A 40,760-nucleotide genomic window follows, 5' to 3' on the forward strand; every position below is an offset into this window, starting at 1 on the left:
GCTCTTGCCCCACCACTCGGTGCCTCGCCTAGGCTCGGCATGCCCGCAGTCAGGCATTGCTCCGTGGGCCCGCCGCGATCGGCCATCCATGGCCGTGTCGCGGCTACCCCGGCATCCATGCCGGGGTGCCCACTGCGCAATACCTGCCTGCGGCCATCGTGGTTTAACGGGGCGCCTAAGATCAAAAGCCAGATCAAAAGCAGAGCAACAGCAAAGCCAGAGCGCGAAGCTGCATTCCCCTGTGGGAGCTGGCTTGCCTGCGATGGCGGTTCATCAGCCAATACATTTATCGACTGATACACCGTCATCGCAGCGATGCGGCGACCCGACAAGCCAGCTCCCACAGAGGTACGCGTACGCCTCGACGATCAGGTCGGCTGTCAGGCCGCCTCGCTTTGCTTGTGATTTTGATCTTAGGCGCCCCGTTAAACCACGCTGGCCGTCATCCGATATTGATTTGGGGGGTAACCCGGCAGGACGCCGGGTTAGCCGCGCTGGGCCATGGATGGCCCATCGCGGCGGCCCCCCAAATCAATGTCGGATGACGGGCATGCCGAGCCTAGGCGAGGTGCCGAGTGGTGGGGCAAGAGCCCTTTTGGTTACTTTTGGCTGGGCCGGCACTCCGGGCTCTTTTCCAAAAGTGACCCGCTGTAAGAGCGGAACCAATAGCCGCCATGACCGCAGCAACGGATATGTACACAACCCCAAAGAACCACCAAAGAGCTGTGTAGCGACCTACGCCCATCGCGAACAAGCCCTCTCCCTCATTGGGTTGCTGACGACGCCCGACAATCAGCCCTGCGGAATGAAGCTTTTATGACAAAAGTTCGGTAGTCCCCCCGTCCCTCCGTCTTGCCTATGTAACGCGCTCAAGCACGCGAAACAGGCCAGGAGTGGGGCGGATGGGAACTATGGAACGCTACTCGAAAGTAGGCATGCAGGAACTCGATCAGCGCCTGTCGAAGATCGTCGAAGCCGCCCGCAAGAAGCCGGTGTCGGTCTATCGCTATGGCGCGCCCTGGGTCTGGATCGTGTCCCAGGAGGACTGGCAAGGCGCTTTGAAAGAGGTGTCCAGCTATATACCTGCCGGTCACTCCCTGGTGTTGCTGCGCCCGCAGATCGACGAGGTGCTGGAGCAGTACCACGACTTGCTGCAGGCCCTGAATGCCGAGCCTGGCATGCTTATCGCCCCGCGCACGGTGCTGCAGATTCTGCTGCTGCAACTGCTCTATTCGGTGCCCAGCGAACAGCAACTGCACGAGCAACTCAACTACAACCTGCTGTTCCGCTGGTTCGTCGGCCTCGACCTGACCCAGCGGGTGTGGGGCATCCACGTTCTGCAGCGCGATATCGCCACGCTCCTGGGCAACCCACGGGCGGTGCAGTTGATCCAGAAAATCATCGGTGAAGTGTTCTGTGGCGCCTTGCTGCACATGCCGGAGTTCTCCTTGAACTTCGCGCTGCTGCATACCTGGCTGGCACGGCATGCCAATACCTCGACATCCAGCAATTGAGTCGGCCGAACGTGGTGCCAACAACCGTGAAGGCCAGCCATTCGAGTAATCCAGGGGGCGGTGTGACGCATCTGTTCAAATCAACGCTGGCGCTGTGCTGGCTGACACTGGCGCTGCCGGTGTCAGCCGATGAGCCAGGTGGCGCGTCCGAGGCCGCGGTGCGGCGGGTAGACGTCAATGAGTACTTTGTGCGCGGCAATACGGTGCTCGACGCTCGGGCGATCGAAGAGGCGGTGTACCCGTTCCTGGGCCCGCAAAAGACCTTGAGCGATATCGAAGGCGCCCGCGATGCCTTGCAGAAGATCTACCAGGCGCGCGGTTATCAGTCGGTGTTTGTCGAATTGCCCGAGCAGAAGGTCGATGACGGCATCGTCTACCTGCAAGTCAGCGAGACCAAGGTCGGCCGAGTGCGGGTGGTGGGGGCCAAGCACTATTCGCCGGTAGAGATCCGCGAAGAAGTTTCGGCGCTGAAGGAGGGGGCGGTGCCGGATTTTGCCACGGTGCAGACCCAGCTCGCCGGCCTCAATCGCGGGGCAGGGCGCCAGGTCACGCCGCTGGTGCGCGAGGGCCAGCGCCCCGGCACCATGGATGTGGACCTGCAAGTGGAGGACCAGAACCCCTGGCACGCCAGCCTCGGCCTGAACAACGACTACAGTGCCGACACCGAGAAGCTGCGCAGTGTCGCGACCCTGGGCTACGACAACCTCTGGCAACTGGGCCACAGCGTGTCCTTGACCTTCTTTACTGCGCCCCAGGACAGCGAAAACGCCAAGGTCTGGTCCGGCGCCTACAGCGCGCCGCTCAACGAGCGCTGGACCGTGCAGTTCTCCGGTTATCAGTCCGACAGCAATATCGCCACCATCGGCGGCAGCAACGTGCTGGGCAAGGGGCACTCCTACGGCGTCTCGGCGATCTACAACCTGCCGGCCAGTGGTGTCTGGGCCAACTCGTTATCGGTAGGGGTGGACTTAAAGGACTTCGAGGAGCAGATGCAGTTCGGCGCCAGCCGCGACCAGATCCCGCTCAAGTACGCGCCACTGACCTTCGGCTACAACGGCTACCGCTACACCGAGCAGGCGCAGCTGGGCCTGGGCCTGAACCTGGTGGTCGGAACCCGTGCGTTTTTTGGTTACGGCAGCGACGCCGAAGAATTCCAGTACAAACGCGACCAGGCCAGCCCCAGCTTTGCCGTGCTCAAGGGCGACCTGAATTACACCTACACCTTCACCGGCGACTGGCAGTCGGCGACCAAGACCGCGTTCCAACTGGCGTCTGGCCCGCTGGTCTCCAACGAGCAGTATTCGGCCGGTGGCGCCACGTCGATCCGTGGCTACCTGGCCGCTGAACGCACCGGGGATGAGGGCTACTTGCTCTCCCAGGAATTGCGTACGCCATCCCTGGCCAAGTTCCTCGGCAGCTATGTGCAGGAGTGGCGCTTCTACGCGTTTGCCGAAGGCGCGCGCCTGCGCCTGCATGACCCGCTGCCCGAGCAGGAAGACGAATACAGCCTGGCCAGCGTCGGCCTCGGCACCCGTGCCAGTTTGAGCAAGTGGTTGTCCGGCAGCCTGGATTGGGGCTACCCGCTGCTCGATGGACCGAACACCCAGAAACAGGACTCGCGACTGCACTTCAGTGTGCAGGCGACTTTCTGACCCTTTTTTCCGGAGAACCCTTCACATGCAACGCCTATTTCTGAGCCTGTTGATCTGCCTGGGCTTCGTGCTCCCGGCCACCGCCCAAGCCTGGTGGCAGGACGACTGGCACTACCGTAAACAGATCTCGCTGGACACCACCCCCCAAGGCGCCGCGATCAATCAGGCGCTGGGCCGTACTGCCTTGCTGGTGCGCTTGCACACCGGCAACTTCACCTTCGACGGGGTCAAGGAAGACGGCGCCGACCTGCGCTTTGTCAGCGCCGACGACAAGACCGTGTTCAATCACCAGATCGAGAGCTTCGACCCGCTGATGGGCATGGCGTTGATCTGGGTCGATGTGCCCAAGATCGAAGGCGGCCAGCGTCAGGACCTGTGGATGTACTACGGCAACGACAAGGCCCCGGCGACCGGCAACGGCCAACTGACGTTCGATCCGAGCTACACCGCGCTCTACCATTTCGAGGGCGCCAACGGCACGCCGGCCCGTGACACCACGGCCTATGGCAACACCGCGCTGAACGCCACCGGTGCGAGCATCGACGGCGTGATCGGGCGGGCCTTGCAGTTCAGCGGCCAGCCGTTGCTGTTGCCGGCCAGTCCGTCGTTGCAACACACCGCCAGCGGCGCCTTTACTTTCAGTGCCTGGCTGCGCCTGGACCAGGCCGCCGGTGAGCAAGTGGTGCTGGCCCGCCGTGAAGGCAGCAGCAGCCTGGTGCTGGGCCTGAACCAGGGCATGCCGTTTGTCGAGATCGACGGCCAGCGTGCGGTATCGACCCAGCCGCTGAACCCCGGCCAATGGCAACACCTGGCCTTTACGGCCGCTGGCAACGCCGTGACCCTGTATGTCAACGGCCGCGAAACCGCGACCCTGGCGCTGGCGATGCCGGCGTTCAATTCCCAGCTGGCCATTGGCGCCGACCTGCCGGAGTCCACCGGCGGCCTGCTGCCCTTTGCCGGGGCGATGGATGAGCTGCGCCTGTCCAAAGTCGCACGCCCGGCGGGGGCGTTGTTGGCCGATGCCAGCGCCCAGGGTTCTGAGTCGAAACTGCTGGCCTATGGCGTGGATGAAGAACAGTCGGGCTTTGGTTTCGGCAGCCTGGGCTTTTTGCTCAAGGCCGTGCCTATCGACGCCTGGGTGATCATCCTGGTGCTGGTGGCGATGATGGTCCAGTCGTGGGTCATCATGCTCCGCAAGAACCGCATGGTCAGCCGCGTCAGCAGTGCCAACGAGATCTTCCGCGAGCAGTTCGCGCAGATCGGCACCCGCCTGGAGATGTACTACGACGACCAGATCCTGGCCGAGCGCCTCAGCCACTCGTCGTTATGGCGCCTGTACCGCGTCGCCGTCCAGGAAATCCGCACCCGCCGCGCCCAGGGCGCCGACACCAGCTCGGTCTCGGCAGCCACCATCGAAGCCATCCGTTGCTCCATGGACGGCGTGCGCACCCGGGAAAACCAGCAGCTCAGCGCCAAGCTCTCGACCCTGTCCAACGCCATTGCCGGCGGCCCGTATATCGGCCTGCTCGGTACGGTGCTGGGGATCATGGTGGTGTTCCTCGGCACGGCCATGGCCGGCGACGTGAACATCAATGCGATCGCCCCGGGCATGGCTGCTGCGTTGCTGGCCACCGCCATGGGCCTGTTTGTCGCGATCCCCGCACTGTTTGGCTACAACCGCCTGATCACCCGCAACAAGGAGGTCAGTGCCGACATGCGGGTGTTCGTCGATGAGTTCATCACCCGCCTGGCCGAGATGCACGGCGAGAGCCAGTCCAGCGAAGCCGCGCATCGGCGCGCCCAGCCAGCCCACGTACCGGCCTGAGGAGAATCAGCATGGCTTCTGTGAATGCCTCCCACGACGATGACGAAGACGCCGCCGTCGACAGCATCAACATCACGCCCCTGGTGGACGTGCTGATGGTGGTGCTGGTGATGTTTATCCTCACCGCCACGGCCCAGGTCTCGGGGATCCAGATCCACTTGCCCAAGGCCAGCGCCTCGGTGTCGTTGTCCGAGGCCAAGACCAAGGCGATTTCGGTGAATGACGGCGGCCAGGTATTCCTCGACGCCTACCCGGTAACCCTGGGGGAACTGGAAGAACGCCTGCGTATCGAGAAGGCCCTGAACCCGGAGTTTCCGGTGATTGTGCGCGGCGATGCCACGGTGCAGTACCAGAAGGTCATCGAGGTGCTTGATTTGCTGCGCCGCTTGGAGCTGTCCCAGGTCGGCCTGGTCACTGGCAAACCATCATGACCGCACAGATGCCGATCCCACCCACGCCCGTGAAGAAGTCGCCGCTGCGCCCGCTGAAGTGGGGCGCCGGCCTGCTGGTGGGCGCCGTGGCCGCGTGGTTCCTGTGGCAGTGGGCCAATGACATGAGCGGCGTGCGCCGCGAAGCGCCCAAGGTGCCGATGATTATCCCGTTGCCGCCACCACCGCCGCCGCCCCCGGAACCGCCCAAGGAGCCCGAGCCCCAGGTCGAGGAAAAGATCCCCGAGCCTGAGCCCACGCCTGCGCCGGAGGAGGTCAAGCCGGAGCAAGAGGCACCCCCGAGTCCCGCCGACGACCTGGCCAACCCGATGCAGATCGACGGTGATGCCCAGGCCGGTAACGACGGTTTCAACGTGGGGGCCGGCAAGGGCGGCGGCATGGCCGGCTCCGGTGGGGGCGGCCTGGGCACGGGCACGTTCAAGCAGTACCTGGCCGGGGTGTTCCAGCGCCTGCTGCGCGAAGACCCGGAGTTGCGCAAGAAGGCCTATGCGGTGCAGGCCGACCTGTGGCTGAGCGGCGATGGCGAGGTCACGCGTGTAGAGCTGGCCCAGTCCAGCGGCGATGCCGACACCGACGCCCAGGTACTGGCGGCACTGCGGGCCACGCCCCGTTTGAAAGAACGCACACCGGCCTCCCTGACGTTGCCGGTGCGCCTGTCCCTCAAGGGCCGACGCCCGGAGTGAGCCAACCTTTTTTGCAGTTTTCTACAGGAGTTGTGTGCAGATGATTTCCCACGTGAATCGAGTGACCCTGGCGGTCGGCATGGTCATCGCGACCCTGGTTGGCCAGGCAACGGCCGCCCCGGCCGGGCCTTCGGAAAACGCCACGATCAACCTGATCCGCCTGCTGGTGCAGCAAGGTGTGCTCAAGCAGGAACAGGCCGAAGGGCTGATCGCCCAGGCCGAGAAAGAGGCGGTGCAGGCGCGCCAAACCGCAGTGGCCGCCACCGGGCCTGCGGCGGCCCCTGGGGATGTGCGGGTGCAGTACGTGCCGGCCGCCGTGCGTGATCAGATCCGCGACCAGGTCAAGGCCGAAGTCATGGCCACTGCCAAGCAGGAAAACTGGGCCCAGCCCAACACCTTCCCGGATTGGGTCTCGCGTATCAGCTTCGATGGCGACATCCGTCTGCGTGACGAGTCGCGGTTTTTCTCTGGCAACAACAGCAACGAAATCGTCGATTACGCCAAGCTCAACGAGAACGGCCCCTACGACGTCAACAAAGACACCAACACCCGCCTGCCGCCATTGCTCAACACCCGTGAAGACCGCGAGAACCTGTTCCGCCTGCGCGCACGCCTGGGGATGAAGGCGATCATTTCGCCGGAGTGGACCGCAGGCATCCGCATCGGCACCGGCTCCGACAACAACCCGGTGTCCACCACCCAGACCCTGGGCGGCGGCTTTGGCAAGAAAGATATCTGGCTCGACCAGGGCTACCTGACCTGGAAGGCCACCCAGGACCTGACCCTGACGGGCGGGCGGATCGCCAACCCGTTCTATTCCACCGACATGATGTACTCCAGCGACCTCAACTTCGACGGCGTGGCGGCGATCTTCAACCACAGCCTCAACAACGAATGGGGCCTGTTCGGCACGCTGGGCGCGTTCCCGGTGGAGTACACTTCCGACACCGCCAGCAGCAACGGTTTCGACAAGGAAGACAGCGACACCAAATGGCTGTTCGGCGGGCAGATCGGCGCCAACTGGAAGATCAACCGCAGCAACAGCCTCAAGGGCGCATTGGCCTACTACCGCTTCGACGACATCGAAGGCCAGCGCTCCAGCCCTTGCTCGCCATGGGCCGGCGCGCCGGGCTGCGACACCGACGGCTCGCGCGTGGCCTTTATGCAAAAGGGCAACAGCGTGTTCCTGCTGCGTAATATCAACGCCAACCCGGCAACCCCGGGCCTGACCCCGCAACCGCAATACGTGGGCCTGGCCTCCAAGTTCGATGTGCTGGACCTGAACCTGGTGTGGGACAGCGAACTGCCCCAAGACTTCAAGCTGCGCAGCCAGGCCAACTTCATTCACAACCTGGCCTACGACAAGGGCGAAATGCTCAAGCGCAGCGAAGGCGAGATCGTCAACAACATCAACAGCAAGGGCCAGTTTGAAAGTGGCGGCAATGCGCTGATGGTTCAGTTCACCCTCGGCAGCGCCCTGGAGATGAAAAAGGCCGGCGACTGGAACCTGTTGGCTGGCTACAAGTACATCCAGCCGGATGCCTTGCCGGACGGCTTCAACGACTCGTCCTTCCACCTCGGCGGCACCAACGCCAAGGGCTACTTCATTGGCGGCAACTACGGCATCGACAAGAACATCTACGCCAGCGCCCGTTGGCTGAGCGCCTCAGAGGTGTATGGCGCGCCGTTTGAAGTCGATGTGATGCAACTGGAACTGAATACGCGCTTCTGACGCGCCGGGAGATACCCATGAACATGCGAATTTGCGGACTGGTCCTGGCCCTGGTCGCCACCGGCGCCTCGGCCGAAGGCATGGAGGAGCGCCTGCGCACCCAGTTGCGCAGCACCACCGCGCAGCTGCAGGCACTGCAAAGCGAACAGGCCCAGGCCGCCGCTGCACGGATTGCCGCCGAAAACCAGGCCAAGCAGGCCCAGGTGCAGATCAAGCAGTTGAGCCTGGAGCTGGACAAGGCCCGAGGCGTGGCCGAGCAACTGGCCGGCCAGCAGCAGAGCCTGCACAGCCAGGCCCAGGCGCAAGTGGCGGCGAGTGCCGAGCAGACCGGCAAGTTCAAAAAGGCTTATGACGAGCTGCTGGTGCTGGCCCGTGGCAAAGAAACCGAGCGCGCGCGCCTGCAGGCGCAACTGGCTGAACGTGACACACAAGTGCAGCAATGTTCAGCCAAGAATCAACAGATGTATGGCGTGGCCCAAGCGTTGCTCGCGGCCTACGAAAAAATCGACGTGGCCGAGGTCATGAGCATTCGCCAACCGTTCGCCAGCGGCGCGCGGGTCAAGTTTGAAGAACTGGCCCAGGGGTTTGGCGATGGCCTGTACAACAGCCGTTTCGATGCGCCCCAGGCGGCGCTTAATCACTGATCAACCAAGGAAGAAGTTAACCATGAGCGAATTGATGAGCAGCGTGACCCCCCAGCGCCTGACCGAGTTGCTGCAAGAGGCCGGCTACCGGGTCAACCAGAGCGAGCAGAACGGCATCGTGCAACTGCTCAGCGCCAGCCAGGGCATCGGTTTTGCCGTGCGCTTCGGCAACCCGGCGGCGGAGCAGGGCGCCTATGTGGATTTCACCTACAGTTGCGCGCTGCGGGTCCAGGGCGAGTTGCCCGCAGGCCTGGCCCCGGTCTGGAACACCTCGCGGCGCTTTGCCCGGCTGTCGGTGCAGGGGGAGTTCCTGCTGATGGAGATGGACGTGATGGTGGCTGGCGTCGGTGCCCTGTACCTGCGCAGCCAATTGGAGTTGTGGGATCGGCTGTTGCAGGAATTTATCGTCTACCTGCGTGAATACAGCCAGACCGCCGCGCACCTGCAAGCCCAGGGTGTACCTGAGGTTGAAACCCGCGAAGAGGCGCCGGCGCTGTGAAAAAACCAACCCTGGTGGTAGCTGCGCTGGCCCTGTTGGGGGTGGCGGTGGGCTTGGGCCTGCGCTCGGGCAGCGACCCGGTCGCGGCCCAGCAACCGGCCCCGGTGATCGGCGCAGAGGGCCCGGCGGTGGCACGCCTGGGCAATCAACAGGTGGCCGTGCCGGAACTGCAGGCATTGCTGGCCACCTTGCCGGCCGAATCGCGCGAGCAGTTGCGCGCCAATCGGGGTGCTCTGGAAACCTGGATCCGCTCGCGCCTGGCGCAAAAGGCCGTGCTCGAACAGGCCGATGCCCAGGGTTGGCGGCAACGCCCGGACGTCGAGCAACAGACCCGCGCCGCCACCGAGCAGATCGTGTTTCGCGACTACCTGCTGTCGGTCAGCCAGGTGCCGGCCGACTACCCCAGCGCCACCGAGTTGCAGCAGGCCTATGACAGCGGTAAGGCCCAGTGGATGACACCGCCGCTGTACCGGGTCAGCCAGATCTTCCTCGCCGTGGACGACCCGCAAAATGCCGAGGCCGTGCGGCGCCAGGCCCAGGAACTGAGCCGCCGGGCCCAGGCGGCCCCGGCGGAGTTTGCCGGGCTGGCCAGCCAGTACTCCCAGGACGCCGGCAGCGCCGGGCGCGGCGGTGATTCGGGCCTGCAACCCTTGCAGCAACTGGTACCAGAGGTGCGCAACGTGGTCGCGCGGCTCAAGCCGGGTGCGGTATCGGATGCGGTGCACAGCGCGGCGGGGTTCCATGTGCTCAAGTTGACCGAGCACCAACCGGCGCGCACCGCCAGCCTCGAAGAACTGCGCCCACGCCTGACCGAGGCCCTGCGCGCCCAGCGCCAGGAGCAGATCGCCAAGGCCTATCTGGAGGGCATGCTCAACACCGCGACCTTGAGCATCGACGGGGCGCAACTGAACAAAGTACTGGAATAAACAGGCTGTACGCATGGATGCACAGACCCAATAAGACAGGGAGTTCCCCCCATGGACTATCTAGAACCTGCAGCACCCCACGGCATGACGCCTTACCGCGCGCCCGGCGAACCCCGGGAAGCCTGGCTGGCCCTGGCTGCGGGCATCGACCCGGAGGTGGCGCGCTACTTCCTGATCAGCGCCCGCTGCGGCTGTTTCATGCAGGCGGCCCGCAGCCTGAACATCAAGGCCACATTGCTGCGCAAACGCCTGGCGTTACTGGAAGCACAGATGCGCCGTTCACTGTTCAGCTACCAGGGCAATGTCCTGGCGCTGAGCCGTGACGGCCTGCAGCTCCAGGCGCGGCTGGTGACCCTGGCCAATGAACGGCGGGTGCCGGTGCAGGAACAACCGTTGATTCGGCTGGCAGTGGCCGAGACCATCCTGCATGACATCCTCGGGCGCGACCTGATCTCCCTGCTGCGCCGCAATGCCAGTGTGCGCCTGGAGATTGTCTGTATCGACAGTCCGCAGGCCGTGCAGACAGTGGAAGCCGACGTGGTGCTGTGGCTGGCGGGCGTCGACTCGCCGCAGCCGGGACCGGGCTTTGCGACCCACCCACCGCAGGCACTGGCCTGCCTGGATTACCTGCCGCATATCGCCAAACGCTACTCACGCCTGGCCGCACGCCCGGACAGTGTGGATGACTTGGCGGACTACATGCTGGTGCAATGGCAGCCTGACGGCTTGGTCAAGGCATTGGCGCCGTGGAACCGAGTGGTGCAACAGCGCTTGGCGGGGGTGGTGCAGGTGCAGGCGTATCCGCTGATGCTGGAGATGATCCGCTGCAGCGCGTGCATTGGCTTGCTGCCGCGTTACATGAGTTGTTTCGACCGGGGCTTGATGGCGTTGCCGGGCTTGTTTGCCCAGGACATGCAGCGCCAGGTGTGGATGGCGGTCAATGCCGCGGCGGCGCATCCACAGGAGGTGCAGATGATTGTGGCAATGGTGGTCAACACCTTTGAGGAGCGGCGCGAGTGGTTTGGCTGACGCCGCTCAATGGCGCGAACAAAAAAAGGGCCAGCGCTAACAAGCGCGGCCCTTTTTACAAATGGGATATTCCAGCGATAGACAGACTTGGGCGCTCATAGTGTTATTGAGTCTTGTATTGCACCGTACCTTGTTGCGAGGCGCCTTCGAACTTCGCGACGCCGATAATTTTTTTACGCTGTTGCGTGTCCGCAGAATTGACCGCAAAAAACTTGAAAGAAATTTCTAATGAAGGTTCGGCTTCCAATGAAACAGAGATAACCTCCATCTTGTCCTCATCGTTGTTGTCAGCGTACCAGCTATTCTGATTCTGCCCTGGGTTGTACCAGGCACCTACAAGGGTATCCCTGTTCATTTCGTATGTGCCCGGCTTGATGTGGTCCGGGAAAGTAAAGAAAATCCCCTCTTTCAAGATACCTTCAATCGGACCGCCGGCAATAATGGATGAACTATAAAGGTTAAGTGAAACAGACTCGGCGGTGTAGGCGCGGCCATCAATGTCCGCCGTTAAATGGCCGGTTGTATTGTGCGGTTGGGGGGTTGGCATTAGTGAATCCTCAGAGTTGATTTAAACCGTTCGTAGAGGCTTTACGGTTAATTAATAACTTGAGGAGTACTAGGAATCTACTGTCACTATTAACAGTAAATCGTTTCAGTGATCTGGTGTCGTTCCGGGCGCGTGTATCCCGGGTCGGTCCCTAGGCGACTACAGGCTGAATGTGCAACCCACCCTCGACATCCTTGACCAACCCGCTGGCCAGCAACAACGGCAGCAGACGCTTGTGCAACTGCGGTTCGACAAACTCCTTTACCGTGTCCAACGCCAGCTCGCCGTGACCCGGCAGTTCCGCCTTGGTGTACGACAGCCAGGCCTTCTTCAGCATCTGCAACACATCGCTGCCAGCGGTCAGCGCAAAGCGGCGGTGGGTTACCTGGCCCTGGAAGTCGAAGCTGTGCTGATACTCGTAACCTTTCTCGTCACCCGCGCTGGCCACGCAGCGCGTGCAGGTGCAAGGGCCATCACCAAAAGCCGACTGCAGGTAGCTATTGAAGTCCACCACGGGTTTGAGCGACAGGCGCTTGTCCACTTCGAACAGGTCGCCGGTCATTTTTGCGTCGTTACTCAAGGTGCATTTCCTCGCAGGTCTACAGCTGGTTTTTCAAAGCGCGGCATCATACCAGCACGATCCGTACTCATCGCGGGGTTTTCAAGAAGCGTTGCGCATGATCAGGATCGGGCAGCAGGCAGCTGTCGTACCGGCCAAAAAGCCGATAGCGGTTACGAGCGATGCGGTCATAGGCCCAGTCACGAAGTACCCGTGGCAGTACCCGCAGCAACTGTAGCGGCCGCCAGGCCATGGGCAGCAGGGCGATGATCTGCAGGACTGCGTTGGAGCGGACCCAGTAGTGCTGGTCGCGAATCACCGCCAGGGTGTCGAATTGATCCAGGGGCAAGCCGGCCCAGGCGAGCAGTGCCTGGCCTTCGGGCGACTGGACGGCCGCCAGGCGAATACGCCGGTGGCGGTCATGGCGGATCAGGAACCTGACCCAGCCATTGCACAGTTTGCAGACCCCGTCGAACAGCACCACCGTCTCGCCCTGGCTGAGCAAGGGGGCGGGAGTGGGGCGGGTAAAGGCGCCGGGCATAAGGGTGGGTCCAATGAGGCTCTGGAGCCTCGGATCATACCGGCGAGCCCGCACTGATGATACACGGGCCGGAAAACGCGATGCTGTTCAGTTGGTAAGCACAAATAAAGTGTGGCGAGCGGGCTTGCCCGCGTTGGACTGCGCAGCAGTCCCATTTTTAGGGCCGCTACGCGACCCAGCGCGAGCAAGCCCGCTCGCCACAGGGATGCCGTTCGTGCATGACGTGCCCCTACACGGGGCTGTGGCCCAAGCGGGCCTTGATCCAGTCATACAGGTTATTGCCCTCGCTCGACAGCTCGCTGGTGGCTCGGCGGCACAGGTAATACTGGCGACCGTCATCCACCTGCAGGTCAAACAATTGCACCAGCTCACCCGTAGCCACCAGTGGCGCCACCAACGGCGCGCGCAGCAGCGAGCAGCCCAGGCCGGTGCGGGTGGCGACCAGGGTCAACTGGCCGTCCTCCAGCAGCAGGCCGTTGTGTGTGTTGTTGTGACTGATCGCGGCGGCATCGAACCATTGGCCCCAGGTACCGCGCTCTTCGTCGTGCAGCAGGGGCAGTTCGCTGAGGGCCTGGGGGCTGTCGATAGGGCCGTGGCGCTGGAGGAATTCGCGGCTGCAGAACGGCGTGACCGCGCCGCTGATCAGGGGCTCGCTGTGATAACCCGGCCAGTGCCCGGTGCCGAAGCGGATCGACAGGTCGGCGGCATCGCTGGGGTAGCTGCGGTGGTTGGCGTAGGTGATGTTGATATCCAGTGCCGGGTTGGCGCTCAAAAACTGCGCCAGGCTCGGGATGAACAGGTTGGTCGCGAACATCGGGATCAGGCTGATGGTGACCTGGCGTGTCGCGCTTTTCTCGCGCACGTGTTCGGTGGCGCTGCGCAGTACCGCGAATGCCGAGCGAATCGCCCGGTAGTACTCGCGGCCTTCTTCGGTCAGGCCCAGGTTGCGGCCTTGGCGCATCGTCAGCGGCTGTTGCAGGAAGCTCTCGAGCAAGTGCAACTGATGGCTGACAGCCGAGGGCGACACCCCCAACTCGCGGGCGGCGGCATTGACACCACCGTGGCGGGCAAAGGCCTCGAAAGTACGCACGGCCCGTAGAGGCGGATCGTTGGCTAACTGTTCTAAATTATTCATGTATTGAATTAAATACTAAGTAAAAAGATAAATAAAGCGCAAAAAGATCCCGTGTATAGGGGGTTTTGTAGTTGGTATAACCATATTCCCTTCAGATATTTGATAAAAACAGAATAAATAACTAGTGTTCCGCGCTCGGGCTTTTTAGTCGGTGCGCCTTGGCCACGACGTTTTTTGTAAAGGGAGTTGATGGTTCTCATGGATGCGTTTATCCAGCAACTGCTTAACGGCTTGCTGTCGGGCAGTCTCTACGCGCTGGTCGCCTTGGGTTACACCATGGTCTACGGCATTTTGCGCATCATCAACTTTGCCCATGGCGATGTGTTGATGATCGGCGCACTGGTAGGCCTGTCGGTGATCCGCGTGCTGCAGGCAGCCTGGCCGGATATGCCACCGGTGCTGTTGCTGCTGACGGCGGCGATGATCGCCATGGCCTTTTGTGCGGTGCTGGCGGTGGTGATCGAGCGTGTTGCCTATCGGCGCTTGCGCAACGCGCCGCGCCTGGCACCGTTGATCAGTGGGATCGGCGTGTCGTTGTTGTTGCAGACCGTGGCGATGCTGGTCTGGACCCGTAACCCGCAGATGTTCCCGCAATTGCTGCCCCTGGAACCTATCGAAGTACTCGCTGGCGATGCCACCCACGCCGCCGTGACCAATGCCACCGCACTGACCACCATTGGCGTGGCGTTAAGCCTGATGCTCGGTTTGCTGCTGTTGGTAGAGCGCACGCGCTTTGGCCGGGCCATGCGCGCCGTGGCCGAGAACCCGCAAGTGGCGAGCCTGATGGGCATCAACCCGAACCGCATCATCGTCATGACCTTCGCCATCGGCGGCGCCCTGGCCGCGCTGGCGGGCATCATGATGGCCAGCAACTATGGCAGCGCGCATTTCTACATGGGCTTTTTGCCCGGGATCAAAGCGTTTACCGCGGCGGTGCTGGGCGGCATCGGCAACCTCAAGGGCGCGATGCTCGGCGGTCTGCTGCTGGGGCTGATCGAAGCCCTCGGCACCGGCTACCTGGGGGCTGCCACCAACGGTGTGTTCGGCAGCAACTACCAGGACGTGTTCGCGTTTATCGTGTTGATCGCGGTGCTGGTGTTGCGGCCCCAGGGGTTGTTGGGCGAACGATTGGCGACCCGCGCATGAGCCTGGCAACCGCTGTGAGCCCTTCGAGCAAACGCGCCAGCCTGGGGCTGCTGCTGTTCGCCCTAGCCCTGGTCTTGGCCCCCTGGATTGTCGGGCATGCCGGCGGCAATACCTGGGTGCGCACCCTGGACTTTGCCCTGCTGTACATCATGTTGGCCCTGGGCCTGAATATCGTGGTGGGCTATGCCGGTTTGCTGGACATGGGCTTTATCGCCTTCTACGCGGTGGGCGCCTACCTGGCGGCCTTGCTGTCATCGCCCCATCTGGTGCAACAGTTCCCAGCCTTGCTGGCGCTGCTGCCGGAGGGCATGCACACCTCGATCTGGCTGATCTTGCCGCTGGCCGCGCTGCTGGCGGCCGGGTTCGGCGTGATTCTGGGGGCGCCGACCCTGCGCCTGCGCGGCGACTACCTGGCCATCGTCACCCTGGGGTTTGGCGAAATCATCCGCATCCTGCTGCGCAACCTCGACCGCCCGGTGAACCTCACCAATGGTCCCAAGGGCATCGCCCAGGTCGACCCGGTGACGCTACTGGGGGTCAACCTGGGGCGTACCCAGGAACTGTTCGGCCTGCGCTTGCCCTCGGTCTACCTCTATTACTACCTGTTCGCCGCGCTGGTGGTGCTGATCCTGTTTGCCTGCATTCGCCTAGAGCGCTCGCGCATCGGCCGCGCCTGGATGGCGATCCGCGAGGATGAAGAGGCGGCCCAGGCCATGGGCCTCAATACCTTGCGCCTGAAGCTGCTGGCATTTGCCATCGGCGCGGCGTTCGGCGGTATCAGCGGGGCGCTGTTTGCCTCGTTCCAGGGCTTTGTTTCACCGGAATCCTTCACCCTCAACGAGTCCATCGCCGTGCTGGCCATGGTGGTGCTCGGCGGCATGGGGCATATCCCCGGGGTGATTCTGGGCTGCGTGTTGCTCGCAGCCTTGCCCGAAGCGTTACGCGCCAGCATGGGCCCCTTGCAGCAGGCGCTGTTTGGCCAGGTGCTGGTGGACCCGGAGATTATCCGCCAGCTGTTTTACGGCCTGGCGCTGATTCTGGCGATGCTGTATCGACCCGCCGGCCTCTGGCCGAGCCGCACAGGAGGTGCACCTTGAATCATCCGTTATTGCAGATCGAGAAGGTCAATAAACAGTTTGGCGGCGTGGCTGCGCTCGATGACGTGAGCCTGAGTATCGAGGCCGGGGAAATCTACGGCCTGATCGGGCCCAATGGCGCCGGCAAGACCACCTTCTTTAATGTGATGACGGGGCTGTACACCCCGGATTCCGGGCGCTTTCAACTCGACGGCCAGGAGTACCAGCCCACGGCGGTGCACCAGGTGGCCCGCGCCGGCATTGCGCGTACGTTCCAGAATATCCGCCTGTTCAACGCCATGAGCGCCTTGGAAAACGTCATGGTCGGGCGCCATGTGCGCACCCATAACGGCGTGTGGGCGGCCTTGAGCGGGCACTCGCGTGGGCGCGAGGAAGAGGCGCAGACCCGCGCCCACGCCCACCGCTTGCTGGCCTATGTCGGCCTCGCCGGGTTTGCCCACTACCGCGCCGACAGCCTGTCCTACGGCCATCAGCGGCGCCTGGAAATTGCCCGCGCCCTGGCCACCGAGCCGCGCCTGCTGGCCCTCGACGAGCCGGCTGCCGGGATGAATGCCAGCGAGAAAGTGCAGCTGCGCAGCCTGCTGGAAAAGATCCGCGACGACGGCCACACCCTGCTGCTGATTGAGCATGACGTGAAGCTGGTGATGGGCGTGTGTGACCGCATCAGTGTGCTGGACTACGGCCGCGTGATCGCCGTGGGCGCACCTGCTGAAGTGCGCCGCCACCCGCAAGTGATCCAGGCTTACCTGGGAGCCGGCGCCCATGTCTGAAGCCTTGTTGCAGATTGACGGCCTGAAGGTGCGCTACGGCGCCATCGAGGCGGTCAAGTCCCTGGACCTGCATATCAATGAAGGCGAACGGGTGACGCTGATCGGTGCCAATGGCGCCGGCAAAAGCTCCAGCCTCAAGGCCCTGACCGGGTTGCTGCCGGCCGCTGCGGGGCAGATCCGCTTTGCCGGGCGCTCGATCCTCAGCCTGGCGCCCCATGAGCGCCTGACCCTGGGCATCGCCATGGTGCCCGAAGGGCGCGGCATTTTTGCGCGCATGAGCGTGCTGGAAAACCTCCAGGCCGGGGCGTTCCTGCGCCGCGACCCGCACCAGGTGAACCTGGAAATCCGCCAGTTGTTCGAGCACTTCCCGCGCCTGCAAGAACGCTTGCAGCAATCGGCCGGCTTGCTCTCCGGGGGCGAGCAGCAGATGCTCGCCCTGGCCCGTGCGCTACTGTCCAAGCCGCGGCTGCTGGTGCTCGACGAGCCATCCATGGGCCTGGCGCCGATCATGGTCGAAAAGCTGTTCCAGGTGATTGATGATGTCTGCCGCCAGGGCATGACCCTGCTGCTGGTGGAGCAGAATGCGCGCCTTGCGCTGCAAGTGACTGACCGCGCCTACGTGATGGACACCGGGCGCATCAGCCTCAGCGGCGCCAGCGCGCAATTGCTCGACCACCCCGAGGTGCGCAGTGCCTACCTCGGTGAATAACCCCATAACAAACGCCACCGGACGCCCGGCGTGTTTCGCCCACCCCACAGGCCATGAGGGCCTGATGAGAAACAGGAAAAACTGATGAACAAGACTGCCCCCTTCAAACGCGTACTGTTGTTGAGCCTGGCCCTGAGCGGTGTGGCCCAGGCCGACCAGACGGTCCTGATCGGCCTGGCCGGGCCCTTGACCGGCCCGTCGGCGCGGATCGGCAAAGACCTGGAGAACGGCGCGCAACTGGCCATTGACCAGGCCAACGCCAAGCATCCGAAAATCAACGGCGAAGCGGTCACGTACAAACTGGTTTCCGAAGACGACCAGTCCGACCCACGCACCGCCGTCACCGTGGCCCAGCGCCTGGTGGACGAAGGCGTAGTCGGCGTGGTCGGTCACTGGAACACCGGCACCAGCATCCCGGCCGCGCGGGTCTACCATGACGCCGGGATTGCCCAAGTCGCGCCAGTGGCCACCGGTCACGCCTATACCCAGCAAGGTTTCGATACCAGTTTCCGGATCATGGGCCATGACGATGACGGCGGCCAGGTCGCCGGCGACTACGCGCTCAAGACCCTCAAGGCGCAGCGTATCGCCGTGATCGACGACCGCACCGCATTCGGCCAGGGCCTGGCGGACCAGTTCGTCAAATCCATCGAGGCCGGTGGCGCCAAGGTGGTTGCCCGTGAATACGTGGACGACAAGACCATCGACTTCAGTGCGGTGCTGACCAATATCCGTGGGCAAAACCCCGACCTGATCTTCTTTGGCGGCGTCGACTCCCAGGCTGCACCGCTGGCCCGACGCATCAAGCAGTTGGGGATCAAGGCACCGTTGATGGGCGCGGGCGGCTTTGTCAGCCAGACCTTCCTGCAACTGGCGCAGAACGAAGGCGAGGGCGTGATCGCCCTGGAGCCGGGCCTGGCCGTGGCACAGATGCCGGGTGGCAAGGCCTTTGAAGGCGCCTACAAGGCGCGTTTCAAGAGCAATATCGAGCTGCATGCGCCGTTTGCCTATGACGGTGTCGGCGTGCTGATCGCCGCCATCGAACAGGCCAACTCCACCGACCCGCAGAAGTACCTGCCGGTCCTGCGCGCCATCAGCTATCCGGGCGTGACCGGGACCCTCGCGTTCGATGCCCAGGGCAATCTACAGAACCCGTCGTTCACCGTTTACCAGGTCAAGGCCAATCAATGGCAACCGGTAAGCGTGGCTGGCGGCAAAAAGTAACGCGCTGGATCTAAGCGTAGGAGCGTCCCAAGTGGGGGCTGTCTCACCCGGCGAGACAGCTCCTACATGTGGAGCACCAACATTGGATCTTCGTAGCCATTTGAATGAGGCATGCAATGAGCAAACTCGAAGGTGAACTGGGCATCCTGGCCCGCCGGCGCATCGAAGCCGAGATCATCAAGCCGATCTACGAAATCCTCGTGCGCGAGCAGGGCAAGGCCTTTGCCGCAGCGGTGATTGGCGAAGCGGTGGGCAACGCCGCGATCCAGGCCGGCAAGCATTTTGCCGCCCAGGAAGAGCAGGGCGCCGACCTCAAGAGCTTCGTTGAGCTGCAAGTGCTGTGGGAAAAGGACGACGCGCTGAAAGTCGAGATCATCGCCAGCGACGCCGAGCATTACGACTATGACGTCAAGCGCTGCCGCTATGCCGAGATGTACCACGAGATGGGCCTGGGCGAGATCGGCCACCTGTTGTCGTGCAACCGCGACGAGCTGTTTATCGTCGGCTACAACCCCAATATTGAATTGACGCGCACCCAGACCATCATGGGCGGCGCGCCAAGCTGTGACTTCCGCTACCACGCCAAGCCCCGGGAGCCGCGCTCGTGAGCGCCCTGGCCCGGGTCAACGGCGAGCGCCTGTGGGACTCGCTGATGGAAATGGCGCAGATCGGCGGCACGCCCAAGGGCGGCGTCTCGCGCCTGGCCCTGACCGACGAAGACCGGCGCGGCCGCGACCTGTTCGTGGCCTGGTGCACGGCGGCCGGGTGCAGCATCCGTGTGGACGCCATGGGCAATATCTTCGCCCGCCGCGCCGGCCGGCATGAGCACCTGGCCCCGGTGCTGACCGGCTCCCACGGTGACTCGCAACCGGCGGGCGGCAAGTTCGATGGCATCTACGGCGTACTCGCCGGCCTGGAAGTGCTGCGCACCTTGAACGACCTGGGCATCGAGACCGACCGGCCGATCGAGGTGGTCAACTGGACCAACGAAGAAGGCTCGCGCTTTGCCCCGGCGATGATTGCTTCGGGGGTGTATGCCGGGGTGTTTGACCTGGAGTACGGCTTGTCCCGCGAAGACAAGGCCGGTGTGAGCATCGGCCAGGCGCTGCAACAGATCGGCTACGCCGGCCCGCACCCCGTGGGCGGCCAGGCGGTGCATGCGGCGTATGAACTGCATATCGAGCAAGGCCCGATCCTTGAGGCCCAGGACCTGACCATCGGTGTGGTCACCGGCGCCCAGGGCCAGCGTTGGTATGAAGTCGAGCTGAGCGGGCGCAGTGCCCATGCCGGCACCACGCCCATGGATCACCGCCTGGATGCACTGCTGGGTTTTGCCCGGGTGGTGGAGGCGGTCAACCAGATCGGCCTGGCCCAAGGCGCCGAAGGGCGGGCAACGGTGGGCATGGCCAATATCTTCCCCAACTCGCGCAACGTGGTGCCGGGGCGGGTGTTTTTCAGCGTCGAGTTCCGCCATCCCGATGAAGCGGTGCTGGCCGTGCAGGATCAGCAACTGCACGCAGCAGTGGCGCGCATCGCCGAGGGGATTGGCTTGCAGGCCAGCGTCAAGCAGATCTTCCAGTACGCACCGATTGCCTTCGACAAAGACTGCGTGGACGTGGTGCAGGCTGCGGCCGAGGCCTTGGGCTATAGCCATCGGCGCATGATTTCCGGAGCCGGGCATGATGCCTGCTACCTGAACCAGGTCGCGCCGACGGCGATGATTTTTGTGCCGTGTGTGGATGGCTTGAGCCATAACGAGGCGGAAGAGATCCACCCGCACTGGTCCACAGCGGGGGCGGATGTGTTGTTGCAGGCGATTCTGGCTTCGTCAGGCGAATAGGCTGAAGACCTGATCCCACATTCAACCTGTGGGGTCTTGCCCTTACTCCCGCACAAACAGCCTGCTCATCACCTGCAACAGCCGATCATCCGCGCCAGCGGCGCCAATCACCTGCAACCCCACCGGCATGCCCCTGACGTGCCCCGCCGGCAGGCTGAGCGCGGGGAGGCCGGTGAGGTTCCAGGCACTGGTATAGCTGAGCACGGCGGCGCGTACATCAATGTCCTGTTCGCCCACCCGCACCTCGCGTGCATTCACCTCGGTCGCGGTAATCGGCACGCTGGGCGAAACCAGCAAGTCATACTGTTCGAACAGGCGCGCCATCGCCGCTTTGTACTGCGCCTGGCTGGCCTGTGCGCGAATGTATTGCCAGCCTCTGACTTCCTCCGATACCTCAAGACGCTCGCGTACCTCCTGTTCAAACTTATGCGGCGCATCCCGCATGCGTTCGGCATGCACCTCGAAGGCCTCGGCACGTTGCAGTGTCAGCAGGGTGTCTTTCATGCCCGCCGCCAGGTGGTGCAGTTCGTCGGTCTCCTGCAGTGCGTCGCCAAACAGCTGCTGCGCCGCCCCATAGACCTGCTGATGCACATCGGCGTCGACCGGGCCGAAGCTGGGGCAAGTCATCCAGCCAACCCGCAGCGGCTGCGGGTGGGTTGCAGGCGTACCGGCGCGTCCGGCCAACACCTCGAACAACAGGCGCGCATCTTCGACATGGTTGGCGATGGGGCCTACGTGGTCGAGACTCGATGACAGCGGGAACACCCCGTCCACCGGCACGCAGGCAAACGAGGGCTTGAAGCCGACCGTGCCGCACAAGGCCGAAGGGATCCGGATCGAGCCGCCGGTGTCGGTACCCAGGGCCAGCGGCACCATGCCGCTGGCCACCGCCGCCGCACTGCCGGCGCTGGAGCCGCCAGTGATGCAACGGGCATCCCATGGGTTGCGTGCAGCACCTTGCAACGAGCGGTCGCCGGTCGGGCCGTAGGCAAATTCGTGGGTCAGGGTCTTGCCGATAATCACCGCCCCGGCTTCGCGCACCCGCTGTACGCACAGGGCATCGCGGTCCGGCTGGAAACCCTCGAAATGCGCGGAGCCGTAGGTGGTGATGTAGTCAAACGTGTCGATGTTGTCTTTGACCGCGACCGGCATGCCGTGCAGCGGGCCCAGGTCCAGGCCTTGGGCCAACAGCGCGTCGGCCTTGCGCGCCTGGGCCAGGGCGACGCAGGCATCGACTTGAACGAACGCATTTAATCGCGGATTCAAGCGCTCGATGCTGTCCAGGGCGGCTTGCGTCAGCTCGACACTGGTCACGCTGCCAGTCCGCAGGCGCGCGGCCAGCGTGATGATCGACTGACCGCAAAAATATCCAGCGTGGGTAGGCTTCACCGGGCTCATATAAACAACTCCATCAAACAGCTGCAGGTACAGAGGGTGGGGCGACCTGGCGACCGCCTGGGCGCACCATCAGCATCGCGCTCATGCCCAGCGCCGTGGCCACTGCGGCGGCCACGAACATCGACGAATAGCCGTAATGCACGGTCAGGTAGCCCGTGAGCATCGGGGCGATAAACGAAGCGGTGTTGGCGATAAAGTGCGTCATGCCGCTGTAGGCGCCAACCCGATTGGACGGCGCAGTGTCGATCACCACGGCCCAGTAGACCGAGTTGGGCAGGGCGTTCAAGGCGTTGGCCAACGTCATCAAGGCAATCACGCCCCAGACGGTCTGGGCCTGGGACACCATGATGAAACACAGGGTTGTCAGCAGCAGGCAGGTCGCGGCCAGCCAACTGCGGGCGACTTTCAGGTTGCCGGTGCGGCGCAGCAGCCAGTCCGATATTTTGCCGCCCAGCAGCACGGTGAAGCAGGCGCCGGTCCACGGGATCATGCCCATGTACCACAGCGACGACAGGTTGTAGTGGAACTCATCCTGCAGGTATTTGGGGGTCCAGGTCAGCAGCAGGAACGTCACGTACACAAACGAGAAGTAACCGATGGCATTGAGCAGCAGGTCCTTGTTCTTGAAGAAGTGCCAGACCGGCGCGACGCTGGTGGTGGGGGTCGAGGCATTGGCGGCTTCGGCGCGCTCTCTACGCAGGAAGTCGAGTTCGGCCTTGGACACCCGCGGGTTTTCATCCGGAGTGTTGGTGAAACGGGTCATGAAATAGATCAGCAGCGCCAGACTGGCCACGCCCAGCACCACGAACATGCTGCGCCAGCTGCCGGTCAGGGTTTGCAGGCCCACGGCCACTGGTGCGGTGAGCAGTGCCCCCAAGGGGGTGCTGAGCAGGCCGACCGAAACCACAAAACCGCGCTCCTTGGGCGTGGCCCAGTTGGCCACGCTCTTGTTGATCACCGAGTACGCCGGACCTTCGGCAAACCCGAACATCACGCGGATCGTGGCGAAACCAGCCATGGCCGAGCCGCCGAGGAACGCCAGCCCGAAGTCACCGGCAAAGGCCGTGGCAATTTCAAAGATCGACCACGTGGCGCCGGCGATCAGCCAGATGCGCTTGGCACCAAAACGGTCGGCCAGAATGCCACCGACCAATGCCCCCAGGATGTAGCCGTAGCCGAAGTATCCCAGCACGTTGCCCCAGTCGGCCTTGTCGAAACCGTACTCGGGCAGAATGCTCGCCGACGCATAGGCAATCGCGCCGCGGTCGATGTAGTTGAGCAGTGCCATCAGCATGATCAGGAAGAAAATCTGGTAGCGGAAAGACGGGATAGCGGGGCTGTTCATAAGGATCTGACTCTTCAAAATGATGGCAGAAGTCAAAAAGTCGGCCGCGTCCGGCGTATTTTTTATTGTTTGCCCAAACGTTTGGGTTGGCGAAATGTAAGGCTCGTAAAAATTTTAGTCAAACGTTTGGGTAAAAATTTACCTGCGGCTGCGACACGCCCGTTCGGGTAGAATCTGCGCGCTAAATATCAGACAGTTGGAAGCCTCTCCACCATGCCGAGCCCATCTCGCCCTGCCACCCTGAAATCCATGGCGACCGCACTGGGCGTGCATGTGTCCACGGTGTCCCGGGTACTCAATGGCGACCCGGCCGGGGTCGAGCGAGCGGCCTCGGCCGAAGTGGTGGCGCGCATTCGTGCATTGGCCAAAGAGCTGGATTACCGGCCGAACACCCAGGCATCGAGCCTGAAGTTGCGCAAAAGCCAGGAAATCTGTGTGCTCATGCCCAGGCTCACCGACCTGGTGATGGCGACCATTTATGACAGCATCGACAGTGCCGCCGAACAGGCCGGCTACCTCACCTTCGTTTCCAATACCGACGACCAGCAGCCACGCCAGATGGCGCGTGCCGAGCACGCCTTGCGCCGCTCGGTGGCCGGGCTGATCGTCGGTGACTCCCATGTGGGCGAAAGCCAGCCGCTGCTCGACCTGTTGACGCGCAAGCACATCCCCTACGTGTTGGTCAGCCGGCAGATTGCCGGGCATCTGGCGGCGTGCAGTGACGATGAGTTGGGCGGCTGGCTGGCGGCGGAGCACTTGTACCAATTGGGCTGTCGCGATGTGGCCATTCTGGCGGGTGAGCGGCACGCCTCGACCGGGGCGGATCGCACCCGTGGGTTTACCCGCTATTACCGTGAGCAAGGCATCACGCTACGCCCGGAGTGGACGCTCAATGGTCCTTTTGACAGCCTGACCGGGCATCGCCAGGGCGAGTATCTGCTGAGCCTGAACCCACGGCCCCAGGCGTTTTTTGCGGTCAATGACTTCCTGGCCATCGGCCTGATGGGCGCCGCGCGTGACAAGGGCTTGATGCCGGGCAAGGACATTGCTGTAGTGGGCTTCAATGACATACCGCTGGCCAATGAACTGATGGTTCCCCTGACCAGCGTGCGCCTGCCCTTGGCAGAGATGGGCCGCCATGCGGTTGAACTGCTGCTCAAGCGCATCGAGGGCGAGGCTGTCGAGTCGATCAAGGTGGCGCCGCAGCTGCAGGTGCGGGCGAGTTCGTCTTTGTTGCGCTGACGTCAAAAATGTGGGAACGGGCTTGCCCGCGATTCAGCGGTGGTCCAGTCACTCTCTTTGATGACAGGTACACCGCCATCGCAGGCAAGCCAGCTCCCACATTTGATGGGTGGTGTGGCCAAAACGCTGTGCCCGGCCAAGATCCCCTGTGGGAGCGGGCTTGCCCGCGATTCAGCGGTGGTCCAGTCACTCTCATTGATGACAGGTACACCGCCATCGCAGGCAAGCCAGCTCCCACATTTGATTTGTGGTGGGGCCAAAATCATCTGCTCCAGTGAGATCCCCTGTGGGAGCGGGCTTGCCCGCGATGGCGGCAGTTCAGTCACTGTTGCTGGCGGCTGACCCACCGCCATCGCAGGCAAGCCAGCTCCCACATTTGATGGGTGGTGTGGCACAAAACTCTGTGCCCGGCCAAGATCCACTGTGGGAGCGGGCTTGCTCGCGAAGGCGGTGGTTCAGTCACTGAATTTATCGACTGACACACTGCCTTCGCGAGCAAGCCCGCTCCCACAGGGGGATTGTGGACGGTCAAAAGCCGCGGTATTCAATCAGCGAAAAAACTCCCCTGGCGTCGCATCAAACTGCTGGCGAAACGCTGCGATAAACGCCGAAACCGATTCATACCCACAGCCCAGCGCTACATCCGTCACCCGTTCCCCGCGTTCCAGGTCGGGCAGGGCGCTGAGCAGTCGCAGCCGTTGGCGCCAGGCGCGATAGGTCAGGCCGGTATCGCGCAAGAACAACCGGCTCAAGGTTTTCTCACTGACCCCTAACTTCTGGCTCCACTGCCCCAGGGTCGTCGCCTGTTCCGGGTGCAGGCTCAGGCTGCGATAGATCTGTCGCAGCCGGCTGTCCACAGGCAGGGGCAGCATCAGGTCAACCTGCGGCGCGGCGGCCAACTGGTCCAGCAGCACCAGGGCCAGGCGCCCGTCCGGGCCGTCTTCGGCATATTCCACCGGCAGTTCGCTGAAACGGCGGATCAACTCGCGCAGCAGGTCGCTTACCGCCAGGACCTGGCAACGTTCCACGGCCCAGGTCGTCACGCTGCAGTCCAGGTACAGGCTGCGCATTTCGGTGTGGGGCGAGCTGAACACGCGGTGGGGCACTCCCGCCGGGATCCACACCGCGCGCTGCGGCGGGGCGACAAAGCGCCCGGCACTGGTGTGGATTTCCAGTACCCCGCAGATCGCGTACGACAACTGCACCCACGGGTGGCTATGGCGGCGGGTCAGGGCGCGGTTGGGCAGGGATTCGGTGCGGCCATACACCGGGCGCGGCAGGCTGGCGAGCCCGGGGATGCTGCGGCGAACGGCCTTTTCATGTCCTTTTGGCGGCATTTACTGGCTCATTGGCGTTAGTCGGTAAGCAGCCGTTACGTTAGAGTCGCCACGACGCCCTGGCAACCCCTGGAAGAACAGCTAATGAAACGCCCCCGGTTTTTACCTGATAACTTCACCCTGATCCTGATTGCCACGGTGGTTCTCGCCTCCTTGTTGCCGGTCAGCGGCCAGGCCGCCGTGGCGTTTGGCTGGGTGACTAACCTGGCCATCGCGCTGCTGTTTTTCCTGCATGGCGCCAAGCTGTCGCGCCAGGCCATCGTCGCCGGTGCCGGGCACTGGCGTTTGCATCTGCTGGTGTTCAGCCTGACCTTCGTGCTGTTCCCGCTGCTGGGCCTGGCGCTCAAGCCGCTGTTGTCGCCGATGATCGGCAAAGACCTGTACATGGGCATGCTCTACTTATGTGCGTTGCCGGCCACGGTGCAGTCGGCGATTGCCTTTACTTCCCTGGCGCGGGGCAATATCCCGGCGGCGATTTGCAGCGCGGCGGCGTCCAGCCTGTTCGGTATCTTCCTTACGCCGTTGCTGGTGGCCTTGTTGCTCAATGTGCATGGCGACGGCGGCTCCACGGTGGATGCGATTCTCAAGATCAGCGTGCAATTGCTGCTGCCGTTTATTGCCGGGCAGATCGCCCGACGCTGGATCGGTGCGTGGGTGGGGCGCAATAAAAACTGGCTGAAATTCGTCGATCAGGGTTCGATCCTGCTGGTGGTCTACGGCGCCTTCAGCGAGGCGGTCAACGAAGGCATCTGGCACCAGATCCCCCTGTGGGAGCTGGGCGGCCTGGTGGTGGCCTGCTGCATCCTGCTGGCGCTGGTGCTGATGGCTTCCGCGCTCTTGGGCAAGGCGTTCGGTTTTAACCAGGAAGACCGCATCACCATCCTGTTCTGCGGCTCGAAAAAAAGCCTGGCCACCGGGGTGCCAATGGCCCAGGTGTTGTTTGCCGGCAGCACCATGGGCGTGCTGATCCTGCCGCTGATGCTGTTCCATCAGATCCAGTTGATGGTCTGCGCGGTACTGGCCCAGCGCTATGCCAAGCGCCCGGAGTCGATTCCCGAGATCATGGCGCAAGTCGATCCCTGAGCCATCGTGTTACTATTTTTCGGCGCCGCTCAAGGGCAGGCATCGGGCCGTCAGGATCGGCGCGCAACTGAGTAAAACGACCTGTCGATGAGTACTTCCACCACCACACCTCAAGCCAACTGGCAGCCGGTCATCGCCCTTGCGCTGGCGGCCTTTGTGTTCAACACCACTGAGTTCGTCCCGGTCGGCCTGCTCAGTGCCATCGGCGCCAGCTTCGACATGCCGATCGCCCGGGTCGGCCTGATGCTCACCATCTATGCCTGGGTGGTGTCATTGACGTCGCTGCCGGTGATGTTGCTGACCCGCAACGTCGAGCGGCGCAAGTTGCTGATTGTGCTGTTCGGCATGTTTATCGCCAGCCATATCCTCTCCAGCGTGGCCAACAGTTTTGGCTTGTTGATGGTCAGTCGCATCGGCATTGCCTTGTCCCATGCGCTGTTCTGGTCGATCACCGCCTCCCTGGCGGTACGCCTGGCGCCGCCGGGCAAGCAGGTGCAGGCGCTGGGCTTGCTGGCCACGGGCACCTCACTGGCGATGGTCCTGGGCATTCCTTTGGGCCGTCTGCTGGGCGAGGCCATGGGCTGGCGCACCACCTTTATTGTGATCGCCGGGTTTGCCGCTGTGCTGGTGTTCTGGCTGGCGCGCACCTTGCCGCTGTTGCCGAGCCAGAACTCCGGCTCGCTGCGCAGCCTGCCGATGCTGTTCAAGCGCCCGGCGCTGGTGGCGCTGTACGTGTTGACGGCCATGGTGGTCACGGCCCAGTTCACCGCCTATAGCTATATCGAACCCTTCGTCGAACGCGTCGCGGGCCTGGGGGGCAATGCGGTGACCCTGGTGCTGCTGGTGTTTGGCGGGGCGGGGATCATGGGGTCGTTACTGTTCAGCTTGCTGCACCGTTTCAACCCTTACCGCTTTTTGCTGGTGGCCGTGTCGGTGCTGGCGCTGTGCCTGGGGCTGTTGTTGCCGTTGAGTGGTGACGTTTCGTACCTGGTGGTGCTGAGCGTGTTCTGGGGCATGGCGATCATGGCTTTTGGCTTGGCGCTGCAGTCCAAGGTCCTGGTGCTGGCACCGGACGCGACCGATGTGGCGATGGCGATGTTTTCCGGGATCTACAACATCGGCATCGGCGGCGGCGCGCTGCTGGGCAGTTGGGTCGGCGGGCATTTCGGCTTTGCCTGGATTGGCGCGGCGGGGGGCTTGCTGGCGGTGGCGGCGCTGGGGTTGTACTGCCTGTCGATTTATCGGTTTGGGCAGGGTGGACCACGCGAATAAGGTGAGCGGCGTTCGCAGCAGCCAGCTCGCCAGCGATGGCGTCCACAGGAGCGCCATCGTTGTGTCAGCCCATCAGAACTGCGGCGTGTACTTCACACTGAACATCACATTGCGCGGATCGCCGTAGAAGTTGTTGCCATTCAACTGGTTGTACCCTGAGGCGTAGTAGGTCTTGTCGAACAGGTTGTTGGCATTGACCGCCAAGCCCACCTCCGGCGTCATCTGATACGCCAGCCGCGCGTTCCAGACCGTGTAGCCCGCCACGTCATAGTTGTACTCATACCCCAGGGTATGGCTCTGGGTGGTAAAGCCCAACCCGGCGCTGACCTTGCTCCAGTCGCCACTGAACTGGTAGTCGCCCCACACCCGCAACATATGCTTGGGCGTCCACTGGCTGAATACCTTGCCCTTGTTATCCCGGTCCTCAAGGTACTTGGTGGTGTTGTAGGTATAGCCGGCAAACAGTTGCAGGCCGCTCAACACTTCACCGCTGATTTCAGCTTCCAGGCCCTGGCTGCGGACTTTGCCTGAGCCTGTGGCGCAGTACGTGCCGCCGCAGATTTCACCCAGGGAGTAGTCGGTGATCGCACGGTTTTCCTGGTCGTAGCGGAACAGCGCCAGGGAGGTATTGACCCGCCCGTCCAGCAGTTCGCCCTTGAGCCCGACTTCGTAGTTGCTGCCAATCACCGGCTTGACCACCGCACCGCTGAGGTTGCGCTGGGTCTGTGGCTCGAACACGTCGGTGTAGCTGGCGTACACCGCCCACTCGCGGCTCAGGTCGTAGACGATCCCGGCGTAGGGCGTGACTTCGCCGGTTTCGTTGGTGGTGCTGGGGTCGTTGACGGTGGTGGCGTGGGTTACCGCCGCGATGCCCGAGGAGGTATAGCTGTAGTCATACCAACTGACACGGGCGCCGAGTACCAGGGTCAACGGGTCGATGGGCTTGACGCGCCAACTGCCATACAGGCCTTTTTGGCGGATGTCGTATTTGCTCGGTGTTGCACTGCCGCCGGGGGTGTTCATCAGACCCTCGTAGCTGATTTCGGGGCGGTTGTTGTCGATGTCGAAGATGTTGTCGGTGCTTTTATTGAAGGTCCGGGCAATGATGTCGTTGGACGTGTATTTGGAATAGTTGCCGCCCAGCGTAATTTCCTGGGCCATGGACAGTGCTTCGAAACGCCCGGTGAGGTGGGTGTCCAGGCCGATCTTGGTGCCGTCGAAATCGGTGTACCAATCGGCATAGGTCAACCCGGTGCCGTCGGCGTTGATGCCGTTGCCGGTACTCTGCACGCGCTGGTGGGTGGAGGTGTTTTCTTCGCTCATGCGCACCGCGCCGACCTTGAACTTCCAGTCGTCGTTGAAGCGATGCTCCAGGTCGGCATACAGGGTGGTGACGTCGATCTGCGAGTGGTTCCAGCGCGAGCCGCTGAAGGTGGAGCGTGACAGGTCAATCGACTTGCCCGTGCTGTAGCGCGGCAGGCCCCGCAGCATCGGCCGGGATTCGGCATTGGTGCGGCTGACGGCCAGGCCCAGGGTGGTGTCTTCCTGCAGGTCGAAGTCCAGGGCGCCGTACAGCGAGTGGGTCTTGCTCCATTCGTAGTCGATGAACGAATCGCTCTGGTCTTCGTCGGCCACCATCCGCCCACGGATCGTGCCGCTCTGGTTCAGCGGGCCGCCGGCGTCCAGTTGCAGGCCGTAGTGGTCCCAACTGCCGGCCTTGGCGGTAAGGGCCACGGTGGGCGCCGTCTGCCCGCGCTTGCGCACCAGGTTGATTGCGCCACCGGGGCTGCCGGTGCCCTGCAGCAGGCCGGAGGCGCCGCGCAGTACTTCCAGGCGGTCGAAGAAAATCATGTCCTGGGTCGCCCAGTTGCCCAGGGCGTAGGTATTGCGCGGGATCGGCACGCCGTCGTACTGCCAGTCGTCGATCTGGAAGCCGCGGGAGGTGATGATCATGCCTTTGCCCACACCTTGCACGCCCACCAGGCCGGTGGTGTGGTTGACGGCGTCCTTGAGGTCGACCAGGTCCTGGTCATCCATTTGCTTGCGGGTCATCACCGTGATCGACTGGGGGATTTCCTTGAGGGTGTGGGTGCCCTTGCCGATTGTCACCGCGCGTGCGGCGTAGGAACCGCTGCCTTCGGTGGTGGTGGGGTCGATGCTGTGCTCGACAATCGAGGTCACGCCCAATTGCAGCGCGCTGCCCGTGTCGGTGGCAGGCTCGACGCTGAAATTACCTTGCTCGGTGATGCGCAACTGCAAGCCGCTGCCCGACAACGCACGGTCCATGGCCTGTTCGGCCGGCATCTGGCCAATCACGGCATTGGCCTGCTTGCCCTGCACCAGCACCGGGTCCAGGGACACAATGCGCCCGCTCTGGCTGGCAATGGCGTTCAGCGTTTGCGCCAGCGGGCCGGCCGGCAGGTTGAAAGACAGGCTTTGCGCCTGCACCAGGGCAGGGCTCGCCAGGGTTGCCAGGGCAACGGCGACAGAAAGGGCGTGGGGCCAAGGGTTGAGCACAGCATTCTCCTGAAGGTGTGGACGTGTCAGGAGATAGGTGGGACGAAAAATGAAAACCGGACACAAATAAGAGTTATTTGCATAAAAAATGTTGCCCGGGTTATTTGGCGCGAATCAGGGTCAGCCACGGGCTGTAGTGATCGACCCGGATCGGCAGGGTTTCGGCCAGGGCGCCGAAGGCGCGGTGCGGGTCGTTGAGGGGGAACACCCCCTGCACGCGCAAGTCGCGCACCTGAGGATCGACGCGCACAAAACCACGGCTGTACGGGCGCAGGGCGTTGACCACCTGTTCCAGGGAGTCGTCCAGCACACTCAGGTGCCCGGCGAGCCAGTCGGCCCGGAAGCCCTGGTTGCCGGCCAGCGGCTCGATGCGATCGGCCTGCAGCATTACGGCTTGGCCCTCCAGCACGGTGCGCTGCACGCCGTTGCGCAGGGTCGCCTGCACCGAGTGTTCCAGCACCACCAGCCGTGTAGCCTGCGGTTCCTGGCTCACCAGGAAGCGCGTGCCGAGGGCCTGGATGCTGCCCTGGGCAGTGCGCACGCGCAGCGGCCGTTGCGCGTCGGCCGCCACCTGAATCACCAGTTCGCCGTGGCGCAGGATGATCAGGCGCTGGTGTGGGTCGAATTGCACATCCACCGCGCTCTGCGCATTCAGGCTCAGGCGGCTGCCATCGGCCAGGGTGAATGTCTGGCGCTGGCCGCGCGCGGTGTGCAGGTCGGCCAACAGGTTGTCGCCCAGCGGGCTGCGCGCCGCCAGCCATAGGCCGCCGCCCAGCAGTCCCAGGCCGCCGATGGCGCGCAGCACGTCACGCCGCGAACCATGGGGCTGCAACAGCACTTGCCGCGCTTCACCGGGCAGGCGTTTTTCGAGGGTGCGCAGGGTGTTCCACGAGCCGCCCAGGCGCTCCTGCAAACGGGCCCAGGCCTGGGCGTGAGCCGGGTCCAGGGCCAGCCAGGCATTGAAGCGCTCCTGCATCCGCGCATCCGGTTTGCCGGCGCGCAGGCGCACCATCCAGTCGATGGCCTGCTCGCTGACCGGGTCCAGGCGCGCCTTGCTCACGGGGCCAGCTCGGCCAGGTAGCACTGGCGCAGGGCCTGTTTCATGTAGCGGCTGACGGTGCGCTCGGACAACTGCAACTTGCGCGCAATCGCCACGTAACTCATGCCGTCCAGCTGGCTATAAAGGAACGTGGCCTTGACGATCAGCGGCAAGCCGTCGAGGGCACGGTCAATCGCCACCAGGGCCTGGATCAGTTGCAATTGGTCTTCGGGGGAGGGCGCCAAGGCTTCGGGGGCAGCGGCCAGGCGTTCCAGGTAGGCGGTTTCCAGACGGCTACGGCGGTAACGATCAAAAATCAGCCGGCGTGCAATGGTCGAGAGATAGGCCCGGGGTTGCTCGATGCTGTCGGGGTCGACCCGGGCGGCGAGCATCTGGCAGAAGGTATCGGCGGCGGTGTCTTCGGCATCGGCATGGTTACGCACGCGATGCTGGATATGTTGCAGCAGCCAACGGTGATGGTCGTTGAAAAAGAAGCCCAGCTTGCGGATTGGAGGTGACTGCACGGGTCGACTTTCTCAGGGTGGTATTGTGAATCGTTCTCAATACTACCTTTTGTGCGAGGGGGGGTGCAACAACCGGTAGTTGTAGGAGCGAGCTCGCTCCTACATAAAACGGCATTCCAGCTCTACAGGGCCGGTTGTGCGCAGCCATCCAGCGCCTGGTCGACCATTAGCTGCACGCCTTCGAGCATCCGGCAAAGGCCCAGCGCCACGCTGCGGTGCGTACCGTCGACTTCAAAGGCCAGGTGCGTGGCGATCACGTTGATCGACGCCAGGTCTTGCGAGGCATTGATCAGCAGGGTTTCGGCGTCCAGGTCGGTGCGCACGGTAAATAATGCTGCTGACGCCGGGTCGCTGGGTTGAGCGGTTGGGGTGGGGGGCTCGGGGTGCAGATAGTGGTTGATCGCACGATCCGCCGCATCGCGCAGAAGACTGGCATCGTAGCTGGGTGGGGGGTTGGGGCTGTGTTTGATCATGGTGAAGCTCCTGGTAGGTGGAGCTGCCACCGTTCGCGGTCAAACGAGTAGGGTGGCAGCTGTACGCGGGTTGACCGACCGGAAACCAGTGATTCCGGCATACCCGAAGGTATCCCGCGCACAGCTGCCGCGACACGATACATCAGACATAAGAAAAACGCCTGAAATAGGTCTGGGGTGCTGTAGCGTACTGGTTTGGTCGGACGGTCAAATCCGGCCGCTGATTTGGCAGCGGCAACGGGAAGGTTAGTCAGCACCTTTCCGAGGGACAACCTGAAACGGATGTAGGAAGCATCTGGTGCGCCAGCGTTAAGGTGCGCAGATCCCACAAACACCAATAAACCCTGTGGGAGTTGTCGAGCTTTAGCGAGGCTACGATAGCGGTGGGTCAGCCAGCATCAATGCCAGCAGTACCGCCGCCATCGCAGCCTCGCTGGAGCTCGACAGCTCCCACATTGATTTGGGCCAGATGGCATTGCGTGTTCGCTGTAGGACGCCAGCATTAAGGTGCGCAGATCCCGCAAACACCGACAAACCCTGTGGGAGTTGTCGAGCTTTAGCGAGGCTACGATAGCGGTGGGTCAGCCAACATCAATGCCAGCAATACTGCCGCCATCGCCGCCTCGCTGGGGCTCGACAGCTCCCACATTAATTTGGGCCAGATGGCATTGCGTGTTCGCTTTAGGACGCCCGCGTTAAGGTGCGCACATCCCACAAACACCGATAAACCCTGTGGGAGTTGTCGAGCTTTAGCGAGGCTACGATAGCGGTGGGTCAGCCAATATCAATGCCAGCAGTACCGCCGCCATCGCAGCCTCGCTGGGGCTCGACAGCTCCCACATTAATTTGGGTCAGCTGGCATTGCGTGTTCGCTGTAGGACGCCCGCGTTAAGGTGCGCAGATCCCACAAACACCAATAAACCCTGTGGGAGTTGTCGAGCTTTAGCGAGGCTACGATAGCGGTGGGTCAGCCAATATCAATGCCAGCAATACTGCCGCCATCGCAGCCTCGCTGGGGCTCGACAGCTCCCACATTGTTTTGGGGCAGCGTTAATAGCGTGCTCGCTCCAGAGCCCCAGCGTTCAAAGACGCAGATCTCGCAAACACCGATAAACCCTGTGGGAGTTGTCGAGCTTTAGCGAGGCTACGATAGCGGTGGGTCAGCCAGCATCAATGCCAGCAGTACTGCCGCCATCGCAGCCTCGCTGGGGCTCGACAGCTCCCACATTGTTTTGGGGCAGCGTTAATAGCGTGCTCGCTCCAGAGCTCCAGCGTTCAAAGACGCAGATCTCGCAAACACCGATAAACCCTGTGGGAGTTGTCGAGCTTTAGCGAGGCTACGATAGCGGTGGGTCAGCCAGCATCAATGCCAGCAATACTGCCGCCATCGCAGCCTCGCTGGGGCTCGACAGCTCCCACATTAATTTGGGCCAGCTGGCATGACGAGTTCGCTGTAGGACGCCCACGTGAATGTGCGCAGATCCTGCAAACACCGATAAACCCTGTGGGAGCTGGCTTGCCTGCGATAGCTTAGGCACTGGCAACATTGATATCCGCCCATGCAACGATCCGGGCAATGTTTTTGATCGCTCCCACAGGACGTGGGAGCGATCCGTCAATCAAGACGCTATCAGGCGATAGCATCCCAGGCGCGGTCGCCTTTTTCGTCCTTGATACGGGTCGGCAGGCCCATCACGTCCAGTGCCTTGAGGAACGGCTCGGCTGGCAGTTCTTCAACGTTGGCCATGCGTTGCACGTCCCACTCGCCACGGGCCACCAGCAGCGCAGCGGCTACCGGTGGTACGCCGGCGGTGTAGGAGATGCCCTGGCTTTCGGTTTCGGCAAAGGCGTCTTCGTGGTCGGCCACGTTGTAGATGAACAGCTCGCGTGGCTGGCCATCCTTGGTGCCCTTGACCAGGTCGCCGATGCAGGTCTTGCCGGTGTAGCCCGGTGCCAACGAGGACGGGTCAGGCAGCACGGCCTTGACCAGTTTCAAAGGCACCACTTCCAGGCCTTCGGCGGTGGTGACCGGTTTCTCGGAGAGCAGGCCGAGGTTGTTCAGTACGGTGAACACATTGATGTAGTGTTCGCCAAAGCTCATCCAGAACCGCACGTTGGGCACGTCGAGGTTTTTCGACAACGAGTGCACTTCATCGTGGCCGGTCAGGTACAGGTTCTGTGAACCCACTACCGGCAGGTCGTCGGTACGTTTTACTTCGAACATGGTGTTGCTGGTCCACTGGCTGTTCTGCCAGCTCCACACCTGCCCGGTGAATTCGCGGAAGTTGATTTCCGGGTCGAAATTGGTGGCGAAATATTTGCCGTGGCTGCCGGCATTGACGTCGAGAATGTCGATCGAATCAATGCGGTCAAAATGCTGTTGTTGCGCCAGCGCCGCATAGGCGTTGACCACTCCTGGGTCAAAACCCACACCGAGGATCGCAGTGATGTTCTTCTGCTTGCATTCCTCCAGGTGGTTCCACTCGTAGTTGCCGTACCACGGCGGGGTCTCGCAGACCTTGCCCGGCTCTTCGTGGATGGCGGTGTCGAGGTAAGCCACGCCGGTATCGATGCAGGCACGCAGTACCGACATGTTGAGGAAGGCGGAGCCGACGTTGATGACGATCTGCGATTCGGTTTCGCGGATCAGTGCCTTGGTCGCTTCCACGTCCAGGGCGTTCAGGGCAAAGGCCTGGATCTGCGCGGGTACCTTGAGGCTACCCTTGGCCTTGACGCTGTCGATGATGGCCTGGCATTTGGAGATGTTGCGCGACGCGATAGCAATACGACCGAGTTCGTCGTTGTGCTGCGCGCACTTGTGGGCCACCACCTTGGCGACACCTCCTGCACCAATGATAAGAACGTTCTTTTTCAATTGCTTTATCTCTCCTTTATCTGTCCGCTTTACGAAAGGCTGGACAGGTAGTCGTCGTAACCAAATTCACGAACCACTTCGACTGTACCGTCGAGTTGTTTCACTACGATGGACGGCATTTTCAGGCCGTTGAACCAGTTTTTCTTGACCATGGTGTAGCCTGCCGTGTCGATGAACGACAGTCGATCGCCGATGGCCAGCGGCTGATCAAATTGATATTCGCCGAAGATATCACCGGCCAGGCACGACTTGCCGCACACCATGTAGGTGTGTTCGCCATCGCTTGGCGCCAGTTTGGCGTTGAGGCGATAGATCAGCAGGTCCAGCAGGTGGGCTTCGATGGAGCTGTCGACCACGGCGAGGTTTTTGCCGTTGTACAGAGTGTCGAGCACGGTCACTTCCAGGGAGGCGCTGTTGGTGATCGCTGCTTCGCCGGGTTCCAGGTACACCTGCACGTCGTACTTCTGCGAGAAGGCCTTGAGGCGCTGGCAGAACGCGTCGATGGCATAGCCTTCGCCGGTAAAGTGGATGCCGCCGCCGAGGCTGACCCAGTTGACCTTGTGCAGCAGTGCGCCGAAACGTTCTTCGATGGTGTTCAGCATCTGGTCGAACAGGTTGAAGTCACCGTTCTCGCAGTTGTTGTGGAACATGAAGCCGGAGATCTGCTCGATCACGCCTTCGATCTTCACCGGATCCCACTCGCCCAGACGGCTGAAGGGGCGCGCCGGGTCAGCCAGCAGGTAATCGGAGCTGCTCACTTGCGGGTTGACGCGCAGGCCGCGGGTCTTGCCCTCGCTGCGCTCGGCAAAGCGCTGCAGCTGGCTGATGGAGTTGAAGATGATCTTGTCGCAGTTGTCGAGCATCTCCTCGATCTCATCGTCGGCCCAGGCCACGCTATAGGCGTGGGCTTCACCTTCGAACTTCTGGCGACCGAGCTTGAGCTCGTACAGCGACGAGGACGTGGTGCCGTCCATGTATTCCTGCATCAGGTCGAACACCGACCAGGTGGCAAAGCACTTGAGCGCCAGCAGCGCCTTGGCGCCGGACTGCTCGCGCACGTAGGCGATCTTCTGCATGTTGACCAGAAGCTTCTGTTTGTCGATGAGGTAATACGGGGTTTTGATCATTTTTCAGAGCCTGCGGCGGAGCCTGCCAAAAAAGGACAGGCATTGTGCCCGCACTTGCTCAGGATCGAAAGGTTAGTCAGCGGAATTTGCAGGCTTGGGCCTACAGGCCACTCAGGTATTGGTCAGCAAATGGGTCCATAACCCTGTGGCCAGGCGGTCAGGCAGTGGTTTAGTCGCCAGGCGCACGCTTGATCGTCACGCGTAAACCCTTGTCATGGCCCCAGTGGAACCTATAGCGCCGAATTACGACGTAATGGGAAATACATCGCTGCTGGAGCTACGACTTTGACTGTCCAACTGAACGCTCACTTATCTGTCTATCCACCGGACTACCTGCCCAACGAGAACGCCGATCAAACTGCCAAGGGGGAGGTTGCTGCGTCTTCCAGGCAAAAGCGTGGGGTGGCGTCAGCTTCGGCGTTATGGCCACAACACTCAGTCATAAGAATTTCCCTGATGGGCATGAGTAAAGCGCAAGAAGAGTTTACCAAAGCCAACATCAACAAATGGGCGCCTCACGTCAATCTGCACTTTGAGTTCACTGACGCCGCCGACGGGGATATCCGGATTGCCGCAGACAACGATATTTCCGGTGGGCATTCGTACTTGGGTACCCGCTCGCTCTATGTACCGCCCGACAAACCTACAATGGTCATCGGCCTCAAGGGTGGGCCGAATGCTTATAACGCCGGTACGATCCAGCATGAGTTCGGTCATGTTTTGGGGTTGCAACATGAACATCAGCACGAAAACAATGATTTGGATATCAATTGGTCCGAAGTCAAGAAAACCTACATGGATAAAGGTGGGGAGAAAGAACTAAAAGCGAATTTTGGGCCGTTGGTTTCCGATGTTGTGTCATCTGACTATGATCGTAAATCCATCATGCATTATGGTTTCAATTCATCCTGGCTCAACAGTGGAGATGCTATTGGGGACAACAATGAGCTCTCCGAGGGTGATATCAACTTTGTCCGCTCGCTCTATCCACCCGAGGTCAAGAAAAAACCAGTTTCTGCCAGTTGGTGGGACTTCCGTCACGTTCAGCCGTCTCCATAAAACGCCTGGGGCAGGTCGATCATGAGCGATATTCGTGATCATCTACAGTAAAATGAGTTTGTCTCATTATGACCCGCTGCCGACAATAGCTCCCATACCAACACATTGGAGTTTTTGTCATGGCTGTCGCTCATTCCCTTGGATTTCCGCGCATTGGACGCGATCGTGAACTGAAAAAAGCGCAGGAAGCGTTTTGGAAGGGTGAGCTGGACGAAGCCGGTCTGCGCGCCGTCGGCCGTGAATTGCGGAAGACCCACTGGGACTTGCAGAAACAGGCCGGCATCGAGTTGCTGCCGGCTGGGGATTTTGCCTGGTACGACCAGGTGCTGACCCACTCGCTGATGTTTGGTGTGATCCCCGAGCGTTTCCGCCCGGCTGACGGGCATGCCACCCTCAAGACCCTGTTTGCCATGGCCCGTGGCGTCAGCGACAGCTGCTGCGGCGGTGCCCACGCCCAGGAAATGACCAAGTGGTTCGACACCAACTACCACTACCTGGTGCCTGAATTCAGCGCGGACCAGCAGTTCCACCTGGGCTGGGACCAATTGTTCGAAGAAGTCCAGGAGGCCCGCGACCTGGGGCACACCGTCAAGCCGGTGGTGATCGGGCCGCTGACGTACCTGTGGCTGGGCAAGGCCAAGGGCGGTGACTTCGACAAGCTCGACCTGCTCGACCGCCTGCTACCGCTGTACGGGCAGATCTTCCAGCGCCTGGCGGACCTGGGCGTGGAATGGGTGCAGATCGACGAGCCGATCCTGGTGCTGGATCTGCCCCAGGACTGGAAAAACGCGTTTGAACGCGCCTACAACCTGATCCAGCGTGACCCGCTGAAAAAACTGGTCGCCACTTACTTTGGCGGGCTCGAAGAAAACCTCGGCCTGGCGGCCAACTTGCCGGTCGATGGCCTGCACATTGACCTGGTGCGCGCACCTGACCAGTACCCGACGATTCTCGACCGTCTGCCGGCCTATAAGGTGCTGTCCTTGGGGGTGGTCAACGGTCGGAACGTCTGGCGCTGCGACCTGGAAAATGCCCTGGCTACCTTGCAGCACGCCCATGAACGCCTGGGTGATCGCCTGTGGGTTGCGCCGTCCTGTTCGCTGCTGCACAGCCCGGTGGATCTGGGGCGTGAAGACAAGCTCGACGCCGAGCTGAAAAGCTGGCTGGCCTTCGCCGTACAAAAGTGTGAAGAAGTCGCGGTGCTGACCCAGGCCATCAACCAGCCCGAAGCGCCGAACGTGCTTGCTGCCTTGGCCCAAAGCCGCGCCGTGCAAGCGGCCCGCGGGGCCTCGCCGCGTATCCACAAACCGGCGGTCCAGGCCCGCGTGGCGGCTATCACCGCCAAGGACAGCCAGCGCCAGTCGCGGTTTGCCCAGCGCATCGCCCAGCAGCGCGCCGGCCTCGACTTGCCGCTGTTCCCGACCACCACCATTGGTTCGTTCCCGCAGACCGCGTCGATCCGCCTGGCGCGCCAGTCGTTCAAGGCCGGCAAGTTAAGCGAGGCCGAATATGTCGAGGCGATGCACAGCGAGATCAAGCACGCCGTTGAAGTGCAGGAAAACCTTGGCCTGGACGTGCTGGTGCACGGTGAAGCCGAACGTAACGACATGGTCGAGTACTTTGCCGAACAGCTGGACGGCTATGTATTTACCCGCTTTGGCTGGGTGCAGAGCTATGGCTCTCGCTGCGTGAAACCGGCGGTGATCTTCGGCGACCTGAGCCGCCCGAAAGCCATGACCGTGGAGTGGATCCGCTATGCCCAAGGCCTGACCGACAAGGTCATGAAGGGCATGCTGACCGGCCCGGTGACCATGCTGATGTGGTCATTCCCCCGCGAAGACGTGAGCCGCGAAGTGCAGGCCCGGCAACTGGCGCTGGCGATCCGTGACGAAGTGGTGGACCTGGAAGCGGCGGGCATCAAGATCGTACAGATTGATGAAGCGGCGTTCCGTGAAGGCCTGCCCCTGCGCCGGGCCCAGTGGCAGCACTACCTGGACTGGGCCACCGAAGTGTTCCGCCTGTGCGCCTCGGGTGTGCGTGACGCAACCCAGATCCATACCCATATGTGCTACAGCGAATTCAACGACGTGATCGAGTCCATCGCGGCGATGGATGCCGACGTGATCACCATCGAGACTTCCCGTTCGGACATGGAACTGCTGGACGCGTTCGAAGCCTTCGCTTACCCGAACGACATCGGCCCGGGGGTCTACGACATCCACTCACCCCGGGTGCCCGACGCCTCGGAAATGGCCAACCTGCTGCGCAAAGCCGCCCAGCGCATCCCGGCCGAGCGCCTATGGGTCAACCCCGACTGCGGCCTGAAGACCCGCGCCTGGCCGGAGACGGAAGCGGCGTTGATTCACATGGTTACAGCTGCCCGGCAATTGCGCGCTGAATGGGCGTAACTGCGGCTGACACAAATCCCATTGTGGGAGCGGGCTTGCCCGCGATAGCGGCAGTCCAGTGACTACTTCTGGCAACTGACCCACCGCCATCGCAGGCAAGCCAGCTCCCACATTTGAATTGTGGCGGTACCCAAATTCTCTACCACACGCAGACCCCTGTGGGAGCGGGCTTGCCCGCGATAGCGACAGCCCATTCACTGCTTCTGGCAACTGACCCACCGCCATCGCAGGCAAGCCAGCTTGTATGGTTAGACTTGTAGGGGTGGTGGGACTAAAAGCCAGCATCTGACTCTAGCCAGTACAGACCGTGGGAGACTTCGTCCCACCCCTTCACCAAAGCGCCGATAAGGAATGCATCGGCCATGACCGACGATAGAAGCAAGCCAGCGCAACGGTGAAGCCCCGACAAGCCCGTAAACCCTAACCCGGAGCTTTTCTCATGGCAATGACTGTCTCGCAATCAATCATTGGAGTGGATGTCGCTAAAGCCGAAGTAGTTGTTTATCAAAGTGAAACTGCTGAAACAAAGATCGTATCGAA

At 62.2% G+C, this 40,760-nt stretch carries 35 protein-coding genes; 22 read left to right on the forward strand and 13 right to left on the reverse strand.

Annotated elements, in window-relative coordinates; translation table 11 throughout:
- Positions 1-911: 911 nt before the first annotated feature.
- The 10 genes from BLL38_RS25175 (at position 912) to BLL38_RS25220 (ending at position 10,953) form a co-directional block, all read left to right on the forward strand.
- Positions 912-1,514, forward strand: coding sequence for a transposase (locus BLL38_RS25175; protein ID WP_076964764.1), 603 nt, complete (start codon positions 912-914; stop codon positions 1,512-1,514).
- 62 nt (positions 1,515-1,576) lie between these two features.
- Complete coding sequence (locus tag BLL38_RS25180) at positions 1,577-3,166, forward strand: ShlB/FhaC/HecB family hemolysin secretion/activation protein (RefSeq protein WP_076964765.1); 1,590 nt, start codon at positions 1,577-1,579, stop codon at positions 3,164-3,166.
- A 25-nt stretch (positions 3,167-3,191) separates the two neighbouring features.
- Positions 3,192-4,991 (forward strand): DUF2341 domain-containing protein, encoded by a 1,800-nt coding sequence (locus BLL38_RS25185; protein ID WP_057438709.1) that lies wholly within the window; start codon positions 3,192-3,194, stop codon positions 4,989-4,991.
- Positions 4,992-5,002: 11 nt separating this feature from the next.
- A complete protein-coding gene (locus tag BLL38_RS25190) occupies positions 5,003-5,422 on the forward strand; it encodes an ExbD/TolR family protein (RefSeq protein WP_057438708.1) in 420 nt (139 codons plus the stop codon).
- On the forward strand, positions 5,419-6,123 hold the full coding sequence (locus tag BLL38_RS25195) for an energy transducer TonB family protein (RefSeq protein ID WP_076964766.1): 705 nt from the start codon (positions 5,419-5,421) through the stop codon (positions 6,121-6,123). The genes BLL38_RS25190 and BLL38_RS25195 overlap by 4 nt, the downstream gene beginning before the upstream one ends.
- Before the next feature lie 40 nt (positions 6,124-6,163).
- Entirely contained in the window at positions 6,164-7,855 is a 1,692-nt protein-coding gene (locus tag BLL38_RS25200) for a putative porin (protein ID WP_076964767.1), read from the forward strand.
- A gap of 17 nt (positions 7,856-7,872) precedes the next feature.
- Positions 7,873-8,499 carry a DNA repair protein gene (locus BLL38_RS25205; protein WP_076964768.1) on the forward strand — a complete coding sequence of 209 codons (627 nt, stop codon included), beginning with the start codon at positions 7,873-7,875 and terminating at the stop codon, positions 8,497-8,499.
- A gap of 22 nt (positions 8,500-8,521) precedes the next feature.
- Positions 8,522-8,998 (forward strand): YbjN domain-containing protein, encoded by a 477-nt coding sequence (locus BLL38_RS25210; protein ID WP_057959892.1) that lies wholly within the window; start codon positions 8,522-8,524, stop codon positions 8,996-8,998.
- Positions 8,995-9,924 (forward strand): peptidylprolyl isomerase, encoded by a 930-nt coding sequence (locus BLL38_RS25215; protein ID WP_076964769.1) that lies wholly within the window; start codon positions 8,995-8,997, stop codon positions 9,922-9,924. The genes BLL38_RS25210 and BLL38_RS25215 overlap by 4 nt, the downstream gene beginning before the upstream one ends.
- Positions 9,925-9,975: 51 nt before the next feature.
- Positions 9,976-10,953, forward strand: a complete 978-nt coding sequence (locus BLL38_RS25220; RefSeq protein WP_076964770.1) for a LysR family transcriptional regulator — start codon at positions 9,976-9,978, stop codon at positions 10,951-10,953.
- 103 nt (positions 10,954-11,056) lie between these two features.
- On the opposite strand, the gene BLL38_RS25225 is transcribed toward BLL38_RS25220, so the two are convergent.
- The 4 genes from BLL38_RS25225 to BLL38_RS25240 form a co-directional block, all read right to left on the reverse strand.
- The gene (locus tag BLL38_RS25225) at positions 11,057-11,500 is read right to left on the reverse strand and encodes a hypothetical protein (protein ID WP_057438703.1); all 444 of its coding nucleotides are present in this window, start codon (positions 11,498-11,500) and stop codon (positions 11,057-11,059) included.
- Between the two features lie 151 nt (positions 11,501-11,651).
- On the reverse strand, positions 11,652-12,080 hold the full coding sequence (locus tag BLL38_RS25230) for a hypothetical protein (RefSeq protein ID WP_076964771.1): 429 nt from the start codon (positions 12,078-12,080) through the stop codon (positions 11,652-11,654).
- Positions 12,081-12,147: 67 nt separating this feature from the next.
- On the reverse strand, positions 12,148-12,600 hold the full coding sequence (locus BLL38_RS25235; protein ID WP_057959884.1) for a thiol-disulfide oxidoreductase DCC family protein: 453 nt from the start codon (positions 12,598-12,600) through the stop codon (positions 12,148-12,150).
- Positions 12,601-12,829: 229 nt separating this feature from the next.
- Positions 12,830-13,735, reverse strand: coding sequence for a LysR substrate-binding domain-containing protein (locus BLL38_RS25240; RefSeq protein WP_076964772.1), 906 nt, complete (start codon positions 13,733-13,735; stop codon positions 12,830-12,832).
- Between the two features lie 198 nt (positions 13,736-13,933).
- Between BLL38_RS25240 and BLL38_RS25245 the strand changes: the two genes are divergently transcribed.
- From BLL38_RS25245 to BLL38_RS25275, 7 genes are all read left to right on the forward strand, one after another.
- A complete protein-coding gene (locus BLL38_RS25245) occupies positions 13,934-14,881 on the forward strand; it encodes a branched-chain amino acid ABC transporter permease (protein ID WP_057438696.1) in 948 nt (315 codons plus the stop codon).
- Positions 14,878-15,978 (forward strand): ABC transporter permease subunit, encoded by a 1,101-nt coding sequence (locus BLL38_RS25250; RefSeq protein WP_057438695.1) that lies wholly within the window; start codon positions 14,878-14,880, stop codon positions 15,976-15,978. The genes BLL38_RS25245 and BLL38_RS25250 overlap by 4 nt, the downstream gene beginning before the upstream one ends.
- Positions 15,975-16,748 carry an ABC transporter ATP-binding protein gene (locus tag BLL38_RS25255; protein WP_029292970.1) on the forward strand — a complete coding sequence of 258 codons (774 nt, stop codon included), beginning with the start codon at positions 15,975-15,977 and terminating at the stop codon, positions 16,746-16,748. Before BLL38_RS25250 ends, BLL38_RS25255 begins: the two co-directional genes overlap by 4 nt.
- On the forward strand, positions 16,741-17,457 hold the full coding sequence (locus tag BLL38_RS25260; RefSeq protein WP_076964773.1) for an ABC transporter ATP-binding protein: 717 nt from the start codon (positions 16,741-16,743) through the stop codon (positions 17,455-17,457). Before BLL38_RS25255 ends, BLL38_RS25260 begins: the two co-directional genes overlap by 8 nt.
- Before the next feature lie 84 nt (positions 17,458-17,541).
- Complete coding sequence (locus BLL38_RS25265) at positions 17,542-18,681, forward strand: branched-chain amino acid ABC transporter substrate-binding protein (protein ID WP_076964774.1); 1,140 nt, start codon at positions 17,542-17,544, stop codon at positions 18,679-18,681.
- Between the two features lie 116 nt (positions 18,682-18,797).
- Positions 18,798-19,289, forward strand: coding sequence for an L-2-amino-thiazoline-4-carboxylic acid hydrolase (locus tag BLL38_RS25270; protein WP_057438692.1), 492 nt, complete (start codon positions 18,798-18,800; stop codon positions 19,287-19,289).
- Positions 19,286-20,521, forward strand: a complete 1,236-nt coding sequence (locus BLL38_RS25275) for a Zn-dependent hydrolase (protein ID WP_076964775.1) — start codon at positions 19,286-19,288, stop codon at positions 20,519-20,521. Before BLL38_RS25270 ends, BLL38_RS25275 begins: the two co-directional genes overlap by 4 nt.
- Positions 20,522-20,563: 42 nt before the next feature.
- Here the strand turns inward: BLL38_RS25275 and BLL38_RS25280 are convergent, their stop codons facing one another.
- Together BLL38_RS25280 and BLL38_RS25285 are read right to left on the reverse strand one after the other, a co-directional pair.
- Positions 20,564-21,919 carry an amidase gene (locus BLL38_RS25280; RefSeq protein ID WP_076964776.1) on the reverse strand — a complete coding sequence of 452 codons (1,356 nt, stop codon included), beginning with the start codon at positions 21,917-21,919 and terminating at the stop codon, positions 20,564-20,566.
- Positions 21,920-21,932: 13 nt separating this feature from the next.
- Entirely contained in the window at positions 21,933-23,264 is a 1,332-nt protein-coding gene (locus BLL38_RS25285) for an MFS transporter (protein WP_076964777.1), read from the reverse strand.
- A 213-nt stretch (positions 23,265-23,477) separates the two neighbouring features.
- On the opposite strand from BLL38_RS25285, the gene BLL38_RS25290 reads away from it, so the two are divergent.
- The gene (locus tag BLL38_RS25290) at positions 23,478-24,506 is read left to right on the forward strand and encodes a LacI family DNA-binding transcriptional regulator (protein ID WP_076964778.1); all 1,029 of its coding nucleotides are present in this window, start codon (positions 23,478-23,480) and stop codon (positions 24,504-24,506) included.
- Positions 24,507-25,054: 548 nt separating this feature from the next.
- On the opposite strand, the gene BLL38_RS25295 is transcribed toward BLL38_RS25290, so the two are convergent.
- Complete coding sequence (locus BLL38_RS25295; protein ID WP_076964779.1) at positions 25,055-25,843, reverse strand: AraC family transcriptional regulator; 789 nt, start codon at positions 25,841-25,843, stop codon at positions 25,055-25,057.
- Between the two features lie 84 nt (positions 25,844-25,927).
- Here BLL38_RS25295 and BLL38_RS25300 point away from each other — a divergent pair, with 84 nt between their 5' ends.
- Both BLL38_RS25300 and BLL38_RS25305 read left to right on the forward strand, forming a co-directional pair.
- Complete coding sequence (locus BLL38_RS25300; protein WP_076964780.1) at positions 25,928-26,926, forward strand: bile acid:sodium symporter family protein; 999 nt, start codon at positions 25,928-25,930, stop codon at positions 26,924-26,926.
- Between the two features lie 87 nt (positions 26,927-27,013).
- Complete coding sequence (locus BLL38_RS25305; protein ID WP_057959876.1) at positions 27,014-28,198, forward strand: sugar transporter; 1,185 nt, start codon at positions 27,014-27,016, stop codon at positions 28,196-28,198.
- A 72-nt stretch (positions 28,199-28,270) separates the two neighbouring features.
- On the opposite strand, the gene BLL38_RS25310 is transcribed toward BLL38_RS25305, so the two are convergent.
- The 6 genes from BLL38_RS25310 to BLL38_RS25335 form a co-directional block, all read right to left on the reverse strand.
- Positions 28,271-30,715, reverse strand: a complete 2,445-nt coding sequence (locus BLL38_RS25310) for a TonB-dependent siderophore receptor (RefSeq protein WP_076964781.1) — start codon at positions 30,713-30,715, stop codon at positions 28,271-28,273.
- Positions 30,716-30,815: 100 nt separating this feature from the next.
- Entirely contained in the window at positions 30,816-31,775 is a 960-nt protein-coding gene (locus BLL38_RS25315; RefSeq protein ID WP_076964782.1) for a FecR domain-containing protein, read from the reverse strand.
- On the reverse strand, positions 31,772-32,278 hold the full coding sequence (locus BLL38_RS25320; protein WP_057438686.1) for a sigma-70 family RNA polymerase sigma factor: 507 nt from the start codon (positions 32,276-32,278) through the stop codon (positions 31,772-31,774). Before BLL38_RS25320 ends, BLL38_RS25315 begins: the two co-directional genes overlap by 4 nt.
- A 122-nt stretch (positions 32,279-32,400) precedes the next feature.
- The gene (locus BLL38_RS25325; protein ID WP_057959872.1) at positions 32,401-32,751 is read right to left on the reverse strand and encodes a DUF6124 family protein; all 351 of its coding nucleotides are present in this window, start codon (positions 32,749-32,751) and stop codon (positions 32,401-32,403) included.
- Between the two features lie 1,630 nt (positions 32,752-34,381).
- Positions 34,382-35,626, reverse strand: coding sequence for a saccharopine dehydrogenase family protein (locus BLL38_RS25330; protein ID WP_057438684.1), 1,245 nt, complete (start codon positions 35,624-35,626; stop codon positions 34,382-34,384).
- Positions 35,627-35,655: 29 nt separating this feature from the next.
- A complete protein-coding gene (locus BLL38_RS25335) occupies positions 35,656-36,753 on the reverse strand; it encodes a carboxynorspermidine decarboxylase (protein ID WP_057438683.1) in 1,098 nt (365 codons plus the stop codon).
- A gap of 285 nt (positions 36,754-37,038) precedes the next feature.
- Between BLL38_RS25335 and BLL38_RS25340 the strand changes: the two genes are divergently transcribed.
- On the forward strand, positions 37,039-37,812 hold the full coding sequence (locus BLL38_RS25340; protein WP_076964783.1) for a M12 family metallopeptidase: 774 nt from the start codon (positions 37,039-37,041) through the stop codon (positions 37,810-37,812).
- 119 nt (positions 37,813-37,931) lie between these two features.
- Entirely contained in the window at positions 37,932-40,220 is a 2,289-nt protein-coding gene (metE, locus tag BLL38_RS25345) for a 5-methyltetrahydropteroyltriglutamate--homocysteine S-methyltransferase (RefSeq protein ID WP_057959871.1), read from the forward strand.
- Positions 40,221-40,760: the final 540 nt, after the last annotated feature.

This window comes from Pseudomonas gessardii, from assembly GCF_001983165.1.
Classification (GTDB): Bacteria; Pseudomonadota; Gammaproteobacteria; order Pseudomonadales; family Pseudomonadaceae; genus Aquipseudomonas; species Aquipseudomonas gessardii.

Excerpts from the sequence above, each read along its gene's own strand:
- BLL38_RS25265 (WP_076964774.1), top strand. The coding sequence starts at position 17,542 with ATGAACAAGACTGCCCCCTTCAAACGCGTACTGTTGTTGAGCCTGGCC.
- BLL38_RS25190 (WP_057438708.1), top strand. The coding sequence starts at position 5,003 with ATGGCTTCTGTGAATGCCTCCCACGACGATGACGAAGACGCCGCCGTC.
- BLL38_RS25220 (WP_076964770.1), top strand. The coding sequence starts at position 9,976 with ATGGACTATCTAGAACCTGCAGCACCCCACGGCATGACGCCTTACCGC.
- BLL38_RS25205 (WP_076964768.1), top strand. The coding sequence starts at position 7,873 with ATGAACATGCGAATTTGCGGACTGGTCCTGGCCCTGGTCGCCACCGGC.
- BLL38_RS25250 (WP_057438695.1), top strand. The coding sequence starts at position 14,878 with ATGAGCCTGGCAACCGCTGTGAGCCCTTCGAGCAAACGCGCCAGCCTG.
- BLL38_RS25280 (WP_076964776.1), bottom strand. The coding sequence starts at position 21,919 with ATGAGCCCGGTGAAGCCTACCCACGCTGGATATTTTTGCGGTCAGTCG.
- BLL38_RS25210 (WP_057959892.1), top strand. The coding sequence starts at position 8,522 with ATGAGCGAATTGATGAGCAGCGTGACCCCCCAGCGCCTGACCGAGTTG.
- BLL38_RS25200 (WP_076964767.1), top strand. The coding sequence starts at position 6,164 with ATGATTTCCCACGTGAATCGAGTGACCCTGGCGGTCGGCATGGTCATC.
- metE (WP_057959871.1), top strand. The coding sequence starts at position 37,932 with ATGGCTGTCGCTCATTCCCTTGGATTTCCGCGCATTGGACGCGATCGT.
- BLL38_RS25195 (WP_076964766.1), top strand. The coding sequence starts at position 5,419 with ATGACCGCACAGATGCCGATCCCACCCACGCCCGTGAAGAAGTCGCCG.
- BLL38_RS25335 (WP_057438683.1), bottom strand. The coding sequence starts at position 36,753 with ATGATCAAAACCCCGTATTACCTCATCGACAAACAGAAGCTTCTGGTC.
- BLL38_RS25185 (WP_057438709.1), top strand. The coding sequence starts at position 3,192 with ATGCAACGCCTATTTCTGAGCCTGTTGATCTGCCTGGGCTTCGTGCTC.
- BLL38_RS25240 (WP_076964772.1), bottom strand. The coding sequence starts at position 13,735 with ATGAATAATTTAGAACAGTTAGCCAACGATCCGCCTCTACGGGCCGTG.
- BLL38_RS25290 (WP_076964778.1), top strand. The coding sequence starts at position 23,478 with ATGCCGAGCCCATCTCGCCCTGCCACCCTGAAATCCATGGCGACCGCA.
- BLL38_RS25270 (WP_057438692.1), top strand. The coding sequence starts at position 18,798 with ATGAGCAAACTCGAAGGTGAACTGGGCATCCTGGCCCGCCGGCGCATC.
- BLL38_RS25325 (WP_057959872.1), bottom strand. The coding sequence starts at position 32,751 with ATGATCAAACACAGCCCCAACCCCCCACCCAGCTACGATGCCAGTCTT.
- BLL38_RS25225 (WP_057438703.1), bottom strand. The coding sequence starts at position 11,500 with ATGCCAACCCCCCAACCGCACAATACAACCGGCCATTTAACGGCGGAC.
- BLL38_RS25175 (WP_076964764.1), top strand. The coding sequence starts at position 912 with ATGGAACGCTACTCGAAAGTAGGCATGCAGGAACTCGATCAGCGCCTG.
- BLL38_RS25285 (WP_076964777.1), bottom strand. The coding sequence starts at position 23,264 with ATGAACAGCCCCGCTATCCCGTCTTTCCGCTACCAGATTTTCTTCCTG.
- BLL38_RS25245 (WP_057438696.1), top strand. The coding sequence starts at position 13,934 with ATGGATGCGTTTATCCAGCAACTGCTTAACGGCTTGCTGTCGGGCAGT.
- BLL38_RS25260 (WP_076964773.1), top strand. The coding sequence starts at position 16,741 with ATGTCTGAAGCCTTGTTGCAGATTGACGGCCTGAAGGTGCGCTACGGC.
- BLL38_RS25235 (WP_057959884.1), bottom strand. The coding sequence starts at position 12,600 with ATGCCCGGCGCCTTTACCCGCCCCACTCCCGCCCCCTTGCTCAGCCAG.
- BLL38_RS25300 (WP_076964780.1), top strand. The coding sequence starts at position 25,928 with ATGAAACGCCCCCGGTTTTTACCTGATAACTTCACCCTGATCCTGATT.
- BLL38_RS25295 (WP_076964779.1), bottom strand. The coding sequence starts at position 25,843 with ATGCCGCCAAAAGGACATGAAAAGGCCGTTCGCCGCAGCATCCCCGGG.
- BLL38_RS25305 (WP_057959876.1), top strand. The coding sequence starts at position 27,014 with ATGAGTACTTCCACCACCACACCTCAAGCCAACTGGCAGCCGGTCATC.